Source organism: Streptococcus sp. CF8_St5-17 (genome assembly GCF_024295665.1).
In the GTDB taxonomy this organism is placed as follows: domain Bacteria; phylum Bacillota; class Bacilli; order Lactobacillales; family Streptococcaceae; genus Streptococcus.
In genome coordinates this window covers 57672-114545 of the sequence record NZ_JANCOU010000006.1, presented here as the reverse complement: position 1 = coordinate 114545, position 56874 = coordinate 57672, and the positions used below count along the sequence as shown (strand labels likewise).

The window sequence follows — 56874 nt, the reverse complement described above, 5'->3', positions numbered from 1 at the left end:
TTAATTGTATGCTAGTGTTATATAAGAACGTAAAGCATTGTTTGATGATGACTCTATAATTCAGGGGAATAGAATATATGACAAAAATTGTGAAGTTTCATAGTATTTACTATAGATTTGTTCTTTTTATAGTTATTTTATATCTTTTGGGTGTTCATCAAATTGTTGGTCGAGGAACTCAAACAGTTAATATTTTTGATTACGCCTTCAGCTTCCATCAAACACAGTTAGGGTATTTCCTTCTTTTATTAATTCTAGTTGGCATTGGCATAAATCTTCTTTGTTCTTGGAAATTTTCTGTATCTCCAAAAGGAATTTATCTTAGAAGATTAGCTTTATTTGTTCCTTGGAGTGATATTAGTGGAGTTTCGCATGTTTGGATTAACAAGGCGAGTAATTTTACTAGTGGGATTAATTTTTATAACAATAAATGTTTAGTTTTTTATCGTCATTATTACAAGCCAATTTGTATCTATAATATTTCTTTATTGGCTTTATTTGCTGTCAAACTCTTTAATCCTCAGATTAAGACGAATATCTTATCAGCTAGTTTTGCTACGGGATTTAATATTCTATTGAATACATCAATTGTCTTTTATCTTTACTTTCTTGACTTAAAAACTCTTAGTTTTAGTTCTTTTTTACTTTTTTGCTTACTCTATTTTATAAAAATTTTTATCATTCCTTTATGCTTGGTTTCTAGTCAAAATTCTAAGTATGGTCCTTATCTGGGACATAGTAATTTCTTTAAGAGAAATGCTTCAGATGTGATTCATGTTTAATTTTATAAAAATGATGACTTTCTACTTTTTGGTAGGAAGTTTTTTATTATTTCTATGTCGAAATAGTTGACAGATGTAACAAAAAGAGTTACAATTTTTTTTGAAAGTTCGATATAGAACAAAAAAGGAGACAAAATGGACAAGATGTTAGGGGGCTACCAAGCTCTACAGATTCGATTGTTGAATGGGCGTATCTTTCAAAAACTCTTGAGCAAGGAACCAGATGCTCAATACAGAAGTGAACAAGGGAAAATTTTAACGATTTTGTGGAAGCAAGAGTTGGGGTGCGCTACTGCGACCGATATCGCTCTTGCGACGGGTCTAGCCAATAATACATTGACCAGTATGGTTAAGAAATTGGAAGAACAAGGTTTGGTTACGATTCAACCTTGCAAGCAGGATAAAAGGAAAAAATATATCTCGTTGACAGACCTCGGTTGGGCGCAAAAAGAAATTGGCGACCGTGTCAGCAAAGAACTGGGAGAGATTTTTTATCAAGGGTTTTCGGATCAAGAAATCCGAGAATTTGAGGCTTATCAAGAGCGTATTATCACAAATCTAAAAGCTAAAGAGAATGACATCTAGGGAAAGGAAGTAACAGTTATGATCGGAATTACAGGTGTAACAGGGAACTTAGGCTCCTATGTGGCTGATCTTGTCGATAAAAAAGAAATCGCTTCCGTCCATCTAGCACGAAGCCCAGAGCGTGCAAAAGTTTACGCGTCTGCGGAAATCCGTAGAATGTCGTATACAAATACTCCAAAAGTGGTTGAGGCCTTAAAGGGGATCGATACCTTGTTAATGGTTTCTGCTCGGGAAAATCCAGAGCGTGTCAAGGAGCACAAGGAGTTTTTAGATGTTGCAAGACTAGCAGGGGTACAACATATCGTATATACCTCCTTTTATGGGGCAGATGAGAAGGCAACTTTCACTTTGTCTCGAGATCATGCCCAGACGGAAGCCTATATCAAGGAGTTAGGGTTCACCTACACTTTTTTGAGAGATAATTTTTACTTGGACTTCTTGATTGATCTTGCGCTTGAAAATGGAGAAATTCGTGGTCCGGCCGGCAATGGCCTGGAATCAGCTGTTGCCCGTAAGGACACATCTAGGGTTGCAGCAGAAATTCTTTTAAATCCTAAGGAGTGGGAAAATCAAAGCTTGGATCTGACAGGGCCAGAGGATCTTTCCATGGAAAAAATCGTAGTGCTTCTCTCAAAAGAGACCGGTAAGACCATCTCGTATGTGGATGAATCAGTAGAAGAAGCCTATGAGTCACGGAAAAAATGGCCAGCACAAACATGGGAGTACGATGCCTGGGTCAGCACCTATACAGCGATTAAAGCTGGTGAACAAGCTGGGGTTTCTACAGATGTCGAAAAAGTCCTAGGGCATCCAGCAAGCAGCCTATTGGATACTCTTAGAGATAGAAAACTTATTGAGGAAAAAAATGATTGAATACAAACATGTAGCCTTGCGCTACACGGATAAGGACATTTTAAAAGATGTCAATCTCCGCATTGAAAATGGAGAGTTCATGGTGCTAGTGGGTCCTTCAGGATCTGGAAAGACCACCATGATCAAGATGATTAACCGTCTTTTGGAACCGACAGATGGCAATATCTACATGGATGGAAAACGCATCAAGGACTATGATGAACGGGAGTTACGTCTCAGTACCGGCTATGTCCTCCAAGCTATTGCCCTATTTCCTAACTTGACGGTTGCGGAAAATATAGCTCTCATTCCTGAGATGAAGGGCTGGAGCAAAGAGCAAATCGCTTCTAAAACAGAAGAACTCTTGAACAAGGTAGGCCTGCCTGCTGCAGAGTATGCTCATCGGTTACCAAACGAGTTATCTGGTGGGGAGCAACAGCGGATTGGCATTGTACGAGCCATCATTGGGGAACCAAAAATCTTGCTGATGGATGAGCCCTTTTCAGCCTTGGATGCTATCTCTCGCAAGCAGTTGCAAGCTCTCACCAAGGATTTGCATAAGGAGTTCGGGATGACCACCATCTTCGTTACTCATGATACGGACGAGGCTTTGAAATTAGGGGATCGAATTGCAGTTTTGCAAGATGGAGAAATTCGCCAGGTCGCAGAACCTGAAACAATTTTACAAGCGCCTGCGACAGACTTTGTAGCAAACTTGTTTGGAGGTAGCCTTCATGTCTAATTTGATTTCAACCTTTCAAGAGCGATTTAGTGAATGGGTAACAGCTCTGGGACAACACTTACAATTGTCTCTTTTGACCTTATTGGTTGCTATTTTTCTGACCATTCCGCTGGCGGTTTATCTACATGGTCATAAAAAAGCGGCGAACTGGGTGCTACAAGTTGCGGGTATCTTCCAGACCATTCCCTCAATGGCCTTGTTGGGGCTCTTTATTCCTTTCATGGGAATTGGAACCTTACCAGCCCTCACAGCCCTTGTCATCTATGCTATTTTCCCGATTTTGGAAAATACGATTACAGCCTTGAACGGCATTGATCCTAGTCTTGAGGAGGCGGGGATTGCTTTTGGAATGACCAAGTGGGAGCGACTCAAGAAGTTTGAAATTCCACTGGCCATGCCTGTCATTGTATCGGGGGTTCGAACAGCAACTGTTATGATCATTGGGACAGCAACTCTAGCTGCTCTTGTGGGAGCTGGAGGACTAGGCTCCTTTATCCTTTTGGGAATTGATCGTCGGAATGCTAGTCTCATTTTAATCGGCGCAATCTCATCAGCCATTTTGGCCATTCTCTTTAATGTTATTCTCAAATGGTTGGAAAAGGAAAAGTTGCGTACGATTGTTGCAGCCTTTGCTGTTATGGTCCTTGGTTTGGGAGCTAGTTATGCTCCAAGCATGATTCCAAATAAAGAGAAAGAAAATCTGGTTATAGCTGGGAAGTTGGGACCTGAACCTGAGATTCTCATGAATATGTACAAGCTTCTCATTGAGGAAAATACGGATATGACGGTGACGGTCAAGCCTAACTTTGGGAAGACAGATTTCCTTTATCGAGCGCTGAAAAAAGGGGACATTGATATCTATCCAGAATTTTCTGGAACAGTGACAGAGAGTCTCCTCCAACCATCTCCACAAATTGGGCATGACCCAGAAAAGGTTTACGAGGTGGCTCGTGACGGCATTGCCAAACAGGATCAACTAGCCTTTCTTAAACCCATGGCTTATCAAAATACTTATGCTATAGCAGTTCCTAAAAAAATTGCGCAAGAATATGGGCTTAAGACGATTTCTGACTTGAAAAAAGTAGAAGGACAGCTCAAGGCGGGGTTCACTCTGGAGTTTAATGACCGTGAGGATGGAAACAAGGGCTTGCAGTCTGTTTATGGATTGAATCTCAATGTGGCAACCATGGAACCAGCTCTTCGCTACCAAGCCATCCAGTCAGGTGACATTCAAATTACAGATGCTTACTCAACGGATGCTGAAATTGCTAGGTATGACTTGATGATTTTAGAAGATGATCAACACCTCTTCCCACCTTATCAAGGGGCTCCACTTATGAAAGCTGAATTACTCGAAAAACATCCTGAGTTGGAAGCAGTCCTTAATAAACTAGCTGGTAAAATCACCGAGAGCCAGATGAGTCAGATGAACTATCAGGTCGGTGTGGAAGGTCAATCGGCTGAAGAAGTAGCGCATGAGTTTCTCCTTCAAGAAGGAATACTTAAGCAATAATCAAAGGAGTATTAGTTTATGAGTATACAAAAAAGGATCAAAAGATCCTTTTTTTATTGTACCAATGCTAACAAGATGGTAAGCACCAGTGCAATTCCAATTCGAATCAGATGATGGGCTGGATGGAAGTTTTCTTTTTGTTTGCCATTCCAATAGGCTCCGTAGCAAATTAATCCACAGCCAATCAGCCAAAGAGATAGTGCGATAATCGGCAAAAAGAAGTAGAGAAAGATAGATAAGGTTGCAAGGCTACTTCCGATGAGGAGAAGCCGATTTCCTAGGGGATTCCTGCCTTTTCTTAATTCTGAAAGGCTAGCCAATAAATGAAGAAGAGGAAAAGCAAGAAGTAAGAAGGCTATAAAAAAGCCGAGAAGAATGGAGAAGAACATAGAATTTCCTTTCAAGAAGAGATTTTGGATATGAGGATTATATATCAAGACCTACGACTCATTTTATGAAGTACCACAAATGATAATACAAGATTCAAAATGATAACCAACAAAGTCAAAAGAGAGTAACCATAAAGTTTAATTGGAAATTCATTTTTGAGATTGCAAAGAGCAAACAAACTCGTTAAAATGCCCGTCAACAATCCAGGCACATATTTTCGAATAACGACTGTCTGAATCAGATGTCCTAAGACATGGTAGATATAAGCGATTATGATGCTTACGTAAATAGTATAGTTGCTAAACCGGTAACTAAGAAAAAGTGATAGAAGCAGGATTAGAAATTGCTCCAAGACAATAGCATTGAAAGTAAAAGGCGTGTAATAAGAAAGGATTCGATTATCTGGAAACTGTGCCGATAATTTTTTGACAAAGGATGGCATCCATATGATTTCTTCCAGTTCGTGAAGCATAAAGAGCGCTGGAAAGAGAAAATAAAATTGTATGATGGACATTGAAAATACTCCCTTCTAGTTAGAGCCCACTTTTAAAATCTCCAAATAAAATTGGATCACTTCTTGTTCGGTGTAGGACTTGCCTTTTTTCAACCACCAGCTGAGGGTTTCGATGAAATGGCTGACGACCAGGTGTTTGAGGTAAGAGTGAGGGAGAGTTGGATGGGCCTGGATGAGTTCGTCGACTACCATTGGGTAGACATCGTGTTCCAGTTCTTTTCGCAGTTGCCGTATAAAATAATCGTTTTTAGAGAGCAAGAGACTGGTCACATGATCTTGATTTTTCTTGAAATGCTGAAAGATATGAGCCAGATAGTCTTGTGGTGAGAGGTGTTCAGCACGCTCAAAGAGATGGTGAAAGAGCTTTTGACAGAGTTCATCTAGCAATAACTCCTTACTCTCGTAATGGCTGTAAAAGGTCGAGCGTCCCACATCAGCAAGGTCTATGATTTCCTGAACGGTGATGGCCTCGTAGTCTTTTTGGTTGAGTAAGTGTAAGAAAGCCTGATAGATAGCTTTTCGTGTCTTGGTAATGCGACGATCTTGACTAGTCATATGGACAATTTGAACAAACTGTTCCGTATCTTACAAAGTAAACAGTTTGCTCCTATCCTTTCTGTAATGAATGTTAGATAATGATAATGAACAGGATGTTCATGAATCTATTATAACAAAGGAATGATGATTATGAAGACAAAACATACAGTCTGGTTAGCTTTTTTCTTGAATTTAAGTTATGCCATTGTTGAGTTTATCGCAGGAGGGATTTTTGGATCGAGTGCAGTTCTTGCGGACTCAATTCATGACTTGGGGGATGCAATTGCAATAGGGATATCAGCCTTTCTTGAAACAATCTCCAATCGTGAAGAAGATAGTCATTACACCTTGGGTTACAAACGGTTTAGCCTTCTAGGTGCCTTGGTAACGGCTGTGATTCTGATGACAGGATCTGTTCTGGTAATCTTGGGAAATATAACAAAACTCTTTCATCCACAACCTGTCAATGATGAGGGAATCCTCTGGCTAGGAATCATTGCTGTTAGTATTAATGTGCTAGCCAGTCTTGTCGTTCGTAAGGGAAAAACTAAGAATGAGTCTATTTTGAGCCTGCATTTTCTGGAAGATACTCTGGGTTGGGTGGCTGTTATCCTAATGGCCATTGTTCTGCGATTTACCGACTGGTATATTCTGGATCCGCTCTTATCTCTTGTCATCTCTATCTTTATTCTGTCAAAAGCTATTCCACGTTTTTGGTCCACGCTTAAGATTTTCTTAGATGCTGTACCGGAAGGAGTAGATATCAAGCAAGTAAAGAGTGATTTGGAGCAGTTGGACCATGTTGCTAGCCTTAATCAGCTCAATCTCTGGACCATGGATGGTTTGGAGAAAAATGCCATTGTCCATGTTTGTCTAAAAGAAATTGAACAGATGGAGCTTTGCAAGGAATCGATTCGAAGCAAACTCAAAGATTGTGGTTTTCAAAATATCACCATTGAGATTGACGCAGACCTAGCAAGTCATCAAACTCATAAGCGAAATATGGAAGAGCTAGAAGCAGTCCAAAACCATGGACATGAACATCATCATTGATGAGGCGTAGTATAAGAGAGCGAAAGCTTCATAAATAGTGTATACTTGAAATAAGTTAGATACAGAGAGGTAAATGTTTATGAAATCAGCAGTTTATACCAAGGCAGGTCAGGTAGGTATTGAGGAAATCAAGCGTCCAAGCATTCAAGAGGCGGATGATGTTATTATCCGTGTGGTTCGTGCTTGCGTATGTGGTTCAGACCTATGGAGTTACCGAAATCCAGATATTAAAGCGGGTCACAAAAATAGTGGACACGAAGCAATTGGAATCGTTGAAGAAGTTGGTGAGGCTGTCACTACTGTAAAACCAGGTGACTTTGTCATCGCGCCTTTTACTCATGGTTGTGGTCAGTGTGATGCCTGTCGTGCCGGTTATGATGGGACTTGTGACCGCCATATTGGCACCAACTGGTCAGGTGGTGTCCAGGCTGAATATCTCCGTTTCCACTACGCTAATTGGGCACTTGTGAAAATTCCAGGTCAACCTTCAGATTATAGCGAAGGCATGCTCAAGTCACTTTTAACACTTGCTGATGTCATGCCGACCGGTTACCATGCAGCGCGTGTGGCTAATGTGCAAAAAGGCGACAAGGTTGTCGTTATTGGGGATGGGGCTGTTGGCCAATGTGCTGTCATTGCTGCTAAGATGCGTGGAGCTTCACAAATTATCCTTATGAGTCGTCACGAAGATCGACAACAAATGGCCTTGGAGTCAGGAGCGACAGCTGTTGTGGCCGAACGTGGTGAAGAAGGCATTGCCAAGGTGCGTGAAATCCTCGGAGGAGGAGCAGATGCAGCACTTGAGTGTGTTGGTACTGAGGCGGCTGTTGAGCAAGCACTGGGTGTCCTTCATAATGGTGGTCGTATGGGAATTGTTGGTGTGCCTCACTATAATAACCGTGCCCTTGGTTCGACCTTTGCTCAGAATATTTCTGTTGCGGGTGGAGCAGCTTCTGCAACAACATACGATAAGCAATTCTTGCTCAAAGCTGTTCTGGATGGGGATATCAATCCAGGTCGTGTCTTTACTTCAAGCTATAAACTGGAAGATATCGACCAAGCTTATAAGGACATGGATGAACGCAAGACTATTAAATCTATGATTGTGATGGATTAAAAAAAGAAAATCCTAATAGAGAACGGAAGAGCTCTTATTAGGATTTTTTATGTTCAGTTATTGCGCTTAATGCAAGGTACTTTCTCTTAAAGTCAGTTTGGTTCCTAGCATAGTAAGGCTTGGAATTTTACGGCCGTGAAGGACTTCTCTGTTCAGAATATCCATTCCTGTGCGTCCCATTTCTTCGGTGTAGACGGTAATACTGGAAAGTGGTGGGAACACTTGCTTGGTTAGAATGGTATCATTAAAGGAAATAATGCTGACGCGCTCTGGTATGCTGATGCTGGCTTCTTGAAGGGCGCGAAGGGCACCAATGGCCAAGCTATCACTGGCTGCAAAAAAGGCTTGTGGAAGCTTCTCTCCTAATTTTTCGATAGCTTCTTTCATTAAATCATATCCAGATTGAGCAGTAAATAGACCTTGGAAAACGAATTTCTCGTTATAAATTCCTTTTTCTTGCGTATAAGATTTGAAGTAATCTAAACGCTTGTCTGCGATGACTTCTTCTTGGTCAGTAGTAGTTTCAAGACCGGATAAGATACCAATCTTCTTAATCCCGTGGTCTGTAAAGTAATCAACCACCTGTCTAACAGCATTATTAAAATCTGTAATGACACAGGTATGGCCCAAGGCGATGGTGTCACTATCAAGAAAAACTAGAGGTTTTTGATATTCTTCAAATGAGGCAATCTGTGCTTGGCTAAATTTTCCAATACAAAGAATTCCAATGACTTCTTCGCTAAGCGTGAAAGGTTGGTCGTTGAAATAGCGCAAGATTTCGTAATCTAATTCTTGGGCTCTATTTTCAATTCCTAGTCGAATCTGGTAGTAGTAGAGGTCTTCTAACTCTCCCTGTTCACTGACCCATTGGATGATGGCAATCTTTTGTTTGAGTTTATGAGATTCACCAGTTTTGAGATGCTTGGTGTAACCTAGTTCTTCGGCGACGGTTAAAATACGATGTCGGGTTTCTTCTGTGACAGATAGACTCTGATCGCGATTGAGGACACGGGATACAGTTGCGATTGAAACAGAGGCTAGCTGAGCGATATCTTTGAGTGTAGCCATAATTCCCCTCCTTTTTAGGTTATTATAGCATATTTTTCTTGCTTTTTACTCATAGTTTAGTAAAATATCGGTAAAATTGTTGACCAAAGCAAAACCCTTGGGTACAATAGAAGAAAACGATTACAAGGTAAATTTTTTTACCTGACAAATTGTCAAAGGAGAATTCATATGACACAACATCTTACTGCTGATGCACTTCGCAAGGACTTTCTTGCGGTTTTTGGTCAAGAAGCAGATCAAACCTTCTTCTCACCAGGCCGTATCAACTTGATTGGGGAACATACTGACTATAATGGTGGCCATGTTTTCCCAGCTGCTATTTCACTCGGAACTTATGGGGCCGCACGTAAGCGTGATGACCAAGTATTGCGTTTTTACTCAGCTAACTTTGAGGATAAAGGAATCATCGAAGTGCCTCTAGCTGACCTTAAGTTTGAGAAAGAGCACAACTGGACCAACTATCCAAAGGGTGTCCTTCATTTCTTGCAAGAAGCTGGTCATGTGATTGATAAAGGGTTTGATTTCTATGTTTTTGGGAATATACCAAATGGTGCGGGCTTGTCTTCTTCTGCATCCTTGGAGCTTTTGACAGGTGTCGTGGCAGAATACCTCTTTGACCTAAAATTGGACCGTCTAGACTTAGTTAAAATCGGAAAATTGACAGAAAATAACTTTATCGGTGTTAACTCTGGTATCATGGACCAGTTTGCCATCGGTATGGGGGCTGACCACCGTGCTATTTACCTGGATACTAACACTCTAGAATACGACTTGGTACCACTTGATTTGAAAGACAATGTCGTTGTGATTATGAATACCAATAAGCGCCGTGAACTAGCAGATTCTAAGTACAATGAACGCCGTGCTGAATGTGAAAAAGCAGTGGAAGAACTCCAAGTTGCCTTGGATATCCAGACTTTAGGTGAGTTGGATGAATGGGCTTTTGATGAATACAGCTATCTAATCAAAGACGCAAATCGTTTGAAACGTGCCCGCCATGCTGTTCTTGAAAATCAACGCACCCTTAAGGCACAAGCGGCTCTTCAAGCAGGAAATTTGGACAAGTTTGGTCGTTTGATGAATGCTTCTCATGTTTCACTTGAGCACGACTATGAAGTGACTGGTTTGGAATTGGATACCCTTGTTCATACAGCTTGGGCTCAAGAAGGTGTTCTCGGTGCTCGTATGACAGGAGCAGGCTTTGGTGGTTGCGCCATTGCCTTGGTTCAAAAAGATGCGGTTGAGGCCTTTAAAGAAGCTGTTGGCAAGCACTACGAAGAAGTAGTTGGCTATGCACCAAGCTTCTATATCGCTGAAGTTGCAGGTGGCACTCGCGTTCTTGCTTAGTCAGGAGGAGGTTTTCTAGTGACCTTAGTAGAAACATTTGTGACCAAAGTCATTGCAGAAAGCACCTTTGAAGAGTTGGACCGTATCTATCTGACCAATCGTGTTTTAGCACTGGTGGGAGATGGAGTTCTCGAAGTCAAGACTGGCCAAGATAACTTGATTGACCTCAAAGACCAGCTTGTCGAGGAAGCAGTTCGCTTGGAAACGATTGAAGATAGTCTGGCTGCGCGTGAGATTCTCGGTGCTGACCTCATGGACTTGGTAACCCCTTTTCCAAGTCAGGTCAATCGTGATTTTTGGAATACCTATGCCCAGTCACCAGAGCAGGCAATTGCAGACTTCTACCAACTCAGTCAGAAAAATGACTACATCAAACTAAAGGCTATCGCAAAGAATATTGCTTATCGTGTACCGTCTGACTACGGTGAACTGGAGATTACTATCAATCTCTCTAAACCTGAAAAGGATCCAAAGGAGATTGCGGCAGCCAAGTTAGTCAAGTCCAGTAACTATCCTCAGTGTCAGCTCTGTATGGAAAATGAAGGCTATCATGGTCGTGTCAACCATCCAGCTAGAAGCAATCATCGTATTATCCGTTTTGATATTTCTGGGCAGGAGTGGGGCTTCCAGTATTCGCCTTATGCGTACTTTAATGAGCACTGTATTTTCTTAGATAGCCAACATCGTCCCATGGCCATCAGTCGTCAAAGTTTTGAGCGTTTGTTAGCAATTGTGGAGCAGTTCCCAGGCTATTTTGCAGGCTCGAATGCGGACCTACCAATTGTTGGTGGTTCAATCTTGACCCATGATCATTACCAAGGTGGGCGCCATGTATTCCCAATGGAAGTGGCTCCTATTCAGAAAAGCTTTACCTTTGAAGGTTTTGAATCAGTCAAAGCAGGAATTGTTCAGTGGCCTATGTCAGTGATTCGATTGACGTCGGATTCAAAAGACGATTTGACCAACCTTGCTGAGAAAATATTACTGGCTTGGCGTCAGTACTCCGATCCAAGTGTGCAGGTCTTGGCGGAAAGTAATGGAACTCCGCACCATACTATCACACCGATAGCCCGTAAACGAGATGGACAGTTTGAGTTGGATTTGGTCTTGCGGGAAAATCAAACATCTCCAGAGCATCCAGATGGTATCTATCATCCTCATAAGGATGTCCAACATATCAAGAAGGAAAATATCGGCTTGATTGAGGTTATGGGTTTGGCTATCTTGCCACCACGCTTGAAGGAAGAAGTAGAGCAAGTAGCAGCTTACCTAGTCGGAGAGGATATTCCAGTTGCAGATTATCACCAAGAATGGGCAGATGAGTTGAAAGAATCCAATCCTAGATTGACTGACAAAGACCAAGCTCTTGAAATTGTCCGAGAATCTGTGGGTAAAATCTTCTCTCGGGTATTGGAAGATGCAGGAGTTTACAAGCAAACTGCAGAAGGACAGACAGCCTTTATGCGTTTCGTGGAGCAGGTTGGTATTTTGCCCGAATAAGTGCTTCTCTCTTGCGTAGAGTCTTGAAAAGTAGTATCATAGTGTCGTTTGAAATATCAGGAGGAACGTATGAAAGATTTTCACTTTGACGCTATATCTGCCTTTGAAAACTACGAAATTGAAAAAATGAGAGACGGTCACGTTGTAGTGACGACAAAAGTAGTAGACTCCTCACTCAACTATTATGGGAATGCCCATGGAGGCTATCTATTTACCCTTTGTGACCAAATCAGTGGCCTTGTGGTGATTTCGCTAGGCTTAGATGGAGTGACACTCCAGTCTTCTATCAACTATCTGAAAGCCGGAAATCTAGGAGACGTTCTTACTATCAAAGGAGAATGTGTCCATCATGGACGTACCACTTGTGTCGTCGATGTTGATATCACCAACCAAGATGGTCGAAATGTCTGCAAGGCAACCTTCACCATGTTTGTCACAGGACAACGATCTGAAGATAGACAGGTGAGGATATAGGAAATAAGAAAAAGAGGCATGTGCCTCTTTTTCTTATTTATGTTTCCACTGTAATACTCTATCATTCTATTCACTAAATCTTAAAAAATAGCCATCTGGGTCTAAAACTGCAAATTCATGAGGATAGATATATTGTTCACCAACACGAAATTCTCTTTTGGTCAGTGGACGATGAATAGGATAGTTAGACTCGATTACTTTCTGATAGAGTCGAGGGACATCTTCAATGCCAAAGGAAATATTGACACCGCGCCCGAAAGGATAGGTTAGTTGGGTTAATTCTTCTGTGCTGCCTTCTTCTAGCATAAGTTGGCAGTCTTCAAGCGATAAGAAGAGGAAGTTTTCTTCTGGTCGCTCGTATTCGATTGTAAAACCCAGTAAATCGCAGTAGAAGGAACGAGACTGTTCTAAATTTGAGACAATAAATTCGGGAATAACTGCATTGTAGTCCATAAATAAAATCCTGAGTTATAAGTAGTCGCAAAACAAGAAGTCGAACTTCCTGAAAAATATCAAATTCGTTGGGTAGGAAGCTTTTCTAATCAACATTCTATTTACTGATGGTATATACTACTTCGGTTGGATTTTTTTAAAAAGGAGATAAGGTGTACTCCGTTGAACTCGAAGGCTCTGAAGATACGCTCAAAACCTTAAGTCCTATTCTTGAACAATTATGGCTCTTGGACCCAAAAACTCCAGGTAAATAATCATTCACATACTAAAAGAGACTTATCGACGTATGATTAGTCTCTTTCGCTATACCATATGCTTTTCAGCGAAAACGTTGCCTATTTAAATATACTTTAAAAAATGATAAAATATTTGTAAGCCTACCACTTTGAGGAGATTAAGCATCATGAAAAGCAAGATTTTATTAGGTTCTGTGACGCTCTTATCTGCATTTATACTAGCAGCATGCGGAAATGGAGATAAGAAAACAAGCGAAATTTCAGAAGAACCAACAACAGAAGTAACAATAACTGCGGACACTTCTGATGAGACAAAAGCAGTCTCATATACAGACACTCAACGTATCGGAAGCGATGATATTGGGTATGTTAATATCCCGAAAGATTGGATATTCACTAAAAGCCAATATACGGAAGAAATATTACAGTACGAGTCAAAAGATAAAAATACCAGAGTCCTACTAAATTCTTTCGCTAAAAATGACGTACATCCACAGAACCAGGACGCTTTTGGAGTAAAGTTCATTGCTACTTATTTTTATAATACCCTTCGAAGCGAAGAAACTGTAGTCGATATAGACGGTGAATGGTCAAAGGTAGCTGGAATGAACGCCTATGTGCTTAAATCACACAAAAGAAATGGAGAGTATCTTTTTGACTGGTTTTTCCAAAAAGGCGAAAAAGTATACGTCTTCGGACTTGAAGGTACAGAGGAAAATATTACAACTTTCAGACCTATGCTCGAACAATCTTGGGGCTTAGATCCAAAAACTCCAGGTAAATAATCACTCACACACTAAAAGAGACTAATCAACGTGATTAGTCTCTTTCTTTTTTATGTGACTTTCAGTCCGTCTCGCTCCGTTAGGTGCGAGACAAAAAAACCACCCGCTATACGGGTGCGCATCGAAGGTTATACCAAAAAACTCCAAACGCGATACAATTAAGGTGTTCAAGCCAATTGTAAAGCGAAAGGAGAAAAATATGGCTCAAAAAGCACATAGTTTATCACATACAAAATGGATGTGTTCTATCACATTGTGTTCACCCCTAAGTATAGACGAAAAGTGATCTATAATCAATATTGAAGTAGTTTGGGAGAAATATTCCATAGATTATGTAGTTATAAAGGTGTTGAGATTATTGAGGGCCATTTAATGCCAGATCATGTTCATATGTTGGTAAGTATTCCACCTAGAATTAGTATTTCAAGTTTCATGGAATATTTAAAAGGTAAAAGCGCTCTAATGATGTTCGATAAACACGCAAATCTGAAATATAAGTTTGGAAATCGATATTTTTGGGCAGAGGGATATTATGTGAGTACAGTTGGCCTCAATGAAGCCAAAATAAAGAAATACATTCAGGAACAAGAGCGAAAAGATATTGCTTTAGATTAGTTGAGTTGAGTGTAAAAGAATATGAAGATCCCTTTAGGGATAGTGGCAAGTAGTACATATGCCTCTTTGATAGGCTTGTGACGAGTCAAATGCAAAGTGAAAACCAGCGTCTTTAGGCGCTGGCTAGTTATCTGGGCTTATAGCCCTGGTACAAACCACACGTTTGACGGGTGGTCATGATTCCTTTTTCGCACTCTAGTGCTTTATTATCCTATTCACTAAATCTTAAAAAATAGCCATCTGGGTCTAGAACTGCAAATTCATGAGGGTAGATATATTGTTCACCAACTCGAAATTCTCTTTTAGTCAAAGGACGATGAATAGGATAGTTAGACTCGATTACTTTCTGATGGAGTCTAGGGACATCCTTTATGCCAAAGGAGATATTGACACCACGACCAAATGGGTAGGTTAGTTCAGCTAATTCATCCTCTGTCCCCTCCTCTAGCATTAGCTGGCAATCTTCAAGCGATAAGAAGAGGAAGTTTTCTTCTGGACGCTCGTATTCGACAGAAAATCCCAGCAAGTCGCAGTAGAAGTGGCGTGACTTTTCGAGGTCAGATACTACAAATTCAGGAATGACAGATTGATAGTCCATTAGCTTTCTCCTTAGAGTTCAATCTCCAAGACAATCGGTGTATGGTCTTGGCGTGCGCCTGAATCAATCATATCTGACTTGGTAACCTTGTCTGCCACACGGTTACTTGTGAGCCAGTAGTCGATTCTCCAGCCTGTGTTGTTGATTTTTGAAGTTTTGCTGCGTTGTGCCCACCATGTGTAGCGTTCTGGAACGTCACCATGGATATGGCGGAAGGTGTCAGTAAATCCTTTGGCTAAAAGGTTTGTAAATCCTTCACGTTCTTCGTCTGTAAAACCTGGTGAACGACGGTTGCTGGCTGGGTTGGCAAGGTCAATTTCCTTGTGGGCAACGTTGTAGTCTCCAGTTGCTAGGACTGGTTTTTTCTTGTCTAACTCAGACAAGTATTCCGCATATTTGACGTCCCAGACTTGACGTTCTTCCAAACGTTTGAGTCCATCACCTGCATTTGGTGTGTAGACTTGAGTCACGAAAAATTTATCAAATTCCAAAGTAATGATGCGGCCTTCCAAGTCCATAGTAGAAGGGGCTCCAATTTCTGGGAAGCTGATAGTTGGAGTGAGTTCTTTCTTATAGAGGAACATGGTTCCAGCATAGCCTTTACGGGCAGGCTCTTGAGAGGAACGCCAAGTGTTTTCGTAGCCTGGGAAGAGTTCTTCCAGTACCTCAAGGTGTTTTTTAGTAGGACCTTTAGCTGAAAGCTTGGTTTCTTGGATAGCGATGATATCAGCGTCTTCGGCTACCAAAGTTTGGAGAACGTCTTGAGACAATTTCGCACGCGCAGAGTCACTCGTCAACGCTGCATTGAGGGAATCAATGTTCCATGAGATTAGTTTCATAGTGTATTCCTTTTCATTCAGATTATAGACAATATTATACCAGAAAAAGAAGTAATTCCCCAGCGTATAGTTTGAAAAATCAAGGTCATTCCTTTATAATAAAGAATGATTTATGTAAAGGATTGAAACTAAATGAAATGTTACTCCTTTGAATATCTTTATCACTGAGTATGACAAAGTTCAAGTGAGTGTCGTCACCTATGAATAAGAAAAACCTGGGGTTCATGCCTCAGGTTTCCATTTGTTATTAGAAAGGAATACTATGTCCATCATCCAAAAACTTTGGTGGTTTTTTAAGTTAGAAAAACGCCGTTATCTCGTTGGAATCGTAGCTTTGGTTTTGGTTTCTGTACTAAACCTCATCCCACCTATGATTATGGGGCGCGTGATTGATGCCATCACTTCGGGACGATTAACACAGAATGAGCTCCTGCTTCATCTCTTTTATCTCCTATTGGCAGCTTTCGGGATGTACTATCTGCGTTACGTTTGGCGCATGTATATCCTAGGAACCTCCTACCGACTTGGGCAAATCATGCGTTCAAGACTATTTGAACACTTTACAAAAATGTCGCCTGCATTTTATCAGAATTATCGAACAGGGGATTTGATGGCTCATGCAACCAATGATATCAATGCTCTGACTCGTCTAGCAGGTGGGGGTGTCATGTCTGCAGTGGATGCCTCTATCACAGCCTTGGTAACTTTGTTGACCATGCTCTTTAGCATTTCTTGGCAGATGACCTTGGTTGCCATTCTTCCCTTGCCATTTATGGCCTATGCGACTAGTCGTCTGGGGAGAAAGACCCATAAAGCTTTTGGGGAATCGCAAGCAGCCTTTTCTGAACTCAACAATAAGGTTCAGGAGTCTGTAGCAGGTATTAAGGTAACCAAGTCCTTTGGCTATCAGTCTGATGAATTGGCATCTTTTCAGGAAGTTAATGATTTGACCTTCCAAAAAAATCTGCAAACCATGAAATATGATAGTCTCTTTGACCCTATGGTTCTGCTTTTTGTTGGTTCTTCTTATGCCTTAACTCTTTTGGTCGGTGCCTTTATGGTACAAGCGGGGCAGGTGACTGTTGGGGATCTGGTCACTTTTATCTCTTACTTGGATATGCTGGTCTGGCCTTTGATGGCTATTGGTTTCCTCTTTAACATTACTCAGAGAGGGAAAGTTTCTTACCAACGGATTGAGAGTCTATTGTCCCAAGAATCACCTGTGAAAGACCCAGAATCTCCACTTGACGGGATTGAAAATGGGCGTTTAGACTATGCCATTGATCGTTTTGCCTTTGAAGACGAGGAGACGCTACGAGATATTTACTTTAGTCTCGAAAAAGGGCAAACCTTGGGCTTGGTTGGTCAGACTGGTTCAGGGAAAACCGCTTTGATTAAGTTGCTCCTACGTGAGTATGACGTTGATCACGGAGCCATTTATCTAAATGGCCATGACGTTCGTGACTATCGACTAGCTGACTTACGTAGTTTGATGGGATACGTCCCACAGGATCAATTTCTCTTTGCAAGCTCTATCCTAGACAATATTCGATTTGGGAATCCTGACCTGCCTTTCTCAAAAGTAGAAGAAGCAACCAAGTTTGCTCAAGTCTATCAAGACATTCAAGCCATGCCCCAGGGATTTGATACGGTTATTGGTGAAAAAGGTGTCAGTCTATCTGGTGGACAAAAGCAACGTCTTGCTATAAGTCGAGCTATGATTTTAAATCCTGATATCTTGATTTTAGATGATTCCTTGTCAGCTGTGGATGCCAAGACAGAGTTCGCTATTATCGATAATCTCAAGGAAACTCGCAAAGATAAAACGACCATCATCACTGCCCATCGTCTCAGTGCAGTTGTTCATGCAGATTTGATTTTGGTCATGCAGAATGGTCGAATCATTGAACGAGGCACACATGAAGACTTACTCGCCTTGGATGGTTGGTATGCCCAAACCTACCAGTCTCAACAGTTAGAAATGAAAGGAGAAGAAGATGCGCAATAAACAAGAACAATGGGCTGTATTGAAACGCTTGTTGTCCTATCTCAAGCCCTATGGTCTCCTAACCTTTTTAGCCTTAGCCTTTCTCCTTACGACGACTGTTATCAAGAGTATCATCCCCTTGGTAGCTTCGCACTTTATCGATCAGTATCTAAACAATCTCAACCAGCTTGCCGTTACAGTTCTGCTAGTTTACTATGGTCTTTTTATTCTTCAAACCATTGTCCAATATGTAGGGAACATCCTCTTTGCGCGAGTGTCCTACAGTATCGTTAGAGATATCCGACGTGATGCCTTTGCTAATATGGAGAAGCTAGGCATGTCTTATTTTGATAAAACACCTGCAGGTTCCATCGTTTCTCGTTTGACCAATGACACTGAGACTATTAGCGATATGTTTTCAGGAATCTTATCCAGTTTTATCTCAGCAGTCTTTATCTTTGTGACAACCCTTTATACCATGCTTATTTTGGATTATCGTCTGACAGCTTTAGTATTGCTCTTTCTACCCTTGATTTTCCTTTTGGTCAATCTCTACCGTAAAAAATCGGTTAAGGTTATCGAAAAAACCAGAAGTCTCTTGTCAGATATCAACAGTAAGCTGGCAGAAAATATCGAAGGAATTCGCGTCATTCAAGCCTTTAACCAAGAAAAACGCCTGCAAGAAGAGTTTGATGAGATAAACCAGGAACACCTAGTCTACGCTAACCGTTCAGTAGCCTTGGACTCCCTCTTTTTACGTCCAGCTATGAGTTTGTTGAAGCTGTTGGGATATGCAGTTTTGATGGCTTACTATGGCTATCGTGGTCTCTATCTAGGAATAACGGCAGGAACCATGTATGCTTTTATCCAGTACATCAATCGCCTCTTTGATCCCCTCATCGAGGTAACACAAAACTTTTCTACCCTTCAAACATCCATGGTGTCAGCAGGTCGTGTCTTTGCACTTATCGATGAGACTAACTATGAACCGGCCCAAGAAGATGGACAATCCGAGATTAAAGAAGGAAATATCCGTTTTGAACATGTGTCCTTCTCCTATGATGGGAAGCACCAGATTCTCGATGATATTTCCTTTACAGTCAATAAAGGTGAAACCATCGCCTTTGTCGGACATACTGGCTCTGGGAAATCCTCTATCATCAATGTTCTTATGCGCTTTTATGAATTCCAGTCTGGTCGGGTTTTACTTGATGGTGTGGATATTCGTAAGTATAGTCAAGAGGAGTTGAGAAAAAATATCGGTCTGGTCCTACAGGAACCTTTCCTCTATCATGGGACCATCAAGTCCAATATCGCCATGTACCAAGATATCAGCGATGACCAGGTTAAGGCAGCAGCAGAGTTTGTGGATGCAGATTCTTTCATTCGGGATCTTCCATTAGGCTATGATGCCCCTGTGTCTGAGCGTGGTTCAAGTTTCTCTACTGGTCAACGTCAGCTTCTTGCCTTTGCTAGAACCGTTGCCAGTCAACCGAAAATTCTGATTTTGGATGAAGCGACAGCCAATATCGACTCTGAAACAGAAGCCTTGGTCCAAAATTCCCTAGCCAAGATGAGACAGGGTCGAACCACCATTGCCATTGCCCATCGTCTCTCTACTATCCAAGATGCCAACTGTATCTATGTCCTTGATAAGGGACGTATTATTGAGAGTGGAACCCATGAGGAACTTTTGGCCTTGGGTGGAACCTATCACAAGATGTATAGTTTGCAGGCAGGTGCCCTTTCCTAGGGAAGAATTCCTTTAAAATACATATTTCTTGCACTACCTCTTTTATTTTGTGGTATAATGTAGAATGTTAATAAAGATTACATATTAAAAGCAGAGGAGAATGTGCATGCTGAAATGGGATGAACTACCTCAAGAAATACAATTGAGTGAGGTAAAACCATACTACCAGCTTGTTTCTAAAAGAAAAGGCTCTCTGATTCTCAAGCGCTGTCTAGATTTGTTTCTAGCCTTGATCTTGTTAATCTTGACCTCACCCGTATTTCTGATTCTAAGCATTTGGATCAAACTAGATAGTAAGGGTCCAGTCATTTACAAGCAGGTGCGGGTAACCCAGTACAACCGACATTTCAAGATTTGGAAATTCCGGACCATGGTAACCGATGCGGACAAGAAAGGAAGTCTAGTAACTTCTGCAAATGATAGCCGCATCACCAAGGTTGGAAATTTTATTCGCCGGGTTCGTTTGGATGAACTTCCACAATTGGTCAATGTCCTCAAAGGGGAGATGTCCTTTGTGGGAACTCGTCCAGAAGTGCCACGCTACACAGAGCAGTACAGCCCAGAAATGATGGCTACCTTACTCTTGCCAGCAGGGATCACATCCCTTGCCAGCATTAACTACAAGGACGAGGATGCCATTATCAGTCAAATGACTGCAAAAGGTATGACGGTTGACCAGGCTTATGTTGAGAGAGTCCTGCCAGAAAAGATGCACTATAATCTAGCCTACCTACGTGATTTTAATTTCTTCGGGGATATTAAGATCATGTTCCAGACTGTATTTGAAGTTTTAAAATAAGTAGTCGCAAGATTGAAACCAATCAAAGGAGTAAAACAATGACAAAGTATAATATTCCATTTTCACCACCTGATATTACCGAAGCTGAAATTGCTGAAGTAGCAGATACCCTTCGTTCTGGTTGGATTACAACAGGACCTAAGACAAAAGAATTGGAGCGTCGTCTTTCCGTCTATACTCAGACACCTAAGACAGTCTGCCTCAACTCTGCAACAGCAGCTCTTGAATTGATTTTGCGCGTGCTTGAAGTGGGTCCTGGCGATGAAGTTATCGTTCCGGCTATGACTTATACAGCATCATGTAGCGTTATCACTCACGTAGGTGCTACACCAGTTATGGTTGATATCCAAGGTGATACCTTTGAAATGGACTATGACAAGCTTGAGCAAGCGATTACTGAGAAGACAAAGGTTATCATCCCAGTTGAACTTGCAGGGATTATCTGTGACTATGACCGTTTGTTCCAAGTTCTTGAGAAGAAACGTGACCTCTTTACAGCTACTAGTAAGTGGCAAAAAGTCTTTAACCGTATCGTTGTTGTCTCAGATAGCGCCCATGCTTTGGGTTCAACCTACAAGGGGCAACCAGCTGGTTCCATTGCAGACTTTACGTCCTTCTCTTTCCACGCAGTTAAGAACTTCACAACTGCTGAAGGAGGAAGTGCTACTTGGAAAGCTAATCCAGCTATTGATGATGAAGAAATGTACAAGGAATTCCAAATCCTATCTCTTCATGGTCAAACAAAAGATGCGCTAGCTAAGATGCAACTAGGTTCATGGGAATACGATATCGTAACTCCTGCCTACAAGTGCAACATGACGGATATCATGGCTTCAATTGGTTTGGTACAATTGGATCGTTATCCTGGCTTGCTACAACGTCGTAAGGACATCGTAGATCGCTATGACCGTGGATTTGCAGGAACTCGTATTCACCCATTGGCGCATGAGACAGATACTGTTGAATCTTGCCGTCACCTTTACGTTACCCATGTAGAAGGTGCTAGTCTCGAACAACGCAATCAAATCATCCAAGAATTGGCTAAAGCTGGAATCGCAAGTAACGTTCACTACAAACCGCTTCCACTTTTGACAGCCTATAAAAATCTTGGCTTTGATATGGCAGATTATCCACGAGCTTATGCCTTCTTTGAAAATGAGATTACACTACCGCTTCACACCAAATTAACGGATGAAGAAGTAGATTATATCATTGAGACTTTTGTCAGAGTTTCTGAAGAAGTTCTAGTCGCTTCACAAAAATAATTAAAAAAATTAGTAAAAAATTAGTGAAAACGGTTGACAAAGAAAAAACAATAACATATAATTAACTCAACAAATCAGAAAAGTAGATATTTTTAATCTTTAGGGAGCCTGTGGTTACTGTGAACAGGTGGTTGAAACTAGTGAAATTGGGCTGATTTTAAAAGTGAATTTGAAACAATGAAAATTCGGTAGGCACACCTTATAGTGCAACTTGTTGTTAGACAAGGCAGAGATGTAAAGGGGATATCCTCTTTACAATTGAGGTGGTACCGCGTTACAAACGCCCTCACATGGAAGAAAAATCCGTGTGTGGGCTTTTTTTATCCGTCATTTTGTTTATCTTTTATTAGGGTGTTAAGTCGCTTTGATGAACTTGAGTTCTATCTACAGCTCCTTGCCTACTACTAAAAGCAAACAAAAAGCCGGATTCATACAGAAGGAGGAAAATTTTATGACAACTAAAGGATATTTTGGACAATTTGGTGGTAGTTTTGTACCAGAACCAATTCAGGCTTTATTAGATGAGTTGGAAGTGACTTTTGATAAATACAAGGATGATCCAGAATTTTTGGCAGAATATCGTCATTACTTGAAGGATTATTCAGGTCGTGAAACACCGCTTTATTTTGCGGAAAGTTTGACAGAGCACCTAGGTGGAGCTAAGATTTATCTCAAGCGTGAAGACCTTAACCACCTTGGATCTCACAAACTTAATAATGTTTTGGGTCAAATCCTTCTAGCAAAACGCATGGGTAAAAAGCGTGTCATTGCTGAGACAGGAGCTGGCCAGCACGGTGTTGCGACTGCGGCTGCTGCAGCTAAGTTTGGTATGGCATGTGATGTCTATATGGGGGCAGAAGATGTGGAGCGTCAACGTCTCAATGTCTTCCGTATGGAGATGATGGGAGCAACTGTTCACGCAGTTGAAACTGGTACTCGTACCCTCAAAGATGCGGTTGACGCAGCCTTTGGAGCATGGATGAATGACCTTGAAGCCTTCTACGTTTTAGGTTCGGCTGTAGGTCCTCACCCTTACCCAACTATTGTTCATGAGTTCCAAAAAGTGATTAGTGAAGAATCTCGTCGTCAAATCTTGGAAAAAGAAGGACGTCTGCCAGACTACGTTATTGCCTGTGTGGGTGGTGGTTCTAATGCCATCGGTGCCTTTTCACAGTATGTAGCTGATGAAGAAGTTAAATTGGTTGGGGTAGAAGCTGCTGGTCACGGTTTAGATACCGATAAACACGCGGCAACAATGACCAAGGGTAGTGTAGGAATTGTCGACGGGATGAAGACCTATGCAGTCTTTAAGGAAGATGGAGAGCTCGCGCCAGTTTACTCTATCTCTGCTGGTTTAGACTATCCAGGGGTTGGACCAGAACACGCCTTCTTTAAAGACTCTGGTCGTGTAGAGTATGTTGCAGCGACTGATGAAGAGGCTGTCCAAGCCTTGCTTCTACTTAGCAAGACTGAAGGAATTATCCCAGCTATTGAAAGCTCCCATGCTATCGCAGAAGCGGTCAAACGAGCACCAAAACTAAGTAAAGATGAGATTATCGTCATCAATGTCTCTGGTCGTGGAGACAAGGACGTAGCTGCTATTGCAGACTACCTTGAAGCTAAAAAATAAAAGATGGAAAAGATACAGAGATTTCTCTCACAGAGAGCTTGTGGTTGCTGAAAACAAGCAGAGAAAGCTGTAAGATTGGGTCCATCTCAAATGAGAGAAGAAAACATGATTCTCAAGGGAGTGCCCTTTATCGCACAACCTGTTACAGGAGCTATCTGAGACAGGAATGAGAGATAGGAGAAATCCTATAATTGAGGTGGCACCGCGAATTTCGTCCTCACGCAAGTTATTTTGCGTGGGGATTTTTTGTAGAATCAACACGGGATTTAAGAAGAACTGAAAGGGAAATTACAATGGAACGAATCATTCATGGAGATGTTTTATCACCAATCTTGGCTTACATGCGCTTGAACGGACAACACAAGGTTATACTTGAAAGTATCCCGAGAGAAAAGGAAAATGCTCGATTTTCTATCTTGGCCTATAATCCAGTTTTTGAGATTAAGTTCGAAAATGGAGTTCTTTATCAAAATGGGCAAGTCATTGATCGTGATCCCTTGGATTTCCTTTATGAAGTGACTCATAAGAGCCAGCACCATTCAGACCTACCTTTTGGTGGTGGAGCGATTGGCTTTGTTGGTTACGATATGATTTCTCTCTATGAAGAAATTGGCCAGCTCCCTGAGGATACGATTGGTACGCCAGATATGCATTTCTTCGTATATGAGAGTTATATAGTTTTTGACCACAAGAAAGAAAAAATTCATATCATCGAGGATGCTCTTTACAGTGATCGAAGCAATGAAGAACTAGAAGCAGCTTTGGATCAAGTTTTAGAGGAGTTGAAAATCCCTGCTCCAAATGAATTTGAAGATTTGGACCTTTCTCCACTTCAGTTTAGACCACATATTGCATCTCAGAAATTTGAAGAAATGGTAGAAACAGCTCGCGACTTGATTCGCAATGGAGATATGTTCCAATGCGTGCTCAGTCAACGTTTCTCAGCAGAAGTAACTGGAAATCCTTTTGACTTCTACAGAAATCTCCGAGTGACAAATCCATCAAATTACCTCTACTTTTATGACTTCGGAGATTATCAAATCATTGGTGCCAGTCCTGAGAGTTTGGTTTCCGTCAAGAATGGCATCGTGTCAACCAATCCAATTGCAGGGACACGACCTAGAGGTGCCAATGACGAGGAAGATGCAGCACTTGCAAGTGATCTACTTTCTGATGAAAAGGAAACGGCAGAACACCGAATGCTAGTGGATCTAGGACGCAATGATATCGGTCGAATTGCTGAAACAGCAAGTGTCCAAGTAACCAAGTATATGGAAGTGGAACTTTTCCGCTATGTCATGCATTTGACCAGCGTGGTTAAAGGACGTTTGCTTCCAGAACTGACTGCCATGGATGCCTTGAAAGCGACTCTTCCAGCAGGAACAGTATCGGGGGCACCAAAGATTCGGGCTATGAAACGCATCTATGAGTTGGAAACAGAGAAGCGTGGTGTTTATGCAGGAGCTATCGGTTACCTATCAGCAACTGGAGACATGGACTTTGCCATTGCTATTCGAACCATGATTCTTAAAAATAAAACAGCCTACGTACAGGCTGGGGCAGGAATTGTTTATGATTCTATCGCTCAAAACGAATACCAAGAAACCATTAATAAAGCTAAATCTATGACTAGAATGGGAGAACTAAGACCATGATTTTATTGATTGATAATTATGATTCATTTACCTATAACTTGGCTCAATACATTGGGAATTTCGCAGAAGTTCAGGTTTTGAGAAATGATGATCCAAACCTTTATGAAGTAGCTACAAAGGTAGATGGACTGGTTTTTTCTCCTGGCCCAGGTTGGCCAGCTGATGCTGGGAAGATGGAAGAAATGATTCGTGATTTTGCAGGTAAGAAACCTATTCTAGGGATTTGTTTAGGGCACCAAGCCATCGCAGAAGTCTTTGGTGGCAAGTTGGGCTTGGCTCCAAAAGTCATGCATGGCAAGCAGAGTCAGATTCGATTTGAGACTCCATCCGTTCTCTATCAAGGAATCGAGGATAATCGTCCAGTCATGCGTTACCACAGTATTTTAATTGAAGAGATGCCAGAAGAGTTTGAAGTGACAGCTCGTTCGACAGATGACCAAGCCATTATGGGGATTCAACACAAAACCTTGCCGATTTATGGCTTGCAGTATCATCCAGAAAGTATAGGAACGCCAGATGGCCTATCTTCTATTCAGAATTTTATCGAGAAAGTTGTAAAGTGAGGAAGACAAAATGAAAGAAATTATTGAAAAATTAGCGAACTTTGAAGATCTATCAGGTGTTGAAATGACGGATGTGATCGAACGCATCGTGACAGGGCGAGTGACAGAAGCACAAATCGCTTCTCTACTGTTAGCCCTTAAGATGAAGGGAGAAACACCTGAGGAAAGAACAGCCCTCGCCCAAGTTATGAGAGGACATGCTCAACACATTCCAACCAACATTCAAGATGCTATGGATAACTGTGGTACAGGTGGAGATAAGTCATTTAGCTTCAACATTTCTACAACTGCAGCCTTTGTCTTGGCAGGTGGTGGCATCCACATGGCTAAACATGGAAATCGCTCTATTTCTTCTAAATCTGGTTCAGCAGATGTCTTGCAAGCTTTGGGAATCAATATTGACCTCAAGCCAGCACAATTAGGTAAAGTATTTGATCAAACAGGAATTGTCTTTCTCTTTGCCAAAAACATGCACCCAGCTATGAAATATATCATGCCGGCACGCTTGGAATTGGGAATTCCAACCATCATGAATTTGACAGGTCCACTCATTCACCCAATGGTCTTGGAAACACAGCTTCTAGGAATCAGTCGTCTTGAACTTCTGGAAAGTACTGCTCAGGTTTTGAAAAACATGGGTCGCAAACGTGCTATCGTAGTAGCTGGTCCAGAAGGATTAGATGAAGCTGGTTTGAATGGTACTACCAGCATTGCCCTTCTTGAAAATGGAGAAATCACTTTGTCAACCTTTACTCCAGAAGATTTGGGAATGGAACGCATTGCCATTGAGGACATTCGTGGTGGTAATGCTCATGAGAATGCAGCCATTCTTGTTAGCGTTCTTAATAACGAACCAAGTCCATTCTTGGAAACAACAGTCTTAAATGCTGGCCTTGGTTTTTATGCCAATGGTAAAGCAGACAGTATCAAGGACGGAGTTGAATTGGCACGTCAAGTGATTGCCAGTGGTAAGGCTCTTGAAAAACTTAGACTATTACAGGAGTACCAAAAATGAGTCAGGAATTTTTATCACGTATTCTAGAGCAGAAGGCGCGTGAAGTTGAAAAGATGGAACGAGAGGAACTTCAGCCCTTGCGAGAAAGCTATCGTTTGGCTGAATATTTGAAAAACCATCAAGAACGTCTGCAAATTATTGCAGAGGTCAAGAAGGCGAGTCCAAGTATGGGTGATATCAATCTGGATGTGGATATCGTTCAACAGGCCCAGGCTTACGAGGCTAACGGCGCTGTTATGATTTCTGTTCTGACAGACGAAGTTTTCTTCAAAGGTCATTTGGATTATCTTCGTGAGATTTCCAGTCAGGTAGAGATTCCGACGCTGAACAAGGATTTTATCATCGATGAAAAGCAAATCATCCGTGCTCGCAATGCAGGTGCGACAGTTATCTTACTCATCGTAGCGGCTTTATCAGAAGAACGGCTCAAGGAACTGTATGACTATGCGACAGAGCTTGGACTAGAAGTTTTGGTGGAAACTCATAATCTGGCTGAACTAGAAGCTGCTCACCGTCTTGGCGCTCAAATTATTGGTGTCAACAATCGTAATTTAACAACCTTTGAAGTAGACTTACAGACCAGTGTAGACTTGGCCAAACACTTCAAGGACGATTGCTTGTATATTTCTGAATCTGCCATTTTTAAAGAGGAGGATGCAAAACGTGTTGCACCCTACTTTAACGGAATTTTAGTAGGAACAGCCCTCATGCAAGCAGAAGATGTAGCCCAGAGAATCAAGGAGTTGCAGATTGACAAAGGTTAAGATTTGTGGACTATCGACCAAAGAAGCGGTAAAAACAGCTGTGTCGGCTGGAGCAGACTACATTGGTTTTGTCTTTGCTCCTAGCAAAAGACAGGTGACCGTAGAACAAGCCATAGAGCTGGCTGAGATTATTCCTAGCCATATTCAAAAGGTTGGAGTATTTGTTTCACCCAGTCGGACAGAACTGTTAGAAGCGGTAGACAAAGTTGGTTTGGACTTTGTACAAGTTCACGGTCAGGTAGTAGAAAAACTATTTGAAAATTTGCCTTGTGGCAGTATTCAAGCTGTACAAGTTGATGGGAATGGCCATGTGCCCAATTCTCAGGCAGACTATCTCCTCTTTGATGCACCTGTGGCAGGAAGTGGTCAGACCTTTGATTGGGAGCAACTGGATACGACAGAACTATCTCAGCCTTTCTTCATCGCAGGTGGGCTCAATGAGGATAATGTAGAAGAAGCTATTCAACACTTTACTCCCTTTGCAGTAGATGTGTCAAGCGGAGTAGAAACAGACGGACAAAAAGATCATGAAAAGATTAGAAGATTTATAGAGAGGGTAAAGAATGGCATATCAAGAACCAAATAAAGATGGATTTTACGGGAAATTCGGTGGACGTTTTGTCCCAGAAACATTGATGACAGCAGTATTGGAATTAGAAGAGGCTTATCGTGAAAGTCAGGCAGATCCAAGTTTCCAAGAGGAGTTAAACCAACTTTTGCGCCAGTATGTAGGTCGTGAAACTCCTCTTTACTACGCAAAAAACTTGACCCAGCATATTGGCGGAGCCAAGATTTATCTTAAACGTGAAGACCTCAACCATACAGGTGCCCACAAGATTAACAATGCCTTAGGACAAGTTTTACTGGCTAAACGCATGGGCAAGAAGAAAATTATCGCTGAGACAGGTGCTGGTCAACACGGTGTGGCAACTGCAACAGCTGCAGCACTCTTCAACATGGAATGTACTATCTACATGGGTGAGGAAGATGTCAAACGCCAAGCCCTCAATGTTTTCCGCATGGAGCTTTTAGGAGCTAAGGTAGAGGCAGTGACAGATGGTTCGCGCGTGCTCAAGGATGCAGTCAATGCAGCCCTTCGTTCTTGGGTAGCCAACATCGATGATACCCACTATATCCTTGGTTCTGCCTTGGGGCCTCATCCTTTTCCAGAAATTGTGCGTGATTTTCAAAGTGTTATCGGTCGAGAAGCTAAACAACAGTACCGTGACTTGACAGGGCAAGATTTGCCAGATGCCCTAGTAGCCTGTGTTGGTGGAGGTTCGAATGCTATCGGTCTCTTCCATCCATTTGTGGAAGATGAATCTGTAGCTATGTATGGAGCTGAAGCGGCAGGACTTGGTGTGGATACAGAGCATCACGCAGCTACCTTGACCAAGGGTCGCCCAGGAGTTCTTCACGGTTCTCTCATGGATGTTCTCCAAGATGCCCATGGACAAATCTTAGAAGCCTTCTCTATCTCAGCAGGTTTGGACTACCCAGGTATCGGTCCAGAACATTCTCATTACCACGATGTCAAGCGTGCGACCTATGTTCCTGTGACAGATGAGGAAGCCTTGGAAGGCTTCCAACTCTTGTCTCGTGTGGAAGGGATTATCCCAGCTTTGGAATCTAGTCACGCTATCGCCTTTGCGGTGAAATTAGCCAAAGAACTTGGTCCAGACAAGTCTATGATTGTCTGTCTATCAGGTCGCGGAGACAAGGATGTAGTTCAAGTTAAAGACCGCTTGGAAGCAGACGCAGCAAAGAAGGGAGAAGCTCATGCCTAAGACACTAACAGAAAAATTGAATGCAATTAAAGCAGCAGGAAAGGGAATTTTCGTTCCCTATATCATGGCTGGAGACCATGAAAAAGGTTTGGCTGGTCTCGGTGAAACAATTCACTTTTTAGAAGACTTGGGTGTTTCTGCCATTGAAGTGGGAGTTCCCTTTTCAGACCCTGTTGCAGATGGTCCTGTTATCGAAGAAGCAGGCTTGCGCAGTCTAGCTCGCGGAACCTCTACCCAGGCTTTGGTTGAAACTTTGAAAACCATTGAAACAGAAATTCCGCTTGTCATCATGACCTACTTTAACCCCCTCTTTCAGTATGGTGTTGAGAAATTGGTTAAAGATTTAGCAGATACAGCTGTTAAAGGTTTGATTATCCCAGACCTTCCTCATGAGCACGCTAACTTTGTAGAGCCCTTTTTGGCGGATACAGACCTTGCCTTGATTCCACTTGTCAGCTTGACGACAGGAATTGAGCGTCAAAAGGAACTCATTGAAGGGTCAGAAGGATTTGTCTATGCCGTTGCTATCAATGGGGTAACAGGGAAATCAGGAAATTACCGATCTGATTTGGACAAGCACTTGTCTCAACTTCATCAAGTGGCTGACATTCCAGTTTTGACAGGATTTGGTGTATCCACCGAGGATGATGTAGAACGATTTAATGCAGTATCAGACGGCGTCATCGTCGGTTCCAAGATTGTTAAGGCTCTGCATGAAGGACAAGTAGCAGAAATCGCTGACTTTATCCGAGAAGCAGTAGCTTCCCAAAAATAATCACACAAGTAGCAAGCAAGAGGAAGGGCACAAAAGGAAGTCTTTCCTTTTTCTTTAGTAGGAGAAAGGCTAGAATGCCAGTAGTGGAAGCAAATTGAATTAAAATTAGAAGTTCTGTAAGTGTAAATACGAGTGCACAAGAGGCCAGAAAAAGAAAATCACCTGCCCCAATGCGAATATCAATAACATGGGAAATGATTCCAAGAACTAGGAAGAAAGCCATGATTAGATTCCAACCACAGCATACCATGAGGACTAGGTGGAAAGTCAGCCAGACTAGCAAGGGATATTCTTGATGACGAAGGTCATAAATTCCTAAAGTTAAGCCAGCAGTGATTAGGATGACTTGATTCAAGGTTAGAAATTCCCAAGAAAAAGCTAAAAAGAACAGTCCCGAGCCTAACTCAAAGAAAGCATACCAGAAAGGATATCGTACCTTGCAATAGCGACAGCGAAAGCGATTGAATATCTGGGACACAATCGGAATCAAATCTAGTGGTCTCAAGCGAGTCTGACAAGAATCACAGTGACTAGCAGGAAAGACGATGGATTGTTCAGGGAAGCGATCAATGACCAAGCCTAGAAAGGAAGCAAGAATCGTTCCAACAAGAAAAAAGTAAAGATGAATCATACTTATTTATTCGTAAAAAATAAGAGAAAGAGTATAATAGTTGGATGTAGGAGAAGTTTTAGGAGCAAATATGAAAATTCACTTTGAAAAAGGACTTCAGTTAGAAAATGCCCAATTCATTTGTCAGTGGTCTAATACTTTGGGAGAAAGTTTTCAGAAGCAATGGATGGGACCAAAGATTTCTTATCCCTTGATTGTCCAATCCTTGCAAAAGATGGAAGGGATTTTTTCCATTTTTGCTGGAGAAGAGTTTGTAGGCATCATCCAGAAAATCAAACTAGAAGATAAAAATCTTCATATTGGAAGATTTCTCATAGCTCCACAGAAGCAGGGAAAAGGATTAGGTCGAAAAGCTTTCCAAGACTTCGTTCAAGAAATGTTTGAAAATGAAGAAATAGAAAGTATTTCCCTAACGGTTTTTGAGTCAAATCAAAGAGCCAAAAATCTCTACCACAAAGAGGGATTTGAAATTGTTCAAACCATTGAAATTCCAGAACGAAAATACATAATGAGAAAATCTAGGTAAGAACTAGATGACACCCAAAACTGTCCCCTTACAATTTTTAATTCTCAAACTTGTTGCAGAGAAATTTTCTTGATAAAATAGATACATGACTAGATATAAAGCTGTAATTTCCTATGATGGCTACGCTTTTGCTGGTTTTCAGCGACAACCTCACGCGCGTAGTGTCCAAGAGGAAATTGAAAAAACTTTAACCAAATTAAATAAAGGACAAGCCATTGCCATTCATGGCGCTGGGCGAACGGATAGTGGTGTTCATGCATTAGGTCAGGTCATCCACTTTGATCTTCCCTATCAGATGGATGAGGAAAAACTTCGTTTTGCTCTCGATACCCAAAGTCCTGAAGATATCGATGTGATTTCGATTGAGATTGTGGCCGATGATTTTCATTGCCGTTATGCTAAGCATAGCAAGACCTACGAGTTTATCGTGGATAGAGGACGTCCTAAAAATCCCATGCGTCGCCATTATGCGACTCATTATCCCTATCCACTCGATGTGGAGCGGATGCAAGAAGCTGTAAAAAAACTAGAGGGGACACATGACTTTACTGGTTTTACAGCATCAGGAACTAGCGTGGAGGACAAGGTAAGAACGATCACGGAAGCTAGCCTTAGGGTGGATGAAACCGGTCAGTTTTTGACCTTTACCTTCTCAGGCAATGGCTTCTTGTATAAGCAAATCCGTAATATGGTTGGAACCCTGCTGAAAATTGGCAACAATCGTATGCCTATTGAGCAGATTGACCTGATTTTGGAGAAAAAAGACAGACAGTTGGCAGGTCCAACTGCAGCACCCAATGGTTTATATTTGAAGGAGATTCGTTATGAAGAATAATCGTATTTTAGCACTTTCAGGAAATGATATTTTTAGTGGTGGGGGACTAGCCGCTGACCTTGCGACCTATACTTTGAATGGTTTGCATGGTTTTGTGGCCATGACCTGCTTGACCGCTTTGACAGAGAATGGATTTGAGGTCTTTCCGACAGATGAGACTATTTTCCAACAACAGCTAGATAGTCTCAAGAGCGTAGACTTTGGAGGGATTAAGATAGGTCTATTACCAACGGTCGGTGTTGCTGAGAAAGCCTTGAATTTTATCAAGGAACGTGAAGGAGTTCCAGTAGTCTTGGACCCTGTATTGGTTTGTAAGGAAACGCACGACGTTGCAGTCAGTGAGCTCTGTCAAGAGTTGATTCGCTTTTTCCCTTATGTATCTGTGATTACTCCGAATCTTCCTGAGGCAGAATTGCTTGCAGACCAAAAGATTGAAACTTTAGAAGATATGAAGGCTGTAGCCAAAAAACTACATGATTTGGGTGCACCAGCAGTGATTATCAAGGGTGGAAATCGCCTCAGTCAGGATAAGGCTGTGGATGTCTTTTATGATGGAGAGAATTTCACGATCCTTGAAAATCCAGTCATCCAAGGACAAAATGCTGGTGCAGGATGTACCTTTGCATCAAGTATTGCCAGCCAGTTAGTCAAGGGAGAGGAGCTCTTACCAGCAATTGAAAGTTCCAAGGCCTTTGTTTACCGAGCTATTGAACAAGCAGATCAATATGGAGTGAGACAATATGAAGCAAACCAAAACAACTAAAATCGCCCTAGTATCCGTCTTAGCAGCCAGTTCGGTTGTATTAGGTTATTTTATTAAAATTCCGACACCAACTGGAATTTTTACACTTTTGGACGTCGGTGTCTTCTTTACAGCCTTTTACTTTGGCAGTCGTGAAGGAGCCATTGTCGGAGGTTTAGCAGGATTCTTAATTGACCTCATTTCAGGTTATCCTCAGTGGATGTTCTTCAGCTTGATTTTCCATGGTTCGCAGGGATATTTGGCAGGTGTTAAAGGGAAATGGCAGTGGTTAGGATTAGTTTTTGCAACTATCATCATGGTGGCAGGTTACGCTTTTGCATCGGCTTGGATGAATGGTTGGGGAGCAGCCATACCAGAAATCATCCCAAATCTCCTGCAAAATATCGTTGGAATGACTTTAGGATTTCTTCTTTGTCATAGTGTAAAGAGATTCAGATAATCGTGAAAAAGGGAATCCTCTGCAGGAACTATTGAAAAAACTCTGATTATTTGCTAAAATGAAAGTTATGAAAACACTCTACGATGTGCAACAATTTCTCAAACAGTTCGGTATCATTGTCTACATGGGGAAACGTCTCTATGATATTGAGCTGATGAAGATTGAACTATCTCGAATCTATGATGCAGGCTTGATGGATAAGCTGGATTATTTAGAAGCAGAGGCAGTTCTTCGCAGAGAGCACAAGATAGAATTAGACTATTTAGAGAAAAATGGAGATTAAGTATTATGGTAACTTGGGTTTTGTGGGGACTTGTCGTAGCAATGTTAGCATGGATGGGATACAACTATCTTCGCATTCGTCGTGCAGCGAAAATTGTAGACAATGCAGAGTTTGAGTCTTTGATTCGTACAGGTCAGTTAATTGACTTACGTGATCCTGCTGACTTTCACAGAAAACATATCCTTGGAGCTCGTAATATCCCTTCAAATCAATTGAAGACAAGTCTTGCAGCGCTTCGTAAGGATAAACCTGTCCTTCTTTATGAGAACCAACGTGCGCAGCGTGTCACAAATGCAGCGCTTTTCTTGAAAAAACAAGGTTTCTCAGAAATCTATATTCTCTCTTATGGATTGGATTCTTGGACTGGGAAGGTGAAATCTAATTAACAATGTGAAAAAAACTTGTCACATATGTTTAATATAGAAATCCGACTTTTTATGGTATAATAGTAATATGAATTTTAAGGAGTTTTTATTATGCAAGAAAAGAAAAAAGCATCGCTTGTTTTAGGTATCCTATCTATCGTCCTTGGTTTGCTATCTCCAATCGTTGGTTTGATTTTGGGTATTATTGGTCTTGTTTTGGGTAATTCACATCAAAATCAATCTGGACTAAATTATAAAACAGAAAAAATCCTCAATATTGTAGGGATTGTCATTTCAGTCCTTAACTGGATTGCAGGAGTCATTTTGATGATGCACTAATCAGGATTCTAACAAAAAAAGCTTTATTTTTAAAGCTTTTTTGTTTTATCCACTTTTCGTTAAGTGGTTTTTAATCATCTTTAATTATTTCTGGCTCAGGGACAGGTTTTCATAGTTCTAAAACTTGTTACTAATAGATAAAGCCGGTTTTTATGATATAATGAATGTGTAAAAAATTTAAGGAGTTTATTGAAAAATGGAAGAAAAGAAGAAAAATCCACTTATAGTGGGTATCCTATCTATCATTCTTAGTTTGTTATTTCCATTGGGAGGTATTGGTTTAGGTATCGTTGGTTTTTTATTTGCTAACGAACTTCAAAAAGAATCTGGATTAGACTATAAAACAGAGAGAATTGTATCTATTGTAGGTATTGTACTTTCTGCTCTTAACTGGATAATTGGAATTTTCTTACATATGAGTTAAAGAAGATTAAAAAAGCTTTATCTTTAAAGCTTTTTTGTTTTACTCATTTTTCGTTAAGTGGTTTTTAATCAATTCTAATTCTTTCTAGCTCAGGGACAGGTTTTCAAAGTTCTAAAACGTGTTACCTAATAGATAAAGCCGGTTTGTATGGTATAATGATTGCGTAATAAGTTTAAGGAGATTTTAGAGCATGCAAGAAAAGAAAAAAGCATCACTTGTTTTGAGTATCCTATCTATCATATTTGCATTTGGATTTCCAGTTTTAAGTATTTTTTTGGGTGTTTTTGGTTTGGTCTTGGCTAATTCATATCAAAAAGAGTCTGGACTAGACTATAAGACAGAAAAAATTCTCTCTATTTTAGGGATTGTGTTAGGGATTGTGATTTCTGCACTTATCTGTATCGTACTTATCTCACAACTTTCGGGAATTCATTAAAACAAAAAAGCTTTATTTTTAAAGCTTTTTTGTTTTATTCACTTTTCTTTAAGTAGTTTTTAATGATTTTCAATTCCTCTTGATTCAAGGGCCGGCATTGACCTTCTGCTAGGTCAGGATCTAATGTAAAATCCCCGAACTGAACTCTTTTTAGGGCAGTGACCTTGACACCGACTGAGAGGAACATTTTTTTGATCTGATGAAATTTCCCTTCAGAGATGGTGATGGTGGCTCGGCTGAGACTAGGGCTTGAAGATAGAATCTCAAGCTGAGCAGGTTTACAGACAGTTCCATCAAGAAAGACAATCCCATTTTTGAACTGCTGGATGTGATCTGGTGTGAGCAAGCCGTTCACCTCAACTTGATAAGTTTTATCGACATGATATTGAGGGTGGAGAAGTTGAAAACCTAGAGGGCCATTATCTGTTAGGAGGAGCAACCCTGTCGTATCTCTATCCAATCGACCAATTGCGTAAAGCTGAGCCGACTGGAGGTGTTGAGGTAGTAAGTCCATAACCGTTGGGAGCTTCTTGTCCTTGCTTGCTGTCACGACACCATTTGGTTTGTGAAGCATGAGATAGGTGTGCTCATATCCTTGGATTTTTATACCCTGAAAAATCAACTCTTGTAATCCCGTATCAACATTCTGTGCAAGGGAAGTAGCAGGAACTCCATCTATTAAGATTTCTTTTTTGATAAGAGCCTGTTTCATGGCTTTTCGACTGATTTTTTCCTGGGCTAATAAATTATCTAAACGCATACCAGCCTATCTTATCACAAGTCAGGATTTTTGAAAAGAAAAGAGAAGGAATGAATTTTCTTTTGAAAACATTTACACTTACTTGAGTTATGCCATTTGCTTAAAATTGTGGTATAATCGTTCAGTTAGAAAATAAATTTGAAATAAATAGAGGAAATCATGACAAAATTAAGAGAAGATATCCGTAATATCGCGATTATCGCCCACGTCGACCACGGAAAAACAACCCTCGTTGACGAATTGTTGAAACAATCTGAAACTCTTGACGCACGTACAGAATTGGCTGAGCGTGCAATGGACTCAAATGATATTGAAAAAGAGCGTGGAATTACCATCCTTGCGAAGAATACAGCAGTTGCTTACAACGGAACTCGTATCAATATCATGGACACACCAGGACACGCGGACTTCGGTGGAGAAGTAGAACGTATCATGAAAATGGTTGACGGTGTTGTTTTGGTCGTAGATGCTTACGAAGGAACCATGCCACAGACTCGTTTCGTATTGAAAAAAGCCTTGGAACAAGACCTTGTGCCTATCGTTGTAGTTAACAAAATCGATAAGCCATCAGCTCGTCCAGCAGAAGTAGTGGATGAAGTTTTGGAACTTTTCATCGAACTTGGTGCAGATGATGATCAGCTTGACTTCCCAGTAGTCTATGCTTCAGCGATCAACGGAACATCTTCATTGTCAGATGATCCAGCAGACCAAGAAAAGACTATGGCGCCAATCTTCGACACCATTATCGACCACATTCCAGCTCCGGTTGATAACTCTGATGAGCCTCTTCAATTCCAAGTGTCACTTCTTGACTACAATGACTTCGTAGGACGTATTGGTATCGGACGTGTCTTCCGTGGTACAGTCAAGGTTGGGGACCAAGTTACCCTTTCTAAACTTGACGGAACAACCAAAAACTTCCGTGTTACAAAACTCTTTGGTTTCTTTGGTTTGGAACGTCGTGAAATCCAAGAAGCTAAGGCTGGTGATTTGATTGCCGTATCAGGTATGGAAGACATCTTCGTTGGGGAAACAATCACTCCAACAGATGCAGTTGAAGCTCTTCCAGTTCTTCACATCGACGAACCTACTCTTCAAATGACCTTCTTGGTTAACAACTCACCTTTTGCTGGTCGTGAAGGAAAATGGGTGACTTCTCGTAAGGTTGAAGAGCGCCTTCAAGCTGAGTTGCAAACAGACGTATCTCTTCGTGTAGACCCAACAGACTCACCAGATAAATGGACGGTTTCAGGACGTGGGGAATTGCACTTGTCAATCCTTATCGAGACTATGCGTCGTGAAGGTTATGAGCTTCAAGTGTCTCGTCCAGAAGTTATCGTCAAAGAAATTGATGGTGTGAAGTGTGAGCCATTTGAGCGCGTGCAGATCGACACACCAGAAGAATACCAAGGTTCTGTTATCCAAAGCCTTTCTGAACGTAAGGGTGAAATGTTGGATATGATTGCAACAGGTAATGGTCAAACTCGTTTGGTCTTCCTAGTTCCTGCGCGTGGTTTGATTGGATACTCAACTGAGTTCTTGTCAATGACTCGTGGTTACGGGATCATGAACCATACCTTCGACCAATACTTGCCATTGATTCCAGGGGAAATTGGTGGACGTCACCGTGGTGCTCTTGTTTCTATCGATGCTGGAAAGGCAACAACCTACTCAATCATGTCTATCGAAGAACGTGGTACTATCTTTGTTAACCCAGGTACTGAGGTTTACGAAGGAATGATCATCGGTGAAAACTCTCGTGAAAATGACTTGACTGTTAATATCACGAAAGCAAAACAAATGACTAACGTTCGTTCAGCTACCAAGGACCAAACAGCGGTTATCAAAACTCCTCGTATCTTGACACTTGAAGAATCACTTGAGTTCTTGAACGACGATGAGTACATGGAAGTAACGCCTGAATCTATCCGTTTGCGTAAGCAAATCCTCAATAAGGCAGAGCGTGAGAAAGCAAATAAAAAGAAAAAATCAGCTGAATAAAGGCTAGAAAGAGATAAAGATGGTCTACTTAATCATAGGGATACTCTTATTACTACTCTATTTATTTGCGACACCCCAAAGTATCAAGGGGACGGTCAATGTTGTAATATTAGTCTTTGGACTTGTTGCCCTCGTAATCTTGTTGCTCTTGTCTGCCCTGCAGATTTTCCAACTTCCAGCAGAAATCTATATAACATTGGGGATGCTAGCTCTTACTTACTTTAGTTTGAGAGATATTTCCTTAATATCGGTTAAAAAGAGATAGGATTTAACCTCATTCCTCTACACCATTAGAGTCAAAATGTAAAATGATTGAAGCAAAATCAGATTCATGCTGGTTTTGCTTTTTGTTTTCACGAGATAACTAGGTAAGAGGCGATTTCATTTATTTTTCATATCTTTTGAATAGAAGTAAGTTTTTTGATACAATAAAAGAAAACGGTTACAAGATTGGAGTTTGATATGAACCGACATTTATTTAAGGAAAAGCAACGTTTTTCTTTAAGAAAATATGCAATAGGAACTTGTTCTGTTTTATTAGGAACGAGTTTGTTTTTTGCGGCCTCACCGATTGAAATCGTAGGAGCTCAGGAGAGACAGCCACAATTAGTTTCTCATTATGTTGAGGATAAAGATTTACCTGAAGCAATAAAGGAAGAATTGCGGTGGTTTGAAGATAATACAATCGAGCTAGAAGAAGGTAAGGACTATTACTTCGTTTATCGTAAATCAGCTGCAAGCTTACCCAATACGGGACTCTTTTCTAATCCTTTAGTGCCAGTACTAGGAATGGGAATTCTTTTGGTTTCGTTAACGTTAATCAAGAAGAAAAAAGGTAGAAGTCTTTTTCTAGTGACAGTTTTGGCAGTTGGGGGAACAGCAGTCTCAGTCTCTGCCCTAGAAAACTTAGTAGAGCTTCGTCCAGCCCTCGTTAAAACGGTAGAAGGGGAGTTTTTGCCAAGACCTGAAAAGATTGAAGGTTATGAATTTACGGGTTACTATTTTGTAAGATGCAATGAAGAGATATCTCAAAGCCTAGTCACACCTTCAAAAACGACTCAGGGAAGTCTGCTTGAACAAGCTGTAATTCCAAGTCATCTAGGTATAATTGAAACTCCAGCAACTCCAAGCCGACCATCTTCTGAAGAGTCTACATCAATCCCTCCTCAGGGTCAACCAAGTCTAGTAGAGGTGAAACCGGAATTGGAAATTAGCAAGGAATCCATTCCTTTTGATACCATTCGTCAGGAAGATCCAAACTTACCGAAGGGACAAACGCAAGTTATCCAAGCAGGAGTCGCAGGAGAACGTACCATCTTAACAGAGGTTACAAGGGGTAATGGTAAGGAGAGTCGTGAAGTTCGCTCAAACACTGTGACTCAAGAACCAGTTTCAGAAATTATTGCAGTCGGTACTAAGGTAGAATCCACATCAATTCCTCTAGAAGGTTCTCCAAGCTTGGTGGAAGTGAAACCAGAGCTAGAAACAAGCACAGAGTCAGTTCATTTTGATCGACTCTATCAAGAAGATCCAGATTTGCCTAAGGGTCAAACTCGAGTTATCCAGGCAGGAGTAGTAGGAGAACGTACCATCTTAACAGAAGTTACAAGGGTTGATGGTAAGGAGAGTCGTGAAGTTCGCTCAAATACTGTGACTCAAGAACCAGTTTCAGAAATTATCGCAGTTGGTAGCAAGGTGGAATCCACATCAATTCCTCTAGAAGGTAGTCCAAATTTAGTAGAAGTGAAACCTGAGTTGGAAACTAGTACAGAAGAGATACCTTATAATACTCTTCATCAAGAGGACCCAGATTTATTAAAAGGTGAAACTCGTATAATCCAAGCAGGTGTGGTTGGGCAACGTACGATTCTAACAGAAGTTACAAGGGTTGATGGTAAGGAGAGTCGTGAAGTTCGCTCAAATACTGTGACTCAAGAACCAGTTTCAGAAATTATTGCAGTTGGTAGCAAGGTGGAAGCGACAGCTATTCCGCAAGAAGGTAGTCCAAGTTTAGTAGAAGTGAAGCCAGAGTTGGAAACTAGTACAGAAGAGATACCTTATAATACTCTTCATCAAGAGGATCCGGATTTACTAAAAGGTGAGACTCGTATAATCCAAGCAGGTGTGGTTGGGCAACGTACGATTCTAACAGAAGTTACAAGGGTTGATGGTAAGGAGAGTCGTCAAGTCAAATCAAATACTGTGACTCAAGAACCAGTTTCAGAAATTATTGCAGTTGGTAGCAAGGTGGAAGCGACAGCTATTCCGCAAGAAGGTAGTCCAAGTTTAGTAGAAGTGAAACCAGAATTGGAAGTAACAACAGAGGTGGTTCCATTTAAGACCATTCGTCAAGAAGATCCGAATATGGCAGAAGACCAAGTTAAACTAATTCAAGCAGGTGTCAACGGGAAACGTACCATCCTAACCGAAGTTAGCACGCTTAATGGTCAGGAAAAACGTAAGATTATTTCGAATACTTTAACGACAGAAGCCATTCCGGAAATCATTGCTATCGGGACAAAAAAAGAGCTTCTCCCACTCCCCCAACCAAAAATTGAAACCCAAACGGTTCCTTATAAAATTATCTACCAAGCAGATGAAACTCTAGCAGTTGGGACCCGAAAAACAAAAGTTTCTGGCGTTAATGGAAAGCTAGAAACGACTACAAACTATACGAGAGATAATGTCAGCGGTGCAATCAAAGAGTCTAGTACTACAAAAACCTTGGTTGAGAAGGTAGATGAAATTATTCTTGTAGGAATAAAACCAAGTATCGAAACGAAGGTTATTGCAAATAAGACGGTTTTTGAAGCAGACTCTACACTACCTTACCAGACGCAAAAAGTGTCTGTTCCAGGGAAGGAAGGTAGTGAGAAAACGATGACTAGTTACAAAGTTGACAGTCAGTCAGGTCTTGTAACTGAAAAAGATAAACAGAAGCAAACCACGGCCCCAATTGATAAGGTTATTAAAGTTGGGAATGTCGAAAAGATTGTGACTCCAATTCCGATCAAGGAAGAACGTCGAAAGGATCCATCACTTGACAAGGATACTGAAAAAATTGAGAGCCCAGGTCAAGCAGGAGAGTTGACGGCTACTCGAGTTTATGAAGTGAACACTCACACTGGGGCATTACTGTCGTATAAAGAAACTAGTGCTGAGACGAAAGCTATGAAACCGAAGGTAATCCTGGTAGGAACCAAAGAAAATAAACCACATCTCCTCCCAGATAACAAGGATCTAGAAAATGCGATTGATACAAATCGAGTAAGCCGAGATATGAAAGGGATAGATTTATTTACTAACACATACTTAGTGAATGCTCTGAAACCAAGCATCCTTGGGCGTGACGTGATTAGTAAGAAGATTGAACTCAAAAAGACAAATCCAGCTATCACTGATGAAGAAGTCAAAGAAGTCCTGCGCAAAGAATACCTTGAAAGATTATCGATTAAAGATACTTTTGAACAAACAAAGAATAACTTAGATTCAGATCTAAAAAAGATTGCTTCTCATACCCTTAGCATACTAGGAAATACTCCAGATTCTAGGGCAAAAGTCCAAAGTGAACTAGAAGCAAATAAAGAAAAAATTCTTTTAGGTCTAACTTATATCAATCGTTTTTACAATATTGATTTTGGTAAGACCAATATTCGCGATATTCTAGCCTTTAATCCAAGCTCTTTTGGTAAAAAAGTTACTTCCTTAGATTGGTTGAAACATCTAGGTTCCATGAACTATAGTGAGATGAAGTTGGTCAATAGTCCTAATACCTATGAAAAGTATTTTGAGAAGATTACTGACAAAGGAACATTGAAAGACTTCCTTGACTACAACCGGACTACCTTTACAGATATGGATGGTGATACTTGGTTGAAGGATGCTACAAAGGCCATTGTTATAGAGAAAAAATCAAAAGAGAAGCCTGACGAAAACGTTGCTCTATATACAAAATTGACCTCTGATCCTGTCAAGTATGGGGCTGAGCCACAACAAGTTGTAAATCATAAACAGTATAATATGGCAACTCTTTTAGGTCTGGTCAATATAAAAGAACCAAGCATTTATGTTATTACAAATATGGCAACTGTTTCTTATGGAAATATCGGAACCTACATCGATTCTTCACTTGCTAAACGTAACCCTGCCCAATACAAGGCTGATTTAGAAAAGACGAGGGCTCTGGTTGAGTTAACAGCGGATCGTCAGGCAGCTTATGTTGATTCCCTGTACAGAATTACTAAAAAAGAGAACCAAACAAAACTGATAACCAACCGTTTGATTGTGGATACTATGAAAAAGTATACTAACAAGCAAAATGCAGGTATCAAGGAAACTTGGTCTAAGGAGTTTGGTCCAGAGGCTGATAAAGGAGTCAAGGACTTTATGTCTCCGTTAGGTATGTATTCTCCGTCTCAAACCGTTGGAGCTGAAGCCAATGGTTCTGGTGTGCGTTACTTTATTGATAGAGTTTTAGATGATCGTGGTTCAGCAACCTACTCTCATGAAATGACTCACTTGTTGGATCGTACAGTACTCTTTAACAACCATGGACGACGAGATGGTACGGGAGCAGAGTTCTATGCTCGTGGAATCTTTGAAAATTCTTATACACCTGAAACTGATACCTACTTTAACTTGAATTTTGTCTTTGATGAAAGTAAGAAAGATAGTTTCTACAATAAGAAACCGGACCGCTTTAAATCTGCTGCAGATTTGAAAGAATACATGCATGGTAGTTTTGATGTACTTTATAGTTTAGATTATTTGGAAGCTGAGGCTAGTCGAGGATTGTCAGCAGCTGAAAAAGCAATCTACTTCAAACAGCTCTTGCCAAGTCCAACTTCAGGTTCTAGAACTCCAGTTTCTTACGACAATCCATCTGTCCAACCGACTCATCAGAGTGAGGAAATTAAGGCTTTGACGGAGGTAGACGCAAGTAAGTTGACGGACATCAATAGTTTGATTGATAATCATATCGTGGTAAATCGCTATATTATTAAAGGGCTAACAGCAACTGGGAAAGTAGATGCCAATGGCTATTACACGGTCGATATGTTTGATACGATTTATGGTGTTAATCAAAATGATAAAGGAATGAGTGGTGATATTAGCTTTAGAAAACAAGCCTTTGAGTTAATGGCAGGACTTGGTTACTACGAAGGTTTCGTCCCTTATGTGTCGAATCAATACAAGAAAGATGCTGAGAAAGCCAATCGTCCATTGTCGGACAAATATATCTTTGATAAGATTTTAGCTGGAAAAAGCTATGCTCAATTTAAGAAAGAACAAGTCAATGAACGAATCAATAACCTGAACAAGTTAAAACCGATAACGATTGACTACAAAGGCAAGAAGGAAGTGATTGCTAGCCCAGAAAGAATGAAGCAGTTAATGGCAGAAGCGGTAAAAGAAGAACTTGCTGAGATTAAAGCTGGTAACACAAGTGCGAAACAATATCGCTTTATTGAAACTCCGGTACAGAAGTTGAAAAAAGCCATTTACAAAGCTTATCTTAAGGAATCAAATGAATTTAAAGAATCGATTTATAAATCTTGATAGCTGAGATAAATTTCAACCGGATCAGAATCATTTTTCTAAGTAGTTTTGAGTACTTAATAAGACAAGAAAAACACCTTTCGGACTGCAAGTCTCTACAGTCCGAAAGGTGTTTTTTATCTGTACAATTATCTCTTTTTGTTTTTTGAATATCGCTGGTAGAAGTCGACTTTTATCTGGATAAAGTGTTCTAATTCACGGAAGAGTTGCAAGAGAGTCGCCCGTGTCTCAAACTCTTCTCTAGTTTTCGGAAGGCTACGATTGCGAAATACCTGTAGGTAGCTCTCGATATCATTCAATAAGTCGTAGGCTGGATTGGTTTGACTTAGTTGGCTAGCTGTTTTTGAAAAGAGCTGAGCGACAATCAAACTCTCGCTAGCGGCTAGTTGGCATGTGTTAATCTGTTGAGCCATATTTCTCAAGATACGCGTTTGTCTTTGCCGCATCTCAAAGTAGTGGATATGATAATCTGTCTGGTGAAAGAGATGGTCAGAGTGATCGAGATAAACCAACTTAAGAGCATCCTCAAGTAGTTGATCAAGTTCATTTACAAGTTGAGCCTGATTACGGCCATCTCCTCTTTTCAGATAGTAAGAAAGCCGTAGAAGAACATCTCTGAGTTTTTCTTCAACAAGAGTATGATAATGTTGAATGTCTTTTTCACGTGAAGGCATGTAGAGATTGACCAGAAGTGCAAAACCAGTACCGATTAGGAAGAGTAAGAGCTCATTCAGTAAAAGTGTTGGTGATGTTGTTTGTTGGATTAAGAGATGGCTGACCAGGACGCTACTAGGAGTAATCCCAATTTCCCAACCGAGTTTATAGGCTAGAGGAACATAGATTGCTAAGTAAAGTCCAAAGCTCCAGATATGATAGCCAGTCAGTTGGAAAGCTATAACACCAACTAAGAGAGCTAGAAGAGTTGAAAAGAGACGATTGCGGGCTAGCTTGATCGTGCTTCTTCGAGTATCAGAAAGACTCAAGATAGCAATGATACCAGCTGATACAGCTGACGACAAATCAAAAAAGTATGCTAGAAAACAGGCAAAACAGGTTGCCAGGACTAATTTTAAAGTACGTTGTGTGATAGACATAGAATACTTCCTTGAGATAAATGATTTAATATTTTAATGGTCGGTATGGTAAAAAAGTCTATTCCAATAGAATCATTAAGAAAATAATTAGTTCTTCTTGTAGTGGTTTGATTATAGTATAAATATGTTTTGAAATCAAGTCAATCTATTGATAATATTGGCAGAATGAATATTTGCCAAACTGGTTCAGATATCGTTTTGTGGTATAATAATTAGAAAGGAGTTTTACATGCAAGAATTTTTTAGAAGTTATTTTAATAAGCTAGATTTAACAACGGTATTTGAGAATCTCTTAACGAAAGTGATTTCTCTTTTGATTTTATTTGTGCTATTTTACATAGCTAAAAAGCTCCTCCATACGGCTGTCAAAAAAATTGTGAAACCTTCACTTAAGTATTCAAATCGTGATGCAGGAAGACAAAAGACAATCTCTCGTTTATTAGAAAATATTTTTAATTACACTCTTTATTTCTTTTTAGTCTACTGCATTTTGTCTATCCTAGGACTACCTGTATCCAGTTTACTAGCTGGTGCTGGGATTGCTGGGGTTGCGATTGGTATGGGGGCACAAGGCTTCCTTTCAGATGTCATCAATGGTTTCTTTATCTTGTTCGAACGTCAAATTGATGTAGGAGATGAAGTAGTTCTTACAAATGGGCCGATTACGGTTTCTGGAAAGGTTGTTAGTGTTGGCATTCGAACAACTCAATTAAGAGGCGAAGACCAAGCCCTCCACTTTGTTCCTAACCGTAATATCACAGTGGTTAGCAATTTTTCAAGAGATGAAGAGAACTGAAATTTTACTTGATTTATGGTACAATAAAGGGAGTTTGACAGAGGAGAAATGATGGTTTTAGATAAACAATTAGGAAATGGTTGTACCTGGATAAATCTTGATATCGAAAAAATTAAAAATCTTGAAGATTTATCTGAAATCTATGGTTTAGATAAGGAAACCATCGAATATGCTCTGGATAGAAATGAACGAGCCCACATGGACTATAACCGTGAAAATGGGACTGTAACTTTTATCTACAATGTTCTGGATCTTGAGAAGGACAAGGAATACTATGAAGCCATTCCTATGACCTTTATCGTTGAAAAACAACGAATGATTACGATCAGTAACCATAAGAACGCTTATGTGATTGAACGTATGCTGACTTATCTTAAAACTCATGAAACGATTTCAATCTACAAGTTTCTCTTTGCCAGCTTAGAGCTTATCAGTAACGCTTATTATCCTGTCATCGAAGAAATGGATAAAAGTAAGGACGAAATTAGTGCCTTGCTACGTCAAACCACGACAAAGAAAAATCTCTTTGCTCTCTCTGATTTGGAGACTGGTATGGTTTACTTGACAGCTGCGGCAAAACAAAATCGACTTCTATTGGAACATATCCAAGGTCATGCTCTTTATCGGAGATTTAACGATGTCGAACGAGAGCAGTTTGATGATGCCATGATTGAAGCCCATCAGTTGGTGTCTATGACAGATTTGATTTCTCAAGTCTTACAACAACTCTCTGCTTCTTACAACAACATCCTAAACAATAACCTGAATGATAGTTTGACAATTTTGACTATTATCTCCGTCTTACTAGCAGTACTTGCGGTTATTACAGGTTTCTTCGGGATGAATGTTCCTCTACCATTTACAGAAGAGCCAAATGCTTGGATTTATATCTTAATGGCTAGCTTGATTTTATGGGCAGCCTTATCTCAATGGCTGAAGAAAATTACTAGGAAATAAAAGAGAAGGAGCCAGAATGGCGATTGAAAATTACATGCCAGACTTTGCTGTGGAAGCAGTTTATGATTTGACAGTAGAAAGCCTGCAAAAACAGGGAATAAAAGCTGTTTTGGTAGATTTAGATAACACTCTCATTGCTTGGAATAACCCTGACGGGACTCCAGAGATGAAACGATGGTTGCACGACCTTCGTGATGCAGGGATTCGTATTATCGTAGTCTCAAACAATTCTAAGAAACGTGTTCAACGAGCAGTTGAAAAATTTGGAATTGATTATGTTTACTGGGCTTTGAAGCCTTTCACTTTCGGGATTAATCGAGCGATGAAAGAATTCCACTATGAGAAAAACGAAGTGGTCATGGTTGGGGATCAGCTCATGACAGACATTCGTGCAGCTCACCGTGCAGGAATTCGTTCGATTTTGGTTAAACCCTTGGTGCAGCACGATTCCATCAAAACGCAAATCAACCGAGCTCGTGAGCGCCGTGTCATGAAACAAATCACTGAAAAGTACGGGCCTATCACATATAAAAAAGGAATCTAACTATGGAAGAAATTCTCTGTATTGGTTGTGGAGCAACCATTCAGACGGAAGATAAGACTGGTCTTGGATTTACACCTCAGTCAGCACTTGAAAAAGGTTTGGAGACTGGAGAGGTTTATTGCCAACGTTGTTTCCGTCTTCGTCATTATAATGAAATCACAGATGTGCAGCTGACGGATGATGATTTCTTAAAACTTTTGCACGAGGTGGGAGATAGTGATGCCTTGGTGGTTAACGTTATTGATATCTTTGACTTCAATGGCTCAGTTATCCCAGGATTACCACGCTTTGTATCAGGTAATGATGTGCTCTTAGTCGGAAATAAAAAAGATATCCTACCTAAGTCAGTAAAGGCTGGGAAGATTAGCCAATGGCTCATGGAACGTGCCCACGAAGAAGGTCTGCGTCCTGTGGACGTTGTTCTGACTTCAGCTCAAAATAAGCATGCTATCAAGGAAGTCATTGAAAAAATCGAGCACTACCGTAAGGGGCGCGATGTCTATGTAGTTGGGGTGACTAATGTCGGTAAATCAACTCTTATCAATGCCATTATCCAGGAAATTACGGGTGACCAGAACGTCATCACAACTTCACGCTTCCCAGGGACAACTCTAGATAAGATCGAGATTCCGCTTGATGACGGTTCTTATATCTACGATACGCCGGGGATTATCCATCGTCATCAGATGGCTCACTACTTGACAGCTAAAAATCTCAAGTATGTCAGTCCTAAAAAGGAAATCAAACCTAAAACCTATCAGCTCAATCCGGAGCAAACTCTATTTTTAGGGGGCTTGGGACGCTTTGACTTCATCGCAGGAGAAAAGCAAGGTTTCACAGCCTTCTTTGACAATGAACTCAAACTTCATCGTACTAAACTGGAGGGAGCCAGTGCTTTTTACGACAAGCACCTGGGAACCCTTCTCACACCGCCAAATAGCAAGGAAAAAGAAGATTTTCCAAAACTGGTCCAACATGTCTTTACTATCAAAGACAAGACAGACCTGGTCATCTCAGGACTAGGCTGGATTCGTGTAACAGGAACTGCTAAAGTCGCCGTCTGGGCACCAGAAGGCGTCGCAGTCGTCACACGAAAAGCAATTATTTAAACACAGAAAGGAAAGAGTTATCTTTATAAAGGTGAGCATGGCGAGCCTCTAGAAGATACTTTTCGCCGTGGTGTCAGTTGGTACAAATGATTGTACCAACTGCGGAAAATTTGAGACCTTAGGCTCAAATTTTAGTCATGAAAGTCCGAAGGACTTTGCTGACGTCCGTCACCACTTCAGAAAAGTATAAAAAACTCTTTTAAAGAAAATATGTCATTAACATCAAAACAACGTGCCTTCCTCAACAGCCAGGCACACACCCTCAAACCCATCATCCAAATAGGGAAAAATGGTCTCAACGACCAAATTAAAACTAGCGTCCGTCAAGCACTTGATGCCCGCGAATTGATTAAGGTTACTCTCTTGCAAAACACAGATGAAAACATCCACGAAGTAGCTGAAATCTTGGAAGAAGAAATCGGTGTAGACACAGTTCAAAAAATCGGACGCATCTTGATTTTGTATAAACAATCCAGCAAGAAAGAAAATCGCAAGATTTCTAAAAAAGTTAAAGAAATCTAAGCATGACGCTCCAAAAACTGTTTTTACAGAAGACTAAAGGAGATTAGCCTATGGCAATCGAACTATTAACTCCCTTTACCAAAGTGGAGTTAGAGCCAGAAATCAAGGATAAAAAACGCAAGCAAGTTGGAATCCTAGGGGGGAATTTTAACCCTGTTCACAACGCCCACCTTATCGTGGCGGACCAAGTACGCCAGCAGTTGGGATTGGATCAGGTTCTGCTCATGCCTGAGTATCAACCGCCTCACGTAGACAAAAAGGAAACCATTCCTGAGCACCATCGTCTCAAAATGCTTGAATTGGCTATCGAAGGAATCGAAGGTTTAGCTATTGAGACAATTGAGCTGGAGCGCAAGGGTATTTCCTACACCTACGACACCATGAAGCTTCTAACAGAGAAGAATCCAGACACAGATTACTATTTCATTATCGGTGCCGATATGGTAGACTATTTGCCTAAGTGGTATAGAATTGATGAGTTGGTGGAACTAGTTCAGTTTGTGGGAGTTCAGCGACCACGTTACAAAGCAGGGACTTCTTATCCAGTCATCTGGGTGGATGTGCCCCTCATGGATATTTCATCCAGTATGGTGCGTGATTTCATTGCCCAAGGACGAACACCCAACTTTCTCTTGCCTAAGCCAGTGCTAGATTACATCGAGAAAGAAGGACTTTACTGATGGCATACCAAGACTATATCAACTGTTCCCGTGAAGAATTGTTGGAAAAGATGGCGGAGCTTCTACCTGAAAAACGCCTAACCCATTGTCTGGGTGTAGAGCGTGCAGCTATTGAATTAGCTCAACGTTTCGGTATAGATGTTGAGAAGGCTGGTTTAGCTGGTCTCCTTCATGACTATGCTAAAAAACTGTCAGATCAAGAGTTTCTAGACTTGATTGATCGATATCAACTAGATCCAGACCTCAAAAACTGGGGTAATAATGTTTGGCATGGTATGGTCGGAATTTACAAGATTCAGGAAGATTTGGATTTACAAGATCCTGAAATCCTACGAGCTATTGAAATTCATACAGTAGGAGCGATTCAGATGACGAACCTTGACAAGGTTATCTACGTCGCAGACTATATCGAGCACAATCGTACCTTTCCAGGTGTGGATCAGGCGCGTGAGATTGCTGAACTATCACTAAATAAGGCGGTAGCTTACGAGACAGCTCATACCGTGGAGCATTTAGCTCATCAGGGATTTCCCATCTATCCCCAAACCCTTGAAACCTATAACGCCTATGTGCACTATTTGAAAGAGGACTAAATGAACGAAAAAGAATTACTAGAACTAGTCGTGAAAGCGGCTGATGAGAAACGTGCGGAGGATATTCTCGCACTTGACGTACAAGAATTGACCAGCGTGACAGATTACTTTGTTATCACTAGCTCTATGAATAGCCGTCAGTTGGATGCTATCGCTGAAAATATCCGTGAAAAAGTAGCGGAAGCAGGCTTTAAAGGCAGCCATGTCGAAGGTGATGCAGCTGGAGGTTGGGTGCTACTAGACCTCGGTGATGTTGTAGTGCATATCTTCTCAGAAGAAATGCGTGCCCACTATAATCTAGAAAAACTCTGGCATGAGGCGGATTCAGTAGATTTATCTGAAACTCTAGTGTAGAAGATGACTTGAACTTCGGCTGGGAATTGCTTTGAAATTCGACAATGTATTAAGATTATTCTTATTTTTGAGTGAGAAGTGAGAAATTATCGAGACTTTCCGTTGTGATAAAACTTCTTGAAACAATAATGTTTCAAGAAGTCGGGAGTTTTGAGACCTTAGGCTCAAAACTAAGTCTTGGAACTTCGAAGAAGGTCGCAGACGTCCGAAATCACCTAAGGAAAATCTTAAAAAGACTTTGTCTTCAATTGAACTCAGTTGCAGTCAACTGGGTTTTATTTGCTTATTTTAGAAAAATTGATTGAAAGGTAAGAGCGTCGTGTTTTGTTCATCTCGAAACTGAACACGAGCTAAAAGCTGCGAGAAAAAGATAAACTTCCTTTGTATCTGACGATACAGCAGAAAGTTTCCTATTTTCTCCTTGCTTTTAACGCTCTTTGTATCTTAATTATGTCTACTTATGAAACGTTTGCAGCGGTCTATGATGCAGTTATGGATGATAGTTTATACGACAAATGGACGGACTTTTCCCTCCGTCATCTACCTAAGACTAAGGAGAGAAAGAAACTCTTGGAATTGGCTTGTGGAACAGGGATTCAGTCTGTGCGCTTTTCTCAAGCTGGTTTTGATGTGACTGGACTTGACTTGAGCGCAGATATGCTGAAGGTTGCCGAAAAGAGAGCTACTTCAGCCAAGCAAAAGATTGATTTTATTGAAGGCAATATGCTGGATTTGTCCCAGGCGGGGAAATACGATTTTGTGACTTGTTATTCGGACTCTATCTGCTACATGCAAGATGAAGTGGAGGTTGGAGACGTCTTTAAGGAGGTCTATAATGCCCTCAATGAAGACGGAGTTTTCATCTTTGATGTGCATTCGACCTACCAGACTGATGAAGTTTTCCCAGGCTATTCTTACCATGAAAATGCAGAAGATTTTGCCATGCTCTGGGATACCTATGAGGATGCAGCACCACATTCTATCGTGCATGAGTTAACTTTCTTTGTTAAGGAAGCAGATGGTTTCTTTAGTCGGCACGATGAAGTCCATGAGGAGCGCACTTACGAGGTCTTAACCTATGATATTCTGCTGGAACAGGCTGGTTTCAAGTTCTTTAAACTCTTTGCGGACTTTGAAGACAAGGAGCCAACAGAGACTAGTACCCGTTGGTTTTTCGTCGCGCAGAAATAGGAGAATATCATGACCATTACAGGTATTATAGCGGAGTTCAATCCTTTTCATAATGGACACAAATACCTGCTGGAACAGGCTAAAGGGTTGAAAATTGTGGCCATGTCTGGGAATTTCATGCAACGAGGAGAGCCTGCTATCGTGGACAAGTGGACACGGGCGCAGATGGCACTGGAGAATGGGGCAGACTTGGTCGTAGAATTGCCCTTTTTAGTCAGTGTACAAGCGGCGGATTTCTTTGGACAAGGAGCAGTAGATATATTGGCTCGTTTGGGAATTGATACTCTAGCCTTTGGGACAGAAGAAATTTTGGATTACCAGCAAATTGCTAACCTATATACGGAGCGTGGTCAAGAGATGGAACTCTTCATGGAAAACTTACCGGATTCTCTTTCTTACCCTCAGAAAACCCAAGCCATGTGGAAGGAATTTGCAGATCTTGATTTTTCAGGTGATACGCCCAATCATGTCTTAGCTCTTGCCTACGCCAAGGCAGTTGCTGGGAGAGATATCAAACTTCATCCAATCAAGCGTCAGGGGGCAGGATATCATTCTGTGGCCAAGGATGTGGACTTTGCTTCGGCGACAGCTATCCGTCAGCACCAAACAGACCAAGATTTCTTAGAACTCTTTATGCCTTCTGTTACTCTTTTTGAGCAGACGAGTAAGGTGAGTTGGGATAACTATTTTTCCTTGCTCCGCTATCAAATCTTGTCAAATCCTGACCTAACTAACATTTATCAGGTCAATCAAGAAATGGCGGTGCGCATCAAGGATGCTATCAAGACAGCTCAGTCTGTGGAAGAATTAGTCGAGATAGTTGCTACCAAACGCTACACCAAAGCGCGTGTGCGACGCCTCTTGACCTATATCTTGGTACAAGCTAGAGAAAGTGACCTGCCAGAAGCCATTCATGTCCTTGGTTTTACCGAAAAAGGAAGACAACACCTTAAAACTCTTAAGGAGCAGGTTAATCTAGTTAGCCGAATCGGTAAAGAACCCTGGGATGCTATGACTCAAAAGGCAGACCAGATTTATCAACTGGGACACCCTAGTGTCGTAGAACAAAATTTTGGCAGAGTGCCAATCAGAATCGAATCGAACTAAGTCTACTGAAAGGTAGGCTTTTTTTAGTTTTTTTCGAATAACTAGATAGAAATGAAAAAATCTTGTACAAGTTCCTGACAATTTTTTTCTTTTCGTGTATAATAGTGGAAAAGAGGTAAAACGAGGTATGGTTATGGAAGCAGTTCTTTATTCAACATTCCGAAATCATTTAAAAGACTACATGAAGAAGGTAAACGATGAGTTTGAACCTTTGACGGTGGTCAATAAAAATCCAGATGAAGATATTGTAGTCCTATCAAAGAGCGAGTGGGATAGTATTCAAGAAACTTTGAGGATTGCTCAGAATAAGGAACTTTCTGATAAGGTCTTGCGAGGAATGTCCCAAGTTCGTGCAGGACGCACGCAGGTTCATGTGATTGAGGAGTGATGAATGCTACTCAAGTTTACAGAAGATGCCTGGGCGGATTATTGCTACTGGCAAACTCAGGACAAGAAAACATTAAAAAGAATCAACAAACTAATCAAGGATATTCAACGTGATCCATTTACAGGAATTGGGAAACCAGAGCCACTCAAATACGATTACCAAGGAGCCTGGTCACGTCGCGTTGACGCTGAAAATCGCTTGATTTACATGATGGATGGAGATAGCATCGCTTTCTTATCCTTTAAAGATCATTACTAAGTCTACTAAAAGGTAGGCTTTTTTATTGTAGAAATTTTAGCTAGTAAGAAGATAAATCTTTTTGAGAAATGATAGAGTTTCTAGATTAGAAAGACAGTGAAAAAACTTTAGTATAATAACCGCATTATTTACCCTTGAATCCGCTTTATAACTCTTATTTTATGGTATAATGAAGAGAATTGTAAATCATAAAAACAGGGGAAGCAAATGTCTAATTTTAAAGAAAAACTACCATTATTTCAATCGAACGATGTTCAGATTTCAAATGTGGTCAATGCAGTTTGGTCGATTGCCAATACCTTACGTGGGGCTTATCGTGCAGATAAGTATCGAGATGTCATCATTCCGATGTTTGTCTTGACTCGCTTAGAAGCTGCTTTATTGCCAACCAAAGATGAAGTAGTAGCCCTGTATAAATCAAATCCCAATACACCAGAGAAGGTTCTTGAGAACAAATCTGGCTACAAATACTATAATACCAGTCCTTTCACGCTTGAAAACCTCCAAAATGATCCCAATGCAATCGAGGAGAATTTTATTGCCTATCTAGATGGCTATTCTTGTCGTGTGAAGGACATTATCGAAAACCTTAAGTTTAAAGAACAGGTCCACACGCTGGCAAAGTCTGGGCGTCTTTTTACGGTCATCAAAAAGTTCTCTCAGATTGACCTATCGCCAAGTTCTGTGGACTCTATGGTGATGGGCTATATGTTTGAGGATATCATCCGCCGCTTTTCTGAAAATGAGGAAGCTGGTTCTCACTATACACCTCGTGAAGTCATTGCTCTGATGGTCAATCTGCTCTTGGTCGAAGCCGATGAAGAATTATTCGTCGATAAAAAAGAGTTGAAAATCCTAGATATGGCTGCTGGTACAGGTGGTATGCTAGCGACAGCCAAAAGTTATATCCGCAAGCTCGATACAGGAGTGACTGTCCGTCTTTTTGGTCAGGAAGTTTTACCTGAGACTTTCGGGATTGGTCGAGCTGATATGTTGATTCGTCAGGAAGATTCGGATTATTTTGTGAAGGCGGACACCCTAAAAGATCCCGATCCATTCCCGGATACGAAGATGAGTTTTGTCATTGCCAATCCTCCCTTTGGTCAATCTTGGGGCGGGAAAGATGCAGATGATGGCGTAGAAGACGCAGTTAAAAGAGACCATAAACTTTTTGTAACTACAGAAGGTCAACAAGGACGTTTTGTAGCGACTCCGGGAACTGGCGATGCCCAACTTCTGTTCCATCTTCATGGTTTAGCTAAACTAGAGGAAAACGGACGCGCAGCTATTATTTCAAACGGTTCTCCTCTCTTTTCTGGTGGTACTTCATCTGGAGAAAGTCAGATCCGCCGTTACATCCTTGAGAATGATTTGCTAGAAGCTATTATTGCCCTTCCAGGACAGTTTTTTTACAATACAGGGATTGGGATTTATATCTGGATTTACAATAAAAACAAATCTCCTGAACGTCAAAACAAGGTCCAATTTATCGATGCGACGGAAGAGTTTGTTCCTTTGCGTAAATCTCTGGGACAAAAACGCCGTGAGTTGTCTCAAGATAATATCCGCCAGATCCTCAAATGGTATGATGATTTTAAAGAAAATGACCATGTGAAGATCTTTGATAAGGAAGAGTTTCTTTACCGAGAATATACAGTCATGCAGCCTCTACAACGTCGTGGCTACATTACCGAGGAAACCATTGAGAAGGCTAAAAGTGTTCCTTTCCTAGCTAAACTATTCGATGAATACCAGTATCAAGAATTATTAGAGATGGAACCACGATCAGCCAAAGATGAGAAAAAATTACAAGACTTCGAAGTTGGGAAGGCCAAGCAAGAAGCTATCTTGGATGCTCTTGGTAAGGGAATTACAGATGACAGTTATCCAAACTTTGAAAGCTTTGTCCAAGTCATTAAGGACTTATTGGGGGATATTAAGGTAACGCCTGCCAATATCAATGCTTTAGCCGTAGCTATGAGTGAGATGGACAAGACGGCAGAAGTTATCCGCACTAAGAAGAAAGACAAGCCAAATGAGATTGCTGGAGGAGTTGTCTATGATAAGACGACCAAGGACAGTGAAATCGTCAAGCTGGCAGAGGATGTTGAAGACTACTTTGCGCGTGAGGTCTATCCCCATGTACCTGATGCCCACTACTGGTTTGATGAAGAAAAGGGCTATGGAGCCGAGATTCCTTTTACCCGCTATTTCTATCAATATCAAGCACCAGAAAGTGCAGAGAAGTTATTGGCAGAGTTCTATGACTTAGAAGCAGAACTACAGACTCTCTTGGAGGAACTAAAACATGACTAGGATGAAAGAGAGTGGTATCGACTGGATCGGACAGATACCAGAAGAGTGGGAGATTTCTAAAATAAAATTCACAACACAGCTTAATGGTAGAATTGGTTGGCAAGGATTAACATCGGCTGAATATAAAGAAGAAGGACCATATTTAATTACTGGAACTGACTTTCACAATGGAACAATTAATTTTGAAACAGCTGTACATATTGATGAAAAACGTTGGTTAGAAGCTTCACAGATTCAAGTTGAAAATGGGGATTTACTAATTACTAAAGATGGTACAGTAGGTAAAGTAGCTATTATTTCAGGGCTTGATGATAAAGCTTCGTTAAATAGTGGTGTATTAAGAATCCAAACAATTGATGAGATTGATAGAAGATTTTTATACTATGTTTTACTATCAGATGAATTTTGGATGTGGTTTAACTATACAAATTCAGGGGCTAGCACTATTTTACATTTGTATCAAAATGTATTTGACGAATTCACTTTTACCTTTCCTCAAAAAAATGAACAACAAAAAATTGCTGATTTTCTAGACAAGAAAACCGCCCAGTTAGATAAAGCTAAAGCATTACTAGAGGAGCAAATTCAAAAACTCAAAGACTACCGTGCTAGCTTGATTTATGAGACCGTCACAAAAGGACTGGATAAAACAGTCCCACTGAAAGATTCAGGAATCGACTGGATCGGACAGGTACCTCAAGGATGGGGAGTGAAAGCAATCAAATATATCTTTGATGAAATTGGTAGTGGTTCTACTCCTAAAAGCGATAATGAAATATTCTATGATGGTGATATAAATTGGATTCAATCTGGAGATTTATATCAAACTGATACAGTGACGAGTGTAAGTAAAACTATTAGTTATCAAGGTTTTAAATCTACTTCGGCATTAAAGATATATCAACCACCTTTTGTTGCTTTAGCAATGTATGGTGCTTCAGTTGGTAATGTGGCTGTGAGTTACATTGATGCTTGTGTAAATCAGGCAGTTGTCGTAATGTTGGGAGCGTCTGAAAAAGTTAGATTTGGTAAATATGCCATAGAAGCAAGTAAAAGTAATTTAATTTTTTCTGCACAAGGTGGGACTCAACCAAACATCAGTCAAAATTTAATAAAAAATTGGAGTATTCCTCAGCCTAAAAATGAAGAACAAGTACAAATTGTTGATTTTCTTGATAAGAAAACAGTTCAAATAGATAAACTTATTCAAATCAAGAATCAGCAAATTGATAACATTAACAAACAACGACAAACTCTTATTTATGAATATGTAACAGGGAAGAGGAGGGTGTAGAATGTTTTTTGGGACAAGCTTTTTATTTAAAGTGTGTTATTTTTGGACAGCAATGCTCCCTGCGTATATCATTTTTTTATCAAAAAAACATGATGAGCTGAAGCTTATGTGTTTAAGTATTTTTAATATTTCATTTTCTATAGAAGCGATTGTATTGCTTGTATTCATAATTTTTACTTTATTTTCTCTTTTCTATTTACTCAGTAAGATAAAAAGAACAGAAGAGAAGAAAACAGGGCAACTAGAAATAACAATAAATTTTAATGTAGAAAAAGATAAAAACGGTACGGTGGATAATTATGGATTTTATACTGTTA

At 40.7% G+C, this 56874-nt stretch carries 60 protein-coding genes, 1 pseudogene and 2 other annotated features (1 of these 63 cut by a window edge); of the genes and pseudogenes, 51 read left to right on the top strand and 10 right to left on the bottom strand.

Translation table 11 applies throughout. The annotated features are described in order from the left end of the window. Window positions 1–77: 77 nt before the first annotated feature. From NMM19_RS06365 to NMM19_RS06345, 5 genes are all read left to right on the top strand, one after another. Entirely contained in the window at window positions 78–782 is a 705-nt protein-coding gene (locus NMM19_RS06365) for a hypothetical protein (RefSeq protein ID WP_254730692.1), read from the top strand. 135 nt (window positions 783–917) lie between these two features. Further along, complete coding sequence (locus NMM19_RS06360; RefSeq protein ID WP_254730689.1) at window positions 918–1367, top strand: MarR family winged helix-turn-helix transcriptional regulator; 450 nt, start codon at window positions 918–920, stop codon at window positions 1365–1367. 18 nt (window positions 1368–1385) lie between these two features. Further along, window positions 1386–2240, top strand: a complete 855-nt coding sequence (locus NMM19_RS06355; protein WP_254730687.1) for an SDR family oxidoreductase — start codon at window positions 1386–1388, stop codon at window positions 2238–2240. Next, window positions 2233–2961, top strand: a complete 729-nt coding sequence (locus tag NMM19_RS06350) for an ABC transporter ATP-binding protein (RefSeq protein WP_254730684.1) — start codon at window positions 2233–2235, stop codon at window positions 2959–2961. The genes NMM19_RS06355 and NMM19_RS06350 overlap by 8 nt, the downstream gene beginning before the upstream one ends. Then, on the top strand, window positions 2954–4474 hold the full coding sequence (locus tag NMM19_RS06345) for an ABC transporter permease/substrate-binding protein (protein ID WP_254730681.1): 1521 nt from the start codon (window positions 2954–2956) through the stop codon (window positions 4472–4474). The genes NMM19_RS06350 and NMM19_RS06345 overlap by 8 nt, the downstream gene beginning before the upstream one ends. A 53-nt stretch (window positions 4475–4527) precedes the next feature. Here the strand turns inward: NMM19_RS06345 and NMM19_RS06340 are convergent, their stop codons facing one another. The 3 genes from NMM19_RS06340 to NMM19_RS06330 are packed head-to-tail and all read right to left on the bottom strand — an operon-like array spanning window position 4528 to window position 5933. Continuing rightward, a complete protein-coding gene (locus NMM19_RS06340) occupies window positions 4528–4863 on the bottom strand; it encodes a glucuronide permease (RefSeq protein WP_254730678.1) in 336 nt (111 codons plus the stop codon). A gap of 44 nt (window positions 4864–4907) precedes the next feature. Continuing rightward, window positions 4908–5378, bottom strand: a complete 471-nt coding sequence (locus NMM19_RS06335) for an HXXEE domain-containing protein (RefSeq protein ID WP_254730675.1) — start codon at window positions 5376–5378, stop codon at window positions 4908–4910. A 15-nt stretch (window positions 5379–5393) separates the two neighbouring features. Continuing rightward, window positions 5394–5933, bottom strand: a complete 540-nt coding sequence (locus tag NMM19_RS06330) for a TetR/AcrR family transcriptional regulator (RefSeq protein WP_254730671.1) — start codon at window positions 5931–5933, stop codon at window positions 5394–5396. A gap of 132 nt (window positions 5934–6065) precedes the next feature. Between NMM19_RS06330 and NMM19_RS06325 the strand changes: the two genes are divergently transcribed. Together NMM19_RS06325 and NMM19_RS06320 are read left to right on the top strand one after the other, a co-directional pair. After that, complete coding sequence (locus NMM19_RS06325) at window positions 6066–6968, top strand: cation diffusion facilitator family transporter (RefSeq protein ID WP_254730668.1); 903 nt, start codon at window positions 6066–6068, stop codon at window positions 6966–6968. 79 nt (window positions 6969–7047) lie between these two features. Then, window positions 7048–8085 carry an alcohol dehydrogenase catalytic domain-containing protein gene (locus NMM19_RS06320; protein ID WP_254730665.1) on the top strand — a complete coding sequence of 346 codons (1038 nt, stop codon included), beginning with the start codon at window positions 7048–7050 and terminating at the stop codon, window positions 8083–8085. Window positions 8086–8151: 66 nt separating this feature from the next. On the opposite strand, the gene NMM19_RS06315 is transcribed toward NMM19_RS06320, so the two are convergent. Then, a complete protein-coding gene (locus NMM19_RS06315) occupies window positions 8152–9153 on the bottom strand; it encodes a LacI family DNA-binding transcriptional regulator (protein WP_254730662.1) in 1002 nt (333 codons plus the stop codon). A 168-nt stretch (window positions 9154–9321) separates the two neighbouring features. Here NMM19_RS06315 and NMM19_RS06310 point away from each other — a divergent pair, with 168 nt between their 5' ends. The 3 genes from NMM19_RS06310 to NMM19_RS06300 all read left to right on the top strand — a co-directional run bounded on the left by NMM19_RS06310 (window position 9322) and on the right by NMM19_RS06300 (window position 12474). Beyond that, complete coding sequence (locus tag NMM19_RS06310; protein ID WP_178894646.1) at window positions 9322–10500, top strand: galactokinase; 1179 nt, start codon at window positions 9322–9324, stop codon at window positions 10498–10500. A gap of 18 nt (window positions 10501–10518) precedes the next feature. Continuing rightward, entirely contained in the window at window positions 10519–12000 is a 1482-nt protein-coding gene (locus tag NMM19_RS06305; protein ID WP_254730659.1) for a UDP-glucose--hexose-1-phosphate uridylyltransferase, read from the top strand. Between the two features lie 69 nt (window positions 12001–12069). Then, entirely contained in the window at window positions 12070–12474 is a 405-nt protein-coding gene (locus tag NMM19_RS06300; protein ID WP_036759319.1) for a PaaI family thioesterase, read from the top strand. 66 nt (window positions 12475–12540) lie between these two features. Here the strand turns inward: NMM19_RS06300 and NMM19_RS06295 are convergent, their stop codons facing one another. Next, on the bottom strand, window positions 12541–12927 hold the full coding sequence (locus NMM19_RS06295) for a VOC family protein (RefSeq protein ID WP_254730656.1): 387 nt from the start codon (window positions 12925–12927) through the stop codon (window positions 12541–12543). Window positions 12928–13330: 403 nt separating this feature from the next. On the opposite strand from NMM19_RS06295, the gene NMM19_RS06290 reads away from it, so the two are divergent. Further along, complete coding sequence (locus NMM19_RS06290) at window positions 13331–13948, top strand: hypothetical protein (protein WP_254730653.1); 618 nt, start codon at window positions 13331–13333, stop codon at window positions 13946–13948. Between the two features lie 199 nt (window positions 13949–14147). Beyond that, window positions 14148–14563, top strand: a pseudogene (tnpA, locus tag NMM19_RS06285) (IS200/IS605 family transposase). A gap of 211 nt (window positions 14564–14774) precedes the next feature. Here tnpA and NMM19_RS06280 read toward each other — a convergent pair. Then, window positions 14775–15161 carry a VOC family protein gene (locus tag NMM19_RS06280; protein ID WP_254730650.1) on the bottom strand — a complete coding sequence of 129 codons (387 nt, stop codon included), beginning with the start codon at window positions 15159–15161 and terminating at the stop codon, window positions 14775–14777. Window positions 15162–15172: 11 nt separating this feature from the next. After that, on the bottom strand, window positions 15173–16000 hold the full coding sequence (locus NMM19_RS06275; protein ID WP_254730647.1) for an exodeoxyribonuclease III: 828 nt from the start codon (window positions 15998–16000) through the stop codon (window positions 15173–15175). Window positions 16001–16262: 262 nt separating this feature from the next. Between NMM19_RS06275 and NMM19_RS06270 the strand changes: the two genes are divergently transcribed. From NMM19_RS06270 to trpA, 12 genes are all read left to right on the top strand, one after another. Beyond that, window positions 16263–18008 carry an ABC transporter ATP-binding protein gene (locus NMM19_RS06270; protein WP_254730642.1) on the top strand — a complete coding sequence of 582 codons (1746 nt, stop codon included), beginning with the start codon at window positions 16263–16265 and terminating at the stop codon, window positions 18006–18008. Next, window positions 17998–19740, top strand: a complete 1743-nt coding sequence (locus NMM19_RS06265) for an ABC transporter ATP-binding protein (protein ID WP_254730639.1) — start codon at window positions 17998–18000, stop codon at window positions 19738–19740. The genes NMM19_RS06270 and NMM19_RS06265 overlap by 11 nt, the downstream gene beginning before the upstream one ends. Window positions 19741–19846: 106 nt before the next feature. After that, window positions 19847–20539: a sugar transferase gene (locus tag NMM19_RS06260; RefSeq protein WP_254730636.1), complete on the top strand. Its 693-nt coding sequence runs from the start codon at window positions 19847–19849 to the stop codon at window positions 20537–20539. A 38-nt stretch (window positions 20540–20577) separates the two neighbouring features. After that, window positions 20578–21804, top strand: a complete 1227-nt coding sequence (locus tag NMM19_RS06255) for a DegT/DnrJ/EryC1/StrS aminotransferase family protein (RefSeq protein WP_254730632.1) — start codon at window positions 20578–20580, stop codon at window positions 21802–21804. Window positions 21805–21864: 60 nt separating this feature from the next. Further along, window positions 21865–22095 (top strand) — a binding site (T-box leader). A gap of 160 nt (window positions 22096–22255) precedes the next feature. Beyond that, on the top strand, window positions 22256–23434 hold the full coding sequence (gene trpB, locus NMM19_RS06250; RefSeq protein WP_254730629.1) for a tryptophan synthase subunit beta: 1179 nt from the start codon (window positions 22256–22258) through the stop codon (window positions 23432–23434). After that, window positions 23431–23656, top strand: a binding site (T-box leader). It overlaps the preceding gene by 4 nt. A gap of 71 nt (window positions 23657–23727) precedes the next feature. Next, window positions 23728–25089, top strand: coding sequence for an anthranilate synthase component I (gene trpE, locus NMM19_RS06245; protein WP_254730626.1), 1362 nt, complete (start codon window positions 23728–23730; stop codon window positions 25087–25089). Then, entirely contained in the window at window positions 25086–25652 is a 567-nt protein-coding gene (locus NMM19_RS06240) for an aminodeoxychorismate/anthranilate synthase component II (RefSeq protein ID WP_254730623.1), read from the top strand. The genes trpE and NMM19_RS06240 overlap by 4 nt, the downstream gene beginning before the upstream one ends. A gap of 10 nt (window positions 25653–25662) precedes the next feature. After that, entirely contained in the window at window positions 25663–26667 is a 1005-nt protein-coding gene (gene trpD, locus NMM19_RS06235) for an anthranilate phosphoribosyltransferase (protein ID WP_254730619.1), read from the top strand. Further along, complete coding sequence (gene trpC, locus NMM19_RS06230; protein WP_254730616.1) at window positions 26664–27431, top strand: indole-3-glycerol phosphate synthase TrpC; 768 nt, start codon at window positions 26664–26666, stop codon at window positions 27429–27431. The genes trpD and trpC overlap by 4 nt, the downstream gene beginning before the upstream one ends. Further along, window positions 27418–28017, top strand: a complete 600-nt coding sequence (locus NMM19_RS06225) for a phosphoribosylanthranilate isomerase (RefSeq protein ID WP_254730613.1) — start codon at window positions 27418–27420, stop codon at window positions 28015–28017. Before trpC ends, NMM19_RS06225 begins: the two co-directional genes overlap by 14 nt. Continuing rightward, a complete protein-coding gene (trpB, locus tag NMM19_RS06220; RefSeq protein WP_254730612.1) occupies window positions 27995–29218 on the top strand; it encodes a tryptophan synthase subunit beta in 1224 nt (407 codons plus the stop codon). The genes NMM19_RS06225 and trpB (NMM19_RS06220) overlap by 23 nt, the downstream gene beginning before the upstream one ends. Further along, window positions 29211–29993 carry a tryptophan synthase subunit alpha gene (trpA, locus tag NMM19_RS06215; protein ID WP_178894661.1) on the top strand — a complete coding sequence of 261 codons (783 nt, stop codon included), beginning with the start codon at window positions 29211–29213 and terminating at the stop codon, window positions 29991–29993. The genes trpB (NMM19_RS06220) and trpA overlap by 8 nt, the downstream gene beginning before the upstream one ends. Here trpA and NMM19_RS06210 read toward each other — a convergent pair. Next, complete coding sequence (locus NMM19_RS06210; RefSeq protein ID WP_178894662.1) at window positions 29962–30624, bottom strand: A24 family peptidase; 663 nt, start codon at window positions 30622–30624, stop codon at window positions 29962–29964. The genes trpA and NMM19_RS06210 overlap by 32 nt on opposite strands. A 70-nt stretch (window positions 30625–30694) precedes the next feature. Here NMM19_RS06210 and NMM19_RS06205 point away from each other — a divergent pair, with 70 nt between their 5' ends. The 9 genes from NMM19_RS06205 to NMM19_RS06165 all read left to right on the top strand — a co-directional run bounded on the left by NMM19_RS06205 (window position 30695) and on the right by NMM19_RS06165 (window position 35034). Then, window positions 30695–31150: an N-acetyltransferase gene (locus NMM19_RS06205; protein WP_178894663.1), complete on the top strand. Its 456-nt coding sequence runs from the start codon at window positions 30695–30697 to the stop codon at window positions 31148–31150. Window positions 31151–31235: 85 nt separating this feature from the next. Next, a complete protein-coding gene (truA, locus tag NMM19_RS06200) occupies window positions 31236–31985 on the top strand; it encodes a tRNA pseudouridine(38-40) synthase TruA (RefSeq protein WP_178894664.1) in 750 nt (249 codons plus the stop codon). Next, window positions 31975–32748 (top strand): bifunctional hydroxymethylpyrimidine kinase/phosphomethylpyrimidine kinase, encoded by a 774-nt coding sequence (locus NMM19_RS06195; protein WP_178894665.1) that lies wholly within the window; start codon window positions 31975–31977, stop codon window positions 32746–32748. Before truA ends, NMM19_RS06195 begins: the two co-directional genes overlap by 11 nt. Beyond that, window positions 32726–33187, top strand: coding sequence for an ECF transporter S component (locus NMM19_RS06190; protein ID WP_178894666.1), 462 nt, complete (start codon window positions 32726–32728; stop codon window positions 33185–33187). The genes NMM19_RS06195 and NMM19_RS06190 overlap by 23 nt, the downstream gene beginning before the upstream one ends. A 58-nt stretch (window positions 33188–33245) precedes the next feature. Next, window positions 33246–33470 carry a YqgQ family protein gene (locus tag NMM19_RS06185; protein WP_178894667.1) on the top strand — a complete coding sequence of 75 codons (225 nt, stop codon included), beginning with the start codon at window positions 33246–33248 and terminating at the stop codon, window positions 33468–33470. A 5-nt stretch (window positions 33471–33475) separates the two neighbouring features. Further along, on the top strand, window positions 33476–33856 hold the full coding sequence (locus NMM19_RS06180; protein ID WP_006149793.1) for a rhodanese-like domain-containing protein: 381 nt from the start codon (window positions 33476–33478) through the stop codon (window positions 33854–33856). A 90-nt stretch (window positions 33857–33946) separates the two neighbouring features. Then, a complete protein-coding gene (locus NMM19_RS06175) occupies window positions 33947–34174 on the top strand; it encodes a hypothetical protein (RefSeq protein ID WP_006149827.1) in 228 nt (75 codons plus the stop codon). Between the two features lie 196 nt (window positions 34175–34370). Next, window positions 34371–34598 carry a DUF4190 domain-containing protein gene (locus tag NMM19_RS06170; RefSeq protein ID WP_178894668.1) on the top strand — a complete coding sequence of 76 codons (228 nt, stop codon included), beginning with the start codon at window positions 34371–34373 and terminating at the stop codon, window positions 34596–34598. Window positions 34599–34788: 190 nt separating this feature from the next. Continuing rightward, window positions 34789–35034, top strand: coding sequence for a hypothetical protein (locus NMM19_RS06165; protein ID WP_178894669.1), 246 nt, complete (start codon window positions 34789–34791; stop codon window positions 35032–35034). A gap of 34 nt (window positions 35035–35068) precedes the next feature. Here the strand turns inward: NMM19_RS06165 and NMM19_RS06160 are convergent, their stop codons facing one another. Continuing rightward, window positions 35069–35794, bottom strand: coding sequence for a 16S rRNA pseudouridine(516) synthase (locus tag NMM19_RS06160; protein WP_178894670.1), 726 nt, complete (start codon window positions 35792–35794; stop codon window positions 35069–35071). Window positions 35795–35953: 159 nt separating this feature from the next. Between NMM19_RS06160 and typA the strand changes: the two genes are divergently transcribed. The 3 genes from typA to NMM19_RS06145 all read left to right on the top strand — a co-directional run bounded on the left by typA (window position 35954) and on the right by NMM19_RS06145 (window position 43354). Continuing rightward, window positions 35954–37795 carry a translational GTPase TypA gene (typA, locus tag NMM19_RS06155; protein WP_178894671.1) on the top strand — a complete coding sequence of 614 codons (1842 nt, stop codon included), beginning with the start codon at window positions 35954–35956 and terminating at the stop codon, window positions 37793–37795. Window positions 37796–37814: 19 nt separating this feature from the next. Then, window positions 37815–38060, top strand: a complete 246-nt coding sequence (locus NMM19_RS06150; protein ID WP_178894672.1) for a DUF3165 family protein — start codon at window positions 37815–37817, stop codon at window positions 38058–38060. A gap of 197 nt (window positions 38061–38257) precedes the next feature. Next, on the top strand, window positions 38258–43354 hold the full coding sequence (locus tag NMM19_RS06145) for a ZmpA/ZmpB/ZmpC family metallo-endopeptidase (RefSeq protein ID WP_254730610.1): 5097 nt from the start codon (window positions 38258–38260) through the stop codon (window positions 43352–43354). Window positions 43355–43482: 128 nt separating this feature from the next. Here the strand turns inward: NMM19_RS06145 and NMM19_RS06140 are convergent, their stop codons facing one another. Further along, window positions 43483–44448, bottom strand: coding sequence for an aromatic acid exporter family protein (locus tag NMM19_RS06140; RefSeq protein ID WP_254730608.1), 966 nt, complete (start codon window positions 44446–44448; stop codon window positions 43483–43485). Window positions 44449–44677: 229 nt separating this feature from the next. On the opposite strand from NMM19_RS06140, the gene NMM19_RS06135 reads away from it, so the two are divergent. From NMM19_RS06135 to NMM19_RS06065, 15 genes are all read left to right on the top strand, one after another. Then, a complete protein-coding gene (locus tag NMM19_RS06135; protein ID WP_254730606.1) occupies window positions 44678–45244 on the top strand; it encodes a mechanosensitive ion channel family protein in 567 nt (188 codons plus the stop codon). A 51-nt stretch (window positions 45245–45295) separates the two neighbouring features. Beyond that, the gene (locus NMM19_RS06130; RefSeq protein WP_254730603.1) at window positions 45296–46201 is read left to right on the top strand and encodes a magnesium transporter CorA family protein; all 906 of its coding nucleotides are present in this window, start codon (window positions 45296–45298) and stop codon (window positions 46199–46201) included. A 16-nt stretch (window positions 46202–46217) separates the two neighbouring features. Next, window positions 46218–46745 carry a YqeG family HAD IIIA-type phosphatase gene (locus NMM19_RS06125; RefSeq protein ID WP_254730600.1) on the top strand — a complete coding sequence of 176 codons (528 nt, stop codon included), beginning with the start codon at window positions 46218–46220 and terminating at the stop codon, window positions 46743–46745. A 2-nt stretch (window positions 46746–46747) separates the two neighbouring features. Then, on the top strand, window positions 46748–47854 hold the full coding sequence (gene yqeH / locus NMM19_RS06120; RefSeq protein WP_254730597.1) for a ribosome biogenesis GTPase YqeH: 1107 nt from the start codon (window positions 46748–46750) through the stop codon (window positions 47852–47854). Between the two features lie 210 nt (window positions 47855–48064). Then, window positions 48065–48376, top strand: a complete 312-nt coding sequence (gene yhbY, locus NMM19_RS06115) for a ribosome assembly RNA-binding protein YhbY (RefSeq protein WP_000060171.1) — start codon at window positions 48065–48067, stop codon at window positions 48374–48376. Window positions 48377–48426: 50 nt separating this feature from the next. After that, the gene (locus NMM19_RS06110; RefSeq protein ID WP_178894677.1) at window positions 48427–49056 is read left to right on the top strand and encodes a nicotinate-nucleotide adenylyltransferase; all 630 of its coding nucleotides are present in this window, start codon (window positions 48427–48429) and stop codon (window positions 49054–49056) included. Then, window positions 49056–49649: a bis(5'-nucleosyl)-tetraphosphatase (symmetrical) YqeK gene (gene yqeK / locus NMM19_RS06105; RefSeq protein WP_178894678.1), complete on the top strand. Its 594-nt coding sequence runs from the start codon at window positions 49056–49058 to the stop codon at window positions 49647–49649. Before NMM19_RS06110 ends, yqeK begins: the two co-directional genes overlap by 1 nt. Beyond that, window positions 49650–50003, top strand: coding sequence for a ribosome silencing factor (rsfS, locus tag NMM19_RS06100; protein ID WP_178894679.1), 354 nt, complete (start codon window positions 49650–49652; stop codon window positions 50001–50003). It abuts the gene before it with no gap. Window positions 50004–50453: 450 nt separating this feature from the next. Then, a complete protein-coding gene (locus NMM19_RS06095; protein WP_254730594.1) occupies window positions 50454–51194 on the top strand; it encodes a class I SAM-dependent methyltransferase in 741 nt (246 codons plus the stop codon). A gap of 9 nt (window positions 51195–51203) precedes the next feature. Further along, a complete protein-coding gene (locus tag NMM19_RS06090) occupies window positions 51204–52301 on the top strand; it encodes a nucleotidyltransferase (RefSeq protein WP_254730591.1) in 1098 nt (365 codons plus the stop codon). Between the two features lie 133 nt (window positions 52302–52434). After that, entirely contained in the window at window positions 52435–52689 is a 255-nt protein-coding gene (locus NMM19_RS06085; RefSeq protein WP_198921333.1) for a type II toxin-antitoxin system Phd/YefM family antitoxin, read from the top strand. A gap of 3 nt (window positions 52690–52692) precedes the next feature. After that, complete coding sequence (locus NMM19_RS06080) at window positions 52693–52947, top strand: Txe/YoeB family addiction module toxin (RefSeq protein ID WP_045615310.1); 255 nt, start codon at window positions 52693–52695, stop codon at window positions 52945–52947. 207 nt (window positions 52948–53154) lie between these two features. After that, window positions 53155–55263 carry a class I SAM-dependent DNA methyltransferase gene (locus NMM19_RS06075; RefSeq protein ID WP_254730588.1) on the top strand — a complete coding sequence of 703 codons (2109 nt, stop codon included), beginning with the start codon at window positions 53155–53157 and terminating at the stop codon, window positions 55261–55263. After that, window positions 55256–56557 carry a restriction endonuclease subunit S gene (locus NMM19_RS06070; RefSeq protein WP_254730585.1) on the top strand — a complete coding sequence of 434 codons (1302 nt, stop codon included), beginning with the start codon at window positions 55256–55258 and terminating at the stop codon, window positions 56555–56557. Before NMM19_RS06075 ends, NMM19_RS06070 begins: the two co-directional genes overlap by 8 nt. Before the next feature lies 1 nt (window position 56558). Next, window positions 56559–56874 carry the beginning of a hypothetical protein gene (locus NMM19_RS06065; RefSeq protein WP_254730581.1) on the top strand. 326 nt of this gene lie beyond the right edge of the window, so the window shows 316 of its 642 coding nt (coding positions 1–316); it begins with the start codon at window positions 56559–56561; the stop codon falls past the right edge of the window.

Bases quoted from the DNA above. Each gene is read 5' to 3' on its own strand.
- NMM19_RS06365 (WP_254730692.1), top strand. From the start codon at position 78: ATGACAAAAATTGTGAAGTTTCATAGTATTTACTATAGATTTGTTCTT.
- NMM19_RS06360 (WP_254730689.1), top strand. From the start codon at position 918: ATGGACAAGATGTTAGGGGGCTACCAAGCTCTACAGATTCGATTGTTG.
- NMM19_RS06355 (WP_254730687.1), top strand. From the start codon at position 1,386: ATGATCGGAATTACAGGTGTAACAGGGAACTTAGGCTCCTATGTGGCT.
- NMM19_RS06350 (WP_254730684.1), top strand. From the start codon at position 2,233: ATGATTGAATACAAACATGTAGCCTTGCGCTACACGGATAAGGACATT.
- NMM19_RS06345 (WP_254730681.1), top strand. From the start codon at position 2,954: ATGTCTAATTTGATTTCAACCTTTCAAGAGCGATTTAGTGAATGGGTA.
- NMM19_RS06340 (WP_254730678.1), bottom strand. From the start codon at position 4,863: ATGTTCTTCTCCATTCTTCTCGGCTTTTTTATAGCCTTCTTACTTCTT.
- NMM19_RS06335 (WP_254730675.1), bottom strand. From the start codon at position 5,378: ATGTCCATCATACAATTTTATTTTCTCTTTCCAGCGCTCTTTATGCTT.
- NMM19_RS06330 (WP_254730671.1), bottom strand. From the start codon at position 5,933: ATGACTAGTCAAGATCGTCGCATTACCAAGACACGAAAAGCTATCTAT.
- NMM19_RS06325 (WP_254730668.1), top strand. From the start codon at position 6,066: ATGAAGACAAAACATACAGTCTGGTTAGCTTTTTTCTTGAATTTAAGT.
- NMM19_RS06320 (WP_254730665.1), top strand. From the start codon at position 7,048: ATGAAATCAGCAGTTTATACCAAGGCAGGTCAGGTAGGTATTGAGGAA.
- NMM19_RS06315 (WP_254730662.1), bottom strand. From the start codon at position 9,153: ATGGCTACACTCAAAGATATCGCTCAGCTAGCCTCTGTTTCAATCGCA.
- NMM19_RS06310 (WP_178894646.1), top strand. From the start codon at position 9,322: ATGACACAACATCTTACTGCTGATGCACTTCGCAAGGACTTTCTTGCG.
- NMM19_RS06300 (WP_036759319.1), top strand. From the start codon at position 12,070: ATGAAAGATTTTCACTTTGACGCTATATCTGCCTTTGAAAACTACGAA.
- NMM19_RS06295 (WP_254730656.1), bottom strand. From the start codon at position 12,927: ATGGACTACAATGCAGTTATTCCCGAATTTATTGTCTCAAATTTAGAA.
- NMM19_RS06290 (WP_254730653.1), top strand. From the start codon at position 13,331: ATGAAAAGCAAGATTTTATTAGGTTCTGTGACGCTCTTATCTGCATTT.
- NMM19_RS06280 (WP_254730650.1), bottom strand. From the start codon at position 15,161: ATGGACTATCAATCTGTCATTCCTGAATTTGTAGTATCTGACCTCGAA.
- NMM19_RS06275 (WP_254730647.1), bottom strand. From the start codon at position 16,000: ATGAAACTAATCTCATGGAACATTGATTCCCTCAATGCAGCGTTGACG.
- NMM19_RS06270 (WP_254730642.1), top strand. From the start codon at position 16,263: ATGTCCATCATCCAAAAACTTTGGTGGTTTTTTAAGTTAGAAAAACGC.
- NMM19_RS06265 (WP_254730639.1), top strand. From the start codon at position 17,998: ATGCGCAATAAACAAGAACAATGGGCTGTATTGAAACGCTTGTTGTCC.
- NMM19_RS06260 (WP_254730636.1), top strand. From the start codon at position 19,847: ATGCTGAAATGGGATGAACTACCTCAAGAAATACAATTGAGTGAGGTA.
- NMM19_RS06255 (WP_254730632.1), top strand. From the start codon at position 20,578: ATGACAAAGTATAATATTCCATTTTCACCACCTGATATTACCGAAGCT.
- trpB (WP_254730629.1), top strand. From the start codon at position 22,256: ATGACAACTAAAGGATATTTTGGACAATTTGGTGGTAGTTTTGTACCA.
- trpE (WP_254730626.1), top strand. From the start codon at position 23,728: ATGGAACGAATCATTCATGGAGATGTTTTATCACCAATCTTGGCTTAC.
- NMM19_RS06240 (WP_254730623.1), top strand. From the start codon at position 25,086: ATGATTTTATTGATTGATAATTATGATTCATTTACCTATAACTTGGCT.
- trpD (WP_254730619.1), top strand. From the start codon at position 25,663: ATGAAAGAAATTATTGAAAAATTAGCGAACTTTGAAGATCTATCAGGT.
- trpC (WP_254730616.1), top strand. From the start codon at position 26,664: ATGAGTCAGGAATTTTTATCACGTATTCTAGAGCAGAAGGCGCGTGAA.
- trpB (WP_254730612.1), top strand. From the start codon at position 27,995: ATGGCATATCAAGAACCAAATAAAGATGGATTTTACGGGAAATTCGGT.
- trpA (WP_178894661.1), top strand. From the start codon at position 29,211: ATGCCTAAGACACTAACAGAAAAATTGAATGCAATTAAAGCAGCAGGA.
- NMM19_RS06210 (WP_178894662.1), bottom strand. From the start codon at position 30,624: ATGATTCATCTTTACTTTTTTCTTGTTGGAACGATTCTTGCTTCCTTT.
- NMM19_RS06205 (WP_178894663.1), top strand. From the start codon at position 30,695: ATGAAAATTCACTTTGAAAAAGGACTTCAGTTAGAAAATGCCCAATTC.
- truA (WP_178894664.1), top strand. From the start codon at position 31,236: ATGACTAGATATAAAGCTGTAATTTCCTATGATGGCTACGCTTTTGCT.
- NMM19_RS06195 (WP_178894665.1), top strand. From the start codon at position 31,975: ATGAAGAATAATCGTATTTTAGCACTTTCAGGAAATGATATTTTTAGT.
- NMM19_RS06190 (WP_178894666.1), top strand. From the start codon at position 32,726: ATGAAGCAAACCAAAACAACTAAAATCGCCCTAGTATCCGTCTTAGCA.
- NMM19_RS06185 (WP_178894667.1), top strand. From the start codon at position 33,246: ATGAAAGTTATGAAAACACTCTACGATGTGCAACAATTTCTCAAACAG.
- NMM19_RS06180 (WP_006149793.1), top strand. From the start codon at position 33,476: ATGGTAACTTGGGTTTTGTGGGGACTTGTCGTAGCAATGTTAGCATGG.
- NMM19_RS06175 (WP_006149827.1), top strand. From the start codon at position 33,947: ATGCAAGAAAAGAAAAAAGCATCGCTTGTTTTAGGTATCCTATCTATC.
- NMM19_RS06170 (WP_178894668.1), top strand. From the start codon at position 34,371: ATGGAAGAAAAGAAGAAAAATCCACTTATAGTGGGTATCCTATCTATC.
- NMM19_RS06165 (WP_178894669.1), top strand. From the start codon at position 34,789: ATGCAAGAAAAGAAAAAAGCATCACTTGTTTTGAGTATCCTATCTATC.
- NMM19_RS06160 (WP_178894670.1), bottom strand. From the start codon at position 35,794: ATGCGTTTAGATAATTTATTAGCCCAGGAAAAAATCAGTCGAAAAGCC.
- typA (WP_178894671.1), top strand. From the start codon at position 35,954: ATGACAAAATTAAGAGAAGATATCCGTAATATCGCGATTATCGCCCAC.
- NMM19_RS06150 (WP_178894672.1), top strand. From the start codon at position 37,815: ATGGTCTACTTAATCATAGGGATACTCTTATTACTACTCTATTTATTT.
- NMM19_RS06145 (WP_254730610.1), top strand. From the start codon at position 38,258: ATGAACCGACATTTATTTAAGGAAAAGCAACGTTTTTCTTTAAGAAAA.
- NMM19_RS06140 (WP_254730608.1), bottom strand. From the start codon at position 44,448: ATGTCTATCACACAACGTACTTTAAAATTAGTCCTGGCAACCTGTTTT.
- NMM19_RS06135 (WP_254730606.1), top strand. From the start codon at position 44,678: ATGCAAGAATTTTTTAGAAGTTATTTTAATAAGCTAGATTTAACAACG.
- NMM19_RS06130 (WP_254730603.1), top strand. From the start codon at position 45,296: ATGGTTTTAGATAAACAATTAGGAAATGGTTGTACCTGGATAAATCTT.
- NMM19_RS06125 (WP_254730600.1), top strand. From the start codon at position 46,218: ATGGCGATTGAAAATTACATGCCAGACTTTGCTGTGGAAGCAGTTTAT.
- yqeH (WP_254730597.1), top strand. From the start codon at position 46,748: ATGGAAGAAATTCTCTGTATTGGTTGTGGAGCAACCATTCAGACGGAA.
- yhbY (WP_000060171.1), top strand. From the start codon at position 48,065: ATGTCATTAACATCAAAACAACGTGCCTTCCTCAACAGCCAGGCACAC.
- NMM19_RS06110 (WP_178894677.1), top strand. From the start codon at position 48,427: ATGGCAATCGAACTATTAACTCCCTTTACCAAAGTGGAGTTAGAGCCA.
- yqeK (WP_178894678.1), top strand. From the start codon at position 49,056: ATGGCATACCAAGACTATATCAACTGTTCCCGTGAAGAATTGTTGGAA.
- rsfS (WP_178894679.1), top strand. From the start codon at position 49,650: ATGAACGAAAAAGAATTACTAGAACTAGTCGTGAAAGCGGCTGATGAG.
- NMM19_RS06095 (WP_254730594.1), top strand. From the start codon at position 50,454: ATGTCTACTTATGAAACGTTTGCAGCGGTCTATGATGCAGTTATGGAT.
- NMM19_RS06090 (WP_254730591.1), top strand. From the start codon at position 51,204: ATGACCATTACAGGTATTATAGCGGAGTTCAATCCTTTTCATAATGGA.
- NMM19_RS06085 (WP_198921333.1), top strand. From the start codon at position 52,435: ATGGAAGCAGTTCTTTATTCAACATTCCGAAATCATTTAAAAGACTAC.
- NMM19_RS06080 (WP_045615310.1), top strand. From the start codon at position 52,693: ATGCTACTCAAGTTTACAGAAGATGCCTGGGCGGATTATTGCTACTGG.
- NMM19_RS06075 (WP_254730588.1), top strand. From the start codon at position 53,155: ATGTCTAATTTTAAAGAAAAACTACCATTATTTCAATCGAACGATGTT.
- NMM19_RS06070 (WP_254730585.1), top strand. From the start codon at position 55,256: ATGACTAGGATGAAAGAGAGTGGTATCGACTGGATCGGACAGATACCA.